At 70.7% G+C, this 56,726-nt stretch carries 48 protein-coding genes, 1 tRNA gene and 6 pseudogenes (2 of these 55 cut by a window edge); 29 read left to right on the top strand and 26 right to left on the bottom strand.

Going from position 1 to position 56,726, the window contains the following annotated elements:
* Positions 1 to 1,970: the 3' portion of a PQQ-binding-like beta-propeller repeat protein gene (locus OG390_RS27185; RefSeq protein WP_406171860.1), read on the top strand. Its footprint begins 88 nt before the window's first position; the window shows 1,970 of its 2,058 coding nt (coding positions 89-2,058); the start codon falls outside the window, past its left edge; the stop codon is at positions 1,968 to 1,970.
* Positions 1,971 to 2,041: 71 nt separating this feature from the next.
* On the opposite strand, the gene OG390_RS27180 is transcribed toward OG390_RS27185, so the two are convergent.
* Entirely contained in the window at positions 2,042 to 3,169 is a 1,128-nt protein-coding gene (locus OG390_RS27180; RefSeq protein ID WP_406171858.1) for a sugar ABC transporter substrate-binding protein, read from the bottom strand.
* A 281-nt stretch (positions 3,170 to 3,450) separates the two neighbouring features.
* Here OG390_RS27180 and OG390_RS27175 point away from each other — a divergent pair, with 281 nt between their 5' ends.
* Positions 3,451 to 3,699, top strand: coding sequence for a hypothetical protein (locus OG390_RS27175; RefSeq protein WP_406171856.1), 249 nt, complete (start codon positions 3,451 to 3,453; stop codon positions 3,697 to 3,699).
* 60 nt (positions 3,700 to 3,759) lie between these two features.
* Here the strand turns inward: OG390_RS27175 and OG390_RS27170 are convergent, their stop codons facing one another.
* From OG390_RS27170 to OG390_RS27150, 5 genes are all read right to left on the bottom strand, one after another.
* Positions 3,760 to 4,212: a heat shock protein transcriptional repressor HspR gene (locus OG390_RS27170; protein ID WP_406171854.1), complete on the bottom strand. Its 453-nt coding sequence runs from the start codon at positions 4,210 to 4,212 to the stop codon at positions 3,760 to 3,762.
* A 5-nt stretch (positions 4,213 to 4,217) separates the two neighbouring features.
* The gene (gene dnaJ, locus OG390_RS27165) at positions 4,218 to 5,399 is read right to left on the bottom strand and encodes a molecular chaperone DnaJ (protein ID WP_406171852.1); all 1,182 of its coding nucleotides are present in this window, start codon (positions 5,397 to 5,399) and stop codon (positions 4,218 to 4,220) included.
* 33 nt (positions 5,400 to 5,432) lie between these two features.
* Complete coding sequence (grpE, locus tag OG390_RS27160) at positions 5,433 to 6,089, bottom strand: nucleotide exchange factor GrpE (protein ID WP_399075644.1); 657 nt, start codon at positions 6,087 to 6,089, stop codon at positions 5,433 to 5,435.
* Positions 6,086 to 7,936, bottom strand: a complete 1,851-nt coding sequence (dnaK, locus tag OG390_RS27155; protein ID WP_399075647.1) for a molecular chaperone DnaK — start codon at positions 7,934 to 7,936, stop codon at positions 6,086 to 6,088. Before dnaK ends, grpE begins: the two co-directional genes overlap by 4 nt.
* A 158-nt stretch (positions 7,937 to 8,094) precedes the next feature.
* Positions 8,095 to 9,198 (bottom strand): MraY family glycosyltransferase, encoded by a 1,104-nt coding sequence (locus OG390_RS27150; RefSeq protein WP_406171849.1) that lies wholly within the window; start codon positions 9,196 to 9,198, stop codon positions 8,095 to 8,097.
* A 255-nt stretch (positions 9,199 to 9,453) separates the two neighbouring features.
* On the opposite strand from OG390_RS27150, the gene OG390_RS27145 reads away from it, so the two are divergent.
* The 3 genes from OG390_RS27145 to OG390_RS27135 all read left to right on the top strand — a co-directional run bounded on the left by OG390_RS27145 (position 9,454) and on the right by OG390_RS27135 (position 15,171).
* Positions 9,454 to 11,745, top strand: a complete 2,292-nt coding sequence (locus OG390_RS27145; RefSeq protein WP_406171847.1) for a (Fe-S)-binding protein — start codon at positions 9,454 to 9,456, stop codon at positions 11,743 to 11,745.
* Between the two features lie 335 nt (positions 11,746 to 12,080).
* Positions 12,081 to 13,355 (top strand): FG-GAP repeat domain-containing protein, encoded by a 1,275-nt coding sequence (locus tag OG390_RS27140; protein WP_406171845.1) that lies wholly within the window; start codon positions 12,081 to 12,083, stop codon positions 13,353 to 13,355.
* Positions 13,356 to 13,668: 313 nt separating this feature from the next.
* The gene (locus OG390_RS27135; protein ID WP_406171844.1) at positions 13,669 to 15,171 is read left to right on the top strand and encodes an FG-GAP and VCBS repeat-containing protein; all 1,503 of its coding nucleotides are present in this window, start codon (positions 13,669 to 13,671) and stop codon (positions 15,169 to 15,171) included.
* 78 nt (positions 15,172 to 15,249) lie between these two features.
* Here the strand turns inward: OG390_RS27135 and OG390_RS27130 are convergent, their stop codons facing one another.
* Positions 15,250 to 15,729: a hypothetical protein gene (locus OG390_RS27130; RefSeq protein WP_406171842.1), complete on the bottom strand. Its 480-nt coding sequence runs from the start codon at positions 15,727 to 15,729 to the stop codon at positions 15,250 to 15,252.
* A 102-nt stretch (positions 15,730 to 15,831) separates the two neighbouring features.
* On the opposite strand from OG390_RS27130, the gene OG390_RS27125 reads away from it, so the two are divergent.
* From OG390_RS27125 to OG390_RS27110, 4 genes are all read left to right on the top strand, one after another.
* Positions 15,832 to 17,316, top strand: a complete 1,485-nt coding sequence (locus tag OG390_RS27125) for an FG-GAP and VCBS repeat-containing protein (protein ID WP_406171840.1) — start codon at positions 15,832 to 15,834, stop codon at positions 17,314 to 17,316.
* 63 nt (positions 17,317 to 17,379) lie between these two features.
* Positions 17,380 to 17,544, top strand: coding sequence for a hypothetical protein (locus OG390_RS27120; protein WP_406171838.1), 165 nt, complete (start codon positions 17,380 to 17,382; stop codon positions 17,542 to 17,544).
* A gap of 227 nt (positions 17,545 to 17,771) precedes the next feature.
* Positions 17,772 to 18,704 carry a Yip1 family protein gene (locus OG390_RS27115; RefSeq protein ID WP_406171836.1) on the top strand — a complete coding sequence of 311 codons (933 nt, stop codon included), beginning with the start codon at positions 17,772 to 17,774 and terminating at the stop codon, positions 18,702 to 18,704.
* 351 nt (positions 18,705 to 19,055) lie between these two features.
* Complete coding sequence (locus tag OG390_RS27110) at positions 19,056 to 19,283, top strand: hypothetical protein (protein ID WP_406171834.1); 228 nt, start codon at positions 19,056 to 19,058, stop codon at positions 19,281 to 19,283.
* A gap of 165 nt (positions 19,284 to 19,448) precedes the next feature.
* On the opposite strand, the pseudogene OG390_RS27105 reads toward OG390_RS27110, so the two are convergent.
* A pseudogene (locus tag OG390_RS27105) lies at positions 19,449 to 19,616 on the bottom strand (phosphoribosyltransferase); the annotation flags it as partial.
* Positions 19,617 to 19,626: 10 nt separating this feature from the next.
* Positions 19,627 to 20,202 (bottom strand): dCTP deaminase, encoded by a 576-nt coding sequence (gene dcd / locus OG390_RS27100; protein WP_330306034.1) that lies wholly within the window; start codon positions 20,200 to 20,202, stop codon positions 19,627 to 19,629.
* Positions 20,203 to 20,725: 523 nt separating this feature from the next.
* Here dcd and OG390_RS27095 point away from each other — a divergent pair.
* Together OG390_RS27095 and OG390_RS27090 are read left to right on the top strand one after the other, a co-directional pair.
* Positions 20,726 to 20,796 (top strand) — tRNA-Gly (locus OG390_RS27095).
* 104 nt (positions 20,797 to 20,900) lie between these two features.
* Positions 20,901 to 21,320, top strand: a pseudogene (locus OG390_RS27090) (PIN domain nuclease); the annotation flags it as partial.
* Positions 21,321 to 21,383: 63 nt separating this feature from the next.
* Here OG390_RS27090 and putP read toward each other — a convergent pair.
* A complete protein-coding gene (gene putP, locus OG390_RS27085; RefSeq protein WP_406171832.1) occupies positions 21,384 to 24,974 on the bottom strand; it encodes a sodium/proline symporter PutP in 3,591 nt (1,196 codons plus the stop codon).
* A 467-nt stretch (positions 24,975 to 25,441) separates the two neighbouring features.
* Here putP and OG390_RS27080 point away from each other — a divergent pair, with 467 nt between their 5' ends.
* Together OG390_RS27080 and OG390_RS27075 are read left to right on the top strand one after the other, a co-directional pair.
* A complete protein-coding gene (locus OG390_RS27080) occupies positions 25,442 to 25,750 on the top strand; it encodes a TetR/AcrR family transcriptional regulator (RefSeq protein WP_406171830.1) in 309 nt (102 codons plus the stop codon).
* A 457-nt stretch (positions 25,751 to 26,207) separates the two neighbouring features.
* On the top strand, positions 26,208 to 27,305 hold the full coding sequence (locus OG390_RS27075; protein ID WP_406171828.1) for a hypothetical protein: 1,098 nt from the start codon (positions 26,208 to 26,210) through the stop codon (positions 27,303 to 27,305).
* A gap of 919 nt (positions 27,306 to 28,224) precedes the next feature.
* Here OG390_RS27075 and OG390_RS27070 read toward each other — a convergent pair.
* From OG390_RS27070 to OG390_RS27060, 3 genes and pseudogenes are all read right to left on the bottom strand, one after another.
* Positions 28,225 to 28,554 (bottom strand): hypothetical protein, encoded by a 330-nt coding sequence (locus tag OG390_RS27070; protein WP_406171826.1) that lies wholly within the window; start codon positions 28,552 to 28,554, stop codon positions 28,225 to 28,227.
* Between the two features lie 348 nt (positions 28,555 to 28,902).
* Positions 28,903 to 29,553, bottom strand: a pseudogene (locus OG390_RS27065) (alanine:cation symporter family protein); the annotation flags it as partial.
* Between the two features lie 30 nt (positions 29,554 to 29,583).
* On the bottom strand, positions 29,584 to 30,717 hold the full coding sequence (locus OG390_RS27060; RefSeq protein WP_406171824.1) for a hypothetical protein: 1,134 nt from the start codon (positions 30,715 to 30,717) through the stop codon (positions 29,584 to 29,586).
* Between the two features lie 193 nt (positions 30,718 to 30,910).
* On the opposite strand from OG390_RS27060, the gene OG390_RS27055 reads away from it, so the two are divergent.
* Positions 30,911 to 31,813, top strand: a complete 903-nt coding sequence (locus OG390_RS27055; protein ID WP_406171822.1) for a potassium channel family protein — start codon at positions 30,911 to 30,913, stop codon at positions 31,811 to 31,813.
* A gap of 486 nt (positions 31,814 to 32,299) precedes the next feature.
* On the opposite strand, the pseudogene OG390_RS27050 reads toward OG390_RS27055, so the two are convergent.
* Together OG390_RS27050 and OG390_RS27045 are read right to left on the bottom strand one after the other, a co-directional pair.
* Positions 32,300 to 32,533, bottom strand: a pseudogene (locus OG390_RS27050) (VapC toxin family PIN domain ribonuclease); the annotation flags it as partial.
* Between the two features lie 330 nt (positions 32,534 to 32,863).
* The gene (locus OG390_RS27045) at positions 32,864 to 33,145 is read right to left on the bottom strand and encodes a hypothetical protein (protein WP_406171820.1); all 282 of its coding nucleotides are present in this window, start codon (positions 33,143 to 33,145) and stop codon (positions 32,864 to 32,866) included.
* A 265-nt stretch (positions 33,146 to 33,410) separates the two neighbouring features.
* Here OG390_RS27045 and OG390_RS27040 point away from each other — a divergent pair.
* Positions 33,411 to 33,662, top strand: a pseudogene (locus OG390_RS27040) (TetR/AcrR family transcriptional regulator); the annotation flags it as partial.
* Between the two features lie 103 nt (positions 33,663 to 33,765).
* Positions 33,766 to 34,563, top strand: coding sequence for a cell wall-binding repeat-containing protein (locus OG390_RS27035; protein ID WP_406171818.1), 798 nt, complete (start codon positions 33,766 to 33,768; stop codon positions 34,561 to 34,563).
* Between the two features lie 146 nt (positions 34,564 to 34,709).
* Here the strand turns inward: OG390_RS27035 and OG390_RS27030 are convergent, their stop codons facing one another.
* The 4 genes from OG390_RS27030 to OG390_RS27015 all read right to left on the bottom strand — a co-directional run bounded on the left by OG390_RS27030 (position 34,710) and on the right by OG390_RS27015 (position 38,338).
* Positions 34,710 to 35,714: an MASE1 domain-containing protein gene (locus tag OG390_RS27030; RefSeq protein WP_406171816.1), complete on the bottom strand. Its 1,005-nt coding sequence runs from the start codon at positions 35,712 to 35,714 to the stop codon at positions 34,710 to 34,712.
* A gap of 457 nt (positions 35,715 to 36,171) precedes the next feature.
* A complete protein-coding gene (locus OG390_RS27025; RefSeq protein WP_406171814.1) occupies positions 36,172 to 36,996 on the bottom strand; it encodes a PP2C family protein-serine/threonine phosphatase in 825 nt (274 codons plus the stop codon).
* A gap of 212 nt (positions 36,997 to 37,208) precedes the next feature.
* A complete protein-coding gene (locus OG390_RS27020; RefSeq protein ID WP_406171812.1) occupies positions 37,209 to 37,571 on the bottom strand; it encodes a DUF952 domain-containing protein in 363 nt (120 codons plus the stop codon).
* A 137-nt stretch (positions 37,572 to 37,708) separates the two neighbouring features.
* Positions 37,709 to 38,338, bottom strand: a complete 630-nt coding sequence (locus tag OG390_RS27015) for a TetR/AcrR family transcriptional regulator (protein ID WP_406171810.1) — start codon at positions 38,336 to 38,338, stop codon at positions 37,709 to 37,711.
* 156 nt (positions 38,339 to 38,494) lie between these two features.
* Here OG390_RS27015 and OG390_RS27010 point away from each other — a divergent pair, with 156 nt between their 5' ends.
* From OG390_RS27010 to OG390_RS26995, 4 genes are all read left to right on the top strand, one after another.
* Entirely contained in the window at positions 38,495 to 38,953 is a 459-nt protein-coding gene (locus tag OG390_RS27010) for a cupin domain-containing protein (protein WP_406171808.1), read from the top strand.
* A gap of 41 nt (positions 38,954 to 38,994) precedes the next feature.
* Positions 38,995 to 39,795, top strand: a complete 801-nt coding sequence (locus OG390_RS27005; protein WP_406171806.1) for an alpha/beta fold hydrolase — start codon at positions 38,995 to 38,997, stop codon at positions 39,793 to 39,795.
* Positions 39,796 to 40,375: 580 nt separating this feature from the next.
* Entirely contained in the window at positions 40,376 to 41,245 is an 870-nt protein-coding gene (locus OG390_RS27000) for a hypothetical protein (protein WP_406171804.1), read from the top strand.
* 143 nt (positions 41,246 to 41,388) lie between these two features.
* Complete coding sequence (locus OG390_RS26995; protein ID WP_406171802.1) at positions 41,389 to 42,072, top strand: DUF899 family protein; 684 nt, start codon at positions 41,389 to 41,391, stop codon at positions 42,070 to 42,072.
* 213 nt (positions 42,073 to 42,285) lie between these two features.
* Here OG390_RS26995 and OG390_RS26990 read toward each other — a convergent pair whose 3' ends face one another.
* A complete protein-coding gene (locus OG390_RS26990) occupies positions 42,286 to 43,026 on the bottom strand; it encodes a GntR family transcriptional regulator (RefSeq protein WP_406171800.1) in 741 nt (246 codons plus the stop codon).
* Positions 43,027 to 43,107: 81 nt separating this feature from the next.
* On the opposite strand from OG390_RS26990, the gene OG390_RS26985 reads away from it, so the two are divergent.
* Complete coding sequence (locus tag OG390_RS26985) at positions 43,108 to 44,217, top strand: DUF1152 domain-containing protein (RefSeq protein WP_406171798.1); 1,110 nt, start codon at positions 43,108 to 43,110, stop codon at positions 44,215 to 44,217.
* 102 nt (positions 44,218 to 44,319) lie between these two features.
* On the opposite strand, the gene OG390_RS26980 is transcribed toward OG390_RS26985, so the two are convergent.
* A complete protein-coding gene (locus tag OG390_RS26980; RefSeq protein WP_406171796.1) occupies positions 44,320 to 44,832 on the bottom strand; it encodes a PadR family transcriptional regulator in 513 nt (170 codons plus the stop codon).
* A gap of 102 nt (positions 44,833 to 44,934) precedes the next feature.
* Here OG390_RS26980 and OG390_RS26975 point away from each other — a divergent pair, with 102 nt between their 5' ends.
* On the top strand, positions 44,935 to 45,495 hold the full coding sequence (locus OG390_RS26975) for a hypothetical protein (RefSeq protein ID WP_406171794.1): 561 nt from the start codon (positions 44,935 to 44,937) through the stop codon (positions 45,493 to 45,495).
* A 112-nt stretch (positions 45,496 to 45,607) separates the two neighbouring features.
* On the top strand, positions 45,608 to 45,826 hold the full coding sequence (locus OG390_RS26970; RefSeq protein ID WP_406178374.1) for a hypothetical protein: 219 nt from the start codon (positions 45,608 to 45,610) through the stop codon (positions 45,824 to 45,826).
* A 189-nt stretch (positions 45,827 to 46,015) separates the two neighbouring features.
* Here the strand turns inward: OG390_RS26970 and OG390_RS26965 are convergent.
* Positions 46,016 to 46,300: pseudogene (locus OG390_RS26965) on the bottom strand (sigma factor); the annotation flags it as partial.
* A gap of 366 nt (positions 46,301 to 46,666) precedes the next feature.
* On the opposite strand from OG390_RS26965, the gene OG390_RS26960 reads away from it, so the two are divergent.
* A complete protein-coding gene (locus OG390_RS26960; RefSeq protein ID WP_406171792.1) occupies positions 46,667 to 47,662 on the top strand; it encodes an NAD-dependent epimerase/dehydratase family protein in 996 nt (331 codons plus the stop codon).
* Positions 47,663 to 47,788: 126 nt separating this feature from the next.
* On the opposite strand, the gene OG390_RS26955 is transcribed toward OG390_RS26960, so the two are convergent.
* Together OG390_RS26955 and OG390_RS26950 are read right to left on the bottom strand one after the other, a co-directional pair.
* Complete coding sequence (locus OG390_RS26955) at positions 47,789 to 48,901, bottom strand: sensor histidine kinase (RefSeq protein WP_406171790.1); 1,113 nt, start codon at positions 48,899 to 48,901, stop codon at positions 47,789 to 47,791.
* 154 nt (positions 48,902 to 49,055) lie between these two features.
* The gene (locus OG390_RS26950; protein WP_406171788.1) at positions 49,056 to 49,805 is read right to left on the bottom strand and encodes a response regulator transcription factor; all 750 of its coding nucleotides are present in this window, start codon (positions 49,803 to 49,805) and stop codon (positions 49,056 to 49,058) included.
* 153 nt (positions 49,806 to 49,958) lie between these two features.
* Between OG390_RS26950 and OG390_RS26945 the strand changes: the two genes are divergently transcribed.
* The 3 genes from OG390_RS26945 (at position 49,959) to OG390_RS26935 (ending at position 52,200) form a co-directional block, all read left to right on the top strand.
* Positions 49,959 to 50,702 carry a glycosyltransferase family 2 protein gene (locus OG390_RS26945; protein WP_406171786.1) on the top strand — a complete coding sequence of 248 codons (744 nt, stop codon included), beginning with the start codon at positions 49,959 to 49,961 and terminating at the stop codon, positions 50,700 to 50,702.
* Positions 50,699 to 51,316 carry a DUF2064 domain-containing protein gene (locus OG390_RS26940; RefSeq protein WP_406171784.1) on the top strand — a complete coding sequence of 206 codons (618 nt, stop codon included), beginning with the start codon at positions 50,699 to 50,701 and terminating at the stop codon, positions 51,314 to 51,316. The genes OG390_RS26945 and OG390_RS26940 overlap by 4 nt, the downstream gene beginning before the upstream one ends.
* 98 nt (positions 51,317 to 51,414) lie before the next feature.
* Complete coding sequence (locus OG390_RS26935; protein ID WP_406177874.1) at positions 51,415 to 52,200, top strand: class I SAM-dependent methyltransferase; 786 nt, start codon at positions 51,415 to 51,417, stop codon at positions 52,198 to 52,200.
* 322 nt (positions 52,201 to 52,522) lie between these two features.
* On the opposite strand, the gene OG390_RS26930 is transcribed toward OG390_RS26935, so the two are convergent.
* Positions 52,523 to 53,776, bottom strand: a complete 1,254-nt coding sequence (locus tag OG390_RS26930; RefSeq protein ID WP_406171782.1) for a molybdopterin-dependent oxidoreductase — start codon at positions 53,774 to 53,776, stop codon at positions 52,523 to 52,525.
* 113 nt (positions 53,777 to 53,889) lie between these two features.
* On the opposite strand from OG390_RS26930, the gene OG390_RS26925 reads away from it, so the two are divergent.
* Positions 53,890 to 55,311 carry a hypothetical protein gene (locus OG390_RS26925; protein WP_406171780.1) on the top strand — a complete coding sequence of 474 codons (1,422 nt, stop codon included), beginning with the start codon at positions 53,890 to 53,892 and terminating at the stop codon, positions 55,309 to 55,311.
* A 168-nt stretch (positions 55,312 to 55,479) separates the two neighbouring features.
* On the top strand, positions 55,480 to 56,457 hold the full coding sequence (locus OG390_RS26920) for an NADPH:quinone reductase (protein ID WP_406171778.1): 978 nt from the start codon (positions 55,480 to 55,482) through the stop codon (positions 56,455 to 56,457).
* A gap of 200 nt (positions 56,458 to 56,657) precedes the next feature.
* On the opposite strand, the gene OG390_RS26915 is transcribed toward OG390_RS26920, so the two are convergent.
* Positions 56,658 to 56,726: the final stretch of a (2Fe-2S)-binding protein gene (locus OG390_RS26915; protein WP_406171776.1), read on the bottom strand. 387 nt of this gene lie beyond the right edge of the window; only the last 69 of its 456 coding nucleotides appear in the window; its start codon lies beyond the right edge, outside the window — the gene reads right to left on this strand; the stop codon is at positions 56,658 to 56,660.

The following is a 56,726-nucleotide window of genomic DNA, read 5'->3' as shown; positions in this document are numbered from 1 at the left end:
AGGCATTCGCCGAGGTTCTCCGTGATCCGGACATCGCCGGGTTCGACGTCGACATTCTCGTCAACGAACCGCACCACCGCGTCGGCGAGGCCCTCGGCGAACTCTTCCACAACCGCCGCCACGACGACCTCACCCTGCTGTACTTCACCGGTCACGGTCTCAAGGACGACGAGGGCCGGCTGCACCTCGCCATGGCCAACACCCGCCGTAACAACCTCATGTTCACCTCACTGCCGGCCGAACAGATCGACCGGGCCATGGCCGGCTGCATGTCACGACGCCAGGTACTGATTCTCGACTGCTGCTACAGCGGCGCCTTCCCGGCCGCCGCCCGGCTCGCCAAGGCCGACGGTGAAGTCCACACCTTGGAGCGGTTCCAGGGGCGCGGCCGCACCGTTCTGACCGCCTCCGACGCCACCCAGTACTCGTTCGAGGGCGATCAAGTACACGGCACTGCCCCGCAGTCGGTCTTCACCCGCCATCTCGTGCAGGGCCTGCGCGAGGGCACCGCCGACCTCGACGGCGACGGCAACATCACCCTCGACGAGCTGTACGCCTACGTCCATGACAAGGTCGTCGACGAGATGCCGCAGCAACGCCCCAAGAAGCAGGACAACGTCGAGGGCCGCATCGTCATCGCCCGGAACATCAACTGGACCCTGCCCGCCCATCTTCGGAACGCGCTGCGCAGCCCCATCGCGACGGACCGGCTCGGCGCCGTGCAGTCGCTCGCCCACCTGTACCGGGTCGGCAACGAGACCGTACGCCGACGCGCGGCCGAGGAACTGGAGCGCCTGGCGGACGACGACAGCCGAAGCGTCTCCAGCACAGCCGCCGCCCACCTCCAGGACCGGCCTGCCCCTGCCGCCGAGGACGACACGCCAAGGCCAACGCCCGCCCTCGCCACGGTCGTCTCCCCGCCCGCTGTACCTGGCGCAGGGGAAGCCCCGCCCGCTGTACCTGTCTCAGGGGAACCCGTGCCCCCCGCTCCCCCACGGACCCCCGGCACCGTACGGTGGAGTTTCCCGACCGGCGGCTGCGTGCAGTCCGTGCCGACCGTCGTGGACGGCGTCGTGTACGTCGGCAGCGACTCCGGCGTTCTGTACGCCCTCGACGCCGCCACCGGGCAGGAGAAATGGAGCCGCTTCCTCCAGGTCGGCGCCGTCCGGTCGGCACCGAAGGTCGACGGCAATCTCGTGTACGTCCCCGCGAACCGGAAGCTGTTCGCCATGGATATCCGCAGCGGACGGATCGACTGGGAGTCGGCCCTGTCCGGCCCGGCAACCGCGACGGTGGGGACGGCCGCCGACTGCGTGTACATCTGCAGCCTCAATACGCTGAGGGTGCTCCACGCCGCGGACGGCACCGAGGCCTGGGCGCGGGGCGGAGACGGCCTGCCGCGCTACCGGTGGGTGGTACTGGCCGGCCAGGTGGCGATCATCGGCAACAACAGCAGGCACGTGTACGCCATCGACGGCCTCTCCCGAAAGAGGAAGTGGCGCGCCCGCGTCCCCGCCGGCCCCGTCTCCGGCCCGACCGCCCTGGCCGGCGGGGTCCTCTACGTCGGGAGCAAGCACGGCGATCTGCACGCCCTCGACACGTTGACCGGAGCCAGGATATGGCTCAGCTCCCTCGGCAGCCCCATCCAGTCCAGCCCCGCGGTCGCGGACGGGACGGTCTTTGTCGGCAACGACGACGCCCGCCTGTTCGCCGTCCACGCCGCGACCGGAGACTGGAGATGGCGGTTCACGGCCGACGGACCCATCCGGTCCACGCCGATCGTGGCGGGCACGACCGTGTACTTCGGCAGCGACGACGGCAACGTCTACGCCGTGGACACCGCCACCGGTCTGGAGCGGTGGCGGTTCCCCACGGGCCGGCCCGTGCGGTCCTCGCCCGCCGTCGCGGACGGACTGGTGTACGTGGGCAGCGACAGCGAATTCCTGTACGCCATCGAGGCCGCGGACTGAACCACCGACGGATTCACGGATTGACCCACTCGGGTAGGGCGCAAGCCCTACCCGAGTGGGTCAAGTGGGTCCTACTTGATGCCGTTCGCGCTGCACGCCGCCTTGTAGCCGGCTGTGCAGATCTGCTTGACGGTGTAGATGCCGTCCTGGAGCACCGTGTCCTTGATGTTGTCCTTCTTGAGCGCGACAACGGGCACGAGCTGGGCCGGAACGTCCTTGTTCGAGGGGCTGTCGACCTTGTCGCGGGTGAGGGCGTCGAACTCGATCGAGCGGCCCTGGACCCTTGCCACGGCCATCTCGGCGGCCGCGGTGGCCTCCTGCGGGTACGACTTGTAGACGCTCATGAACTGGTCGCCCTTGAGGATGCGCTGCACCGCGTCGAGCTCGGCGTCCTGCCCGGTGACCGGCGGCACCGTGCTGACGCCCGCGGTCTTCAGGGCGTCGATGACGGCGCCCGCGAGACCGTCGTTGGCGGAGTAGACACCGGCGATGTTGTTGAGGCCGACCGCGGCGATCGCCTTCTCCATGTTGGCCTTGGCGTTGACCGGGTTCCAGTCCTTGGTGTCGTAGGACTTGGCGATGACGACCTTGTCCTTGAGTTCGGAGATGGCGCCCGACTTGAACTGCGCGGCGTTCGGGTCGGTGGTCGCGCCGTTCATCATGATGATCTTCTTCGAGGCCGAGTTGCTGCCCAGCGCCCCGACGAGCTCCTTGCCCTGGACCTCGCCGACGAGTTCGTTGTCGAAGGAGATGTACGCGTCGATCGGCCCCTGCGCCAGGCGGTCGTAGGCGATGACGGGGATGCCCGCCGCCTTGGCCTTCTGCACGCCGCTCGCGATGGCCTTGGAGTCCACCGCGTCCACGAGGATGACGTCGACCCTGTCGTCCACCATCTGCTGGAGCTGGGTGTTCTGCTTGGCCGCGTCCTGCTCGGCGTTGGCGTAGACGACCTTGCCCTTGTTGCTGGTGAGCTTCTCGACCTGCTCCTTGATGATGGGGTAGTCGAACTTCTCGTAACGGGTGTTCCCCTTCTCCGGGAGGAGCAGGCCCACCTCGATGTCGTCGCCCTTCGTGGGGCTGGCCTTGGTGTCGCTGCCGCCGATTCCGTCCACGACGCCGCAGCCGGCGAGGGTGACGGCCATGGCGGACGAGGCCAGGGATATGACGGTACGACGCAGACGGGTGTTACGAGTGTTCACATCAGGTGCCTTCCGGGCGAGGTTGCAGCATTGCGACCCAGGTGGCTGAAAGCCAACGCGGCGATCACCTCAGCGTCAAGGACTAGCCACTTAACGAGATGGCAACAGCGTTCCGTGTTCCCCAAGTGAACACGATGGGAAGAGGGTACGCCCTGCCTTCCAGCAATCCCCACGGCTTCACCTTCTGTCATCGACCGTCGTACAACCAACTCCCGTACCCGGAAGTCCTGATCGCCAACGGCTTTGCCGGCCGTTGACGATCAGGACTCCCGAAAGAACGCATGAACCCAGCCGGAGGAACGACCGCGGCGCTCTCCGCCACCCTCGTGCTCGCCCCCGCCGGCGGTCCGCTCACCGCGACCGGCACCCCTGCGCCCGCGGCGACGAAGTGCGCATCTCCCGCCCACAAACGGGAGTTCTTCGCGAACACCACTTTCTCGGGCACAGCGAAGAAAACGGACTGCGGCAGCGCGATCGACCAGAACTGGGGCACCGGCGCCGCCAGGGCAGCACGACCTGGACGAAGCTGACGACCACGACAAAAGGGGCCCGGAAAAATCCTCCGAGCCCCTTTCACGTGCGCGCGGGCGTCAGTCCGACTGCTGCTGCCGCTTCGGCCGCCACACCACGAGCGCGCTGGTCTGCTGGACCTCCTGGTACGGGACCAGGTCGCGGCGGTACGAGGCATGGACGGCCGCCTCGCGTTGCTGCATGGCGGCTGCCGCACCGTCGAGGGCCGATTGCATTTCCGCCACGCGGGACTGGAGCGCGGCGACCTGGTTCTCCAGCTCGATGATGCGCTTGATGCCGGCCAGGTTGATGCCCTCGTCCTGCGACAACTGCTGGACGGTGCGCAGCAGTTCGATGTCGCGAGCCGAGTAGCGCCGGCCCCGCCCGGCGGTGCGGTCGGGGGAGACCAGGCCGAGGCGGTCGTACTGGCGCAGGGTCTGCGGATGCAGGCCGGAGAGCTGGGCCGCCACCGAGATGACGTAGACCGGGGTTTCCTCGGTCAGTTCGTACGGGTTGCGTCGACGGCCGTCCATCACTCTCAAGCTCCCTTCGCGGCCTGGAACAGCTCCGCCCGCGGGTCCTCACCCGCGGTCGCCTCGCGATACGCCTCCAGGGCGTCACGAGCCTTGCCCGACATGTCCGTGGGGACCGCGACCTCGACGGTGACCAGGAGGTCACCCCGCGAGCCGTCCTTGCGGACCGCACCCTTGCCGCGGGCCCGCATCGTCCGGCCGTTGGGCGTGCCCGGCGGCAGCTTCAGGGTGACCGGCGGTCCGCCGAGCGTCGGCACCCGCACCTCGCCGCCGAGCGCCGCCTCCGTGAAGGTGACGGGCACGGTGACGGTGAGGTTGTCGCCCTTGCGGCCGAAGACCGGGTGGGCGCCCACATGGACGGTGACGTACAGGTCGCCCGCAGGGCCGCCCCGTTCGCCGGGAGCCCCCTTGCCGCGCAGCCGGATCCGCTGGCTGTCACTGACTCCGGCCGGGATACGGACCTGCATGGTCCGGGAGGACTTGGCGCGCCCCGACCCGTTGCACACCAGGCAGGCGTGCTCCGCGATCAGGCCGCGGCCCTTGCAGTCCGGGCAGGGGTCGGTGAGCGAGAAACCGCCGCCCGAACCCCGCGCGACCTGGCCGGTGCCGACACAGGTCGGGCACACGCGCGGCGTGCCGTTCTTGTCGCCGGTGCCCGAACAGGCCTTGCAGGGCGCCTGCGACGTCATCCGCAGCGGAACCGTCGCGCCGTCCACCGCCTCGGTGAAACTCAGCGTCACCTCGGTGTCGATGTCCTGGCCGCGCCGGGGCTGCGTACGGGTGCCGGTGGTCGCGCCGCCGCGATTGAACAGGCCCCCGAAGACATCACCGATGCCGCCGCCGAAGCCGCCTCCCGCGCCCTGTCCCTGGGCGCCGCCTCCGAAGAGGTCGCCCAGGTCGAAGTTGAAGGAGCCGCCCCCGGCGCCGGGACCCGGACGGAAGCCGCCGTTGCCGAAGAGGGCGCGTGCCTCGTCGTACTCCTTGCGCTTCTTGGGGTCGCCGAGCACGTCGTTGGCCTCGGAGATCTCCTTGAAGCGCTCCTCGGCCTTCGCGTTGCCCTTGTTGGCGTCCGGGTGGAACTCGCGGGCGAGCTTCCGGTACGCCTTCTTGATCTCGGCCTCGGTGGCGTCCTTGGGGACGCCGAGGACCTTGTAGAAGTCCTTCTCGATGAAGTCCTTGGTGCTCATCCTCAGCGCCCCTCCTCTCTCATGCGTTCAACGTCAGCCCTCGTCCGGGCCACCGCTCTCCTTGTCGTCGGCCGCCTCGGCCTCGTCGGCCTTGACGGTCTGCGCCCCCGGCTGAGGCTCGGCGACGGCCACCCGCGCGGGGCGGATGGTGCGCTCGCCGATGCGATACCCCGGCTGCAGAATCGCCACGCACGTCGTCTCGGTGACGTCGGGCGCGTACGAGTGCATCAGGGCCTCGTGGATCGTCGGGTCGAAGGGCTCGCCCTCCTTGCCGAACTGCTGCAGACCCATCTTCGCCGCGACGGTCTCCAGGGACTCGGCCACCGACTTGAAGCCGCCGACCAGTTCACCGTGATCCCGTGCCCGGACGATGTTGTCGAGCACGGGCAGGAGCTCGGTCAGGAGGTTCGCGATGGCGATCTCCTTGACCGCGATCCGGTCGCGCTCGACCCGTCGGCGGTAGTTCTGGAACTCGGCCTGGAGCCGCTGGAGGTCCGCCGTGCGCTCGTTGAGCGCCGTGCGTGCCTGGTCCAGCTGGGCCGTCATGCCGACCAACTGTGCTGCTGCGTCCCCGTCCGGGGCCGCCGCCCCCTCCGAAGAGGGGGTGGCGGTCTGCGGCTCGGCGTCGTCAGAGGTGGCGCCGGAGGGGACGTCAGGCTTCTCCTCGAAGCCCGGGGTCTCCTCCGTCACGCGGCACCGTCCTTACGGTCCTCGTCGACGATCTCGGCGTCGACGACATCGTCGTCGGCCTTGGCCTGCTCGGCACCCGGGGCACCCTCGGCGCCACCGGCGGCCTGCGCGGCCTGGGCGTCGGCATACATCGCCTGGCCCAGCTTCTGCGAGACGGCGGCGACCTTCTCGGTGGCTGTACGGATCTCGGCGGTGTCCTCGCCCTTGAGCGCGGCCTTCAGCTCCTCGACGGACGCCTCGACCTCGGTCTTGACCTCGCCGGGGACCTTGTCCTCGTTGTCCTTGAGGAACTTCTCCGTCTGGTAGACGAGCTGCTCGCCCTGGTTGCGGGTCTCGGCGGCCTCGCGGCGGGCGTGGTCCTCCTCCGCGTACTTCTCGGCCTCCTGGCGCATCCGGTCGACCTCGTCCTTCGGCAGCGAGGAGCCGCCGGTGACGGTCATCTTCTGCTCCTTGCCCGTGCCGAGGTCCTTCGCGGTCACGTGCATGATGCCGTTGGCGTCGATGTCGAAGGCGACCTCGATCTGCGGGACACCGCGCGGGGCCGGCGGCAGACCGGTCAGCTCGAACATCCCGAGCTTCTTGTTGTACGCCGCGATCTCGCGCTCGCCCTGGTAGACCTGGATCTGCACGGAGGGCTGGTTGTCCTCGGCGGTGGTGAAGATCTCGGACCGCTTGGTCGGGATCGTCGTGTTCCGCTCGATGAGCTTCGTCATGATGCCGCCCTTGGTCTCGATACCGAGGGACAGCGGGGTCACGTCGAGGAGCAGGACGTCCTTGACCTCACCCTTGAGGACACCGGCCTGGAGGGCGGCGCCGATGGCGACGACCTCGTCCGGGTTCACACCCTTGTTGGCCTCGTTGCCACCGGTCAGCTCCTTGACGAGCTCGGCGACGGCGGGCATACGGGTGGAGCCACCGACGAGAACGACGTGGTCGATCTCGGAGAGGTTGATGCCCGCGTCCTTGATGACGTTGTGGAACGGCGTCTTGCAGCGCTCCAGAAGGTCGGCGGTGAGCTGCTGGAACTGGGCGCGCGTGAGCTTCTCGTCCAGGTGCAGCGGGCCCTCGGCGGACGCCGTGATGTAGGGCAGGTTGATCGAGGTCTCGGTGGACGAGGACAGCTCGATCTTGGCCTTCTCAGCGGCCTCGCGGAGGCGCTGGAGGGCCATCTTGTCCTTGGAGAGGTCCACGCCGTGGCCGCTCTGGAACTGCTTCACCAGGTAGTCGACGACACGCTGGTCCCAGTCGTCACCACCGAGGTGGTTGTCACCGTTGGTGGCCTTCACCTCGACGACGCCGTCGCCGATCTCCAGCAGGGACACGTCGAAGGTGCCGCCACCGAGGTCGAAGACGAGGATGGTCTGGTCGTCCTTGTCGAGACCGTAGGCCAGGGCGGCGGCGGTGGGCTCGTTGACGATGCGCAGGACGTTCAGACCCGCGATCTCACCCGCCTCCTTCGTCGCCTGACGCTCGGAGTCGTTGAAGTACGCCGGGACGGTGATGACCGCGTCCGTGACCTTCTCACCCAGGTAGGCCTCGGCGTCACGCTTCAGCTTCTGCAGGATGAAGGCGGAGATCTGCTGGGGGTTGAAGTCCTTCCCGTCCAGGTTGATCTTCCAGTCCGTACCCATGTGACGCTTCACCGAGCGGATGGTCCGGTCCACGTTCGTGACCGCCTGGCGCTTGGCGACCTCGCCGACGAGCACCTCACCGTTCTTGGCGAAGGCGACGACGGACGGCGTGGTCCTGGCGCCTTCGGCGTTGGTGATGACGGTGGGCTCGCCGCCCTCCAGAACGCTGACGACGGAGTTAGTCGTGCCCAGGTCGATGCCGACCGCACGTGCCATTTCGATTCCTCCAGCAATGACTTGAGTGGAACGGACTCAAGTGTGCATGACGTCCGCCTCTCGGTCAACAGAGCTGAGTCGAGGGGGCTCAACTCTTATCTCTTCCTTACGCGCAAGAGGGGTCTGAACTGCGACTTTGCCGCCTCGAGTGGAGGATCTCAACCCCGCCCGGCGCCCATCAGCCCGCCCGGCGCTCGCGGACGAGGCCGTTCCGGCCGATACGGCGGCCTGGGGGCGCCGCATCCATGGGCGGCTTCGCCCCGGGCCCCAGGGGACGGAATGGGGTAGGGGCGGCGAGGGCGAGGAACCGGACGCACAGCCCCCACGACCGCGACAAGCGCGACGGCCCCCGCCACCCACCACGCGACCCCCGCCCCCACCCACCCCAGGTCGATGAGCAACCCCACCACCACCCCGGCGAACGCGGCGACCCCGATGACGACCACGGCCCCCTGCCGGGTCAGCCCGACCCGCCGCAGCCGGTGCACAAGATGGTCCGGCGCGGATCGCAGCGGCGGCCGCCCGGCGCGCCGCCGCGACACGAGCACGAGCACGGCATCGGCACTGGCCACCGCCGTCAGCGCGAACCCGCCCCCGAGCCCCGGCCCGACCTCCCGCCCGGCCTGCACCAGCACGACCGCCGAGGCCAGCACGAACCCGGCGAACAGTGCACCGCACCGCCCCGGCACGATCCGGGCCGGCGGCCATCCGTGCATCAGGAACCCGGTGAGTGCGGCGGCCAGCACGCTCAGCAGCGCCGCGAGTCCGTCCATGAGCTCGGCGGCGGCACACCCGCTGAGCGCGAAGGCGGTGATGACGCCGACGGTCCCCATCACCCCGTCGGCGTGATCGAGCGAGTCGAAGGCGTGCACGACGAGGACGATCCAGGCGACGGCCAGCACCCCGGCCGGCAGCCCGAGTTCGTCGTACGGCACGGTCAGCGCGGCGGCACCCACCACGCCGGCGACCCGCACCGCGAGCGGCACGGCCCAGAGATCGCCGGCCAGCCCCAGTACGGCGACCCCGATCGCGGCCATCAGCACCCGTTCGGCCTCCGGACCCAGCGGGGCGACGTCCGTCCAGTCCCCGATCCCGGCCACGAACGCCGTGCCGACGACGACGGCCACCCCGCCGAGCAGCGGAACCGGCCGCACACGGCGCCGCTCGACCACCCCGAGGCGTAGGGCGAACATCCGCAGCAGCGCGCTGAGCGCGGCGGTGAACAACAGGGCGGCCGTGGCGGCGGCGATTCCGTACAACACGTGGCTAATTTAGGCGTGAATGTCACAGTATTGTGCGAATAACACGATCGGGTTTACGTGTCGGGCCGCGAGCCCCCGCCGGGCCCCCGTGGAGACACCCGCTCAGGCGACCCTCAGCGACGCAGATCACCGCACCCCTGGCTACAGTGCGGCGCTAGAAGTGGGTAGTCTCAGACGGACTGCATAAGTTACCGCTTAGTAATCACCTTCGAGGTCACTCTCGGAGCAACACCTCGCAGGCCCGAGGAGCCCCCAATGCAACTCGCCGCGATCATCGTGTCGCTGGTCCTGACCGTGGTCGGCGTTGCGCTGCTCGCACGCGCCATCGGCCAGTTCGTCCGGTATTTCAAGCTCGGCCAGCCCGTACCCGCCGGCGCCCGGACCGACAACCCCTATCAGCGCAGCGTGACCCTGGTCAGGGAGTTCCTCGGCCACACGCGGATGAACCGGTGGGGCATCGTCGGCTTCGCCCACTGGTTCGTGGCGGTCGGCTTCCTCACGCTCCCGCCGACCCTGGCGCAGGCGTTCGGCCAGCTGTTCAAGGCCGACTGGGTGCTGCCGGTCATCGGCGACTTCGTGCCGTTCGAGATGTACACCGAGTTCATCGGCGTGATGACCGTCCTCGGCATCGTCGTCCTGATGACGATCCGGCTGCTGAGCCTGCCCTCCCGGGCCGGCCGCAAATCACGCTTCACGGGCTCCAAGGCCGGACAGGCGTACTTCGTCGAGTACGTCATCCTCACCATCGGCCTGGCCATCTATGTGCTGCGCGGCCTTGAGGGCGCGATCCACCACGTGGAGAGCTACGAGGCCGGGTACTTCGCCTCGTACCCGCTGGTCCTCGCCTTCAAGGGCCTGAGCGTCGCCACGCTGCAGAACCTGGTCTACCTGGTCGCGACGATCAAGATCGGCACCTCGTTCATCTGGATGATCGTGGTCTCGCTCAACACCAACATGGGTGTCGCCTGGCACCGCTTCCTCGCCTTCCCGAACATCTGGTTCAAGCGGAACGCGACCGGTGGGACCGCGCTCGGCGCGCTCCAGCCCATGACCTCCGGCGGCAAGCCGATCGACTTCACCGACCCCGGCGAGGACGACGTCTTCGGTGTCAGCCAGGTCGAGCAGTTCTCCTGGAAGGGCCTGCTGGACTTCTCCACCTGCACCGAGTGCGGCCGCTGCCAGTCGCAGTGCCCCGCCTGGAACACCGGCAAGCCGCTGTCCCCCAAGCTCCTCATCATGTCGCTGCGCGACCACGCGCACGCCAAGGCGCCCTACCTGCTCGCGGGTGGCGGCAAGGACATGGAGGGCAACGAGAAGGCCTCGGCCGAGGCCCTCAAGGACGTCCCCGCCGCCGCCCTCGCCGAGGCCGAACGCCCCCTCATCGGCACCGTCGAGGCTGCATCCGACAGCGGCTTCGCCGCGGGCGGCGTCATCGACCCGGACGTCCTGTGGTCCTGCACCACCTGCGGCGCCTGTGTCGAGCAGTGCCCGGTCGACATCGAGCACATCGACCACATCGTCGACATGCGCCGCTACCAGGTGATGATCGAGAGCGCGTTCCCGTCCGAGGCGGGCACGATGCTCAAGAACCTGGAGAAGAAGGGCAACCCCTGGGGCCTGGCCAAGAAGCAGCGCCTGGAGTGGACGAAGGAAGTCGACTTCGAGATCCCGGTCGTCGGACGGGACATCGAGGACCTGTCCGAGGTCGAGTACCTGTACTGGGTCGGCTGCGCCGGCGCCCTGGAGGACCGCGCCAAGAAGACCACGAAGGCCTTCGCCGAGCTGCTGCACATCGCGGGCGTCAAGTTCGCGATCATGGGCGGCGACGAGAAGTGCACCGGTGACTCCCCGCGCCGTCTCGGCAACGAGCCCCTGTTCCAGGAACTCGCCATGGAGAACGTGGCGGCCCTGAACATGGCGTTCGGTGAGGATGACGAGGACGAGTCGACCAAGAAGCCCAAGTCGGCGAAGAAGATCGTCGCCACCTGCCCGCACTGCCTCAACACCATCGGCAACGAGTACCCGCAGCTCGGCGGCGACTACGAGGTCATCCACCACACCCAGTTGCTCCAGCACCTCATCGACGAGGGCAAGCTGCTCCCGGTCACCCCGGTCGAGGGTCTGATCACCTACCACGACCCCTGCTACCTGGGCCGCCACAACAAGATCTACACGCCCCCGCGCGAGATCATGTCCGCCGTCCCGGGCCTGCGTCAGCAGGAGATGCACCGCCACAAGGAGCGCGGCTTCTGCTGTGGCGCCGGTGGTGCGCGGATGTGGATGGAGGAGCGCATCGGCAAGCGCATCAACAACGAGCGGGTGGACGAGGCCCTCAGCCTCAACCCGGACATCGTCTCCACCGCCTGCCCGTTCTGCCTGGTCATGCTGACCGACTCGGTCAACGGCAAGAAGAACGACGGCAAGGCCAAGGAGTCCGTCCAGGTCGTCGACGTCGCCCAGCTGCTCCTCGACTCCGTCAAGACGCCGGTCGACCCGGCGGGCGAGGCGGAGACGGAGAGCGCGCCGGAACCAGAGCCGGTGAAGTAGCCGGCCCGAGCGGTACGACCGACGCCCCCTGCCCCACCGGCAGGGGGCGTCGGTCGTACCCGGTCAGTTCAAGTGGTCCAGCCTTCGGCCGCGGCTCTCGGCGACGCGCGGAAGAGCTCATCCGAGCCGAGGTCGGCCTCGGCTCATTCGTCGCCGAGCGGCCGTCCGAGCCTTCCGAGCAGGGCTGGGCGCAGGCCAGGGTCCAGACCCCCGCGTGACCCATCCCGCAGGCCGCACCCCTTAACCCACCGGTCGAAATACGTGCATGATGACCCGCGTTGTTGTCTTCGGGGCGGGTGAGGTGCGCGGTGAGCGGGCGAAGAGCGGGAACGCGGGTGGCGGCAGCCCTGGCGGTATGCGCCCTCGGGGGCGGCCTTCTCGCTGCCTGCGGCCCCGGCACGAACGCCGGGGCGGCCAAGCGCACCCCGGCACACATCGCGGACGCCCCGGCCCAACTCCCCATCCCCCAGGGCAAGGGGAGCAAGGTCGCCGACGACTTCAACGGTGACGGGCACCGCGACCTGGTCCTGGGCGACCTCGTCAAGGAACAGAGCCACGCGGACGACGCGGGCATCGGCATCGTCTACGGTGGCGCGCGCGGACTCACGCCCGGCGCCCGGCAGTTGCTCAGCCCGAAGAAACAGGGCGCCCCCACCAAGGGCCGACTCCCCGCCGTCTTCGACGCGGAGGCGAGCTGCGACCTCGACAAGGACGGTTTCACGGATCTGGTCGTGTCGACCGACCCGCCGTACGACGGACAGGGGCAGCCGCCGGTCCCCCTCCAGATCCTCTTCGGCTCCCCGAAGGGCCTCACCGGCAGGGCGGTCAAGCTCGCCGTCCCCGCGCAGGCACGTTTCGGCAACGACTGGGCCGACCAGCCCGTGTGCGGCGACTTCGACGGCGACGGCGCCGAGGACCTGGTGGTGCACGCCTCGGCGGGCCGACTCAGCTATCTGCGCGGCCCGTTCAGCCGCAAGGGCGCCCCGCGCAAGGCCGGTGCGCCGATCCCGTCGCCGGGCGAGGTCCCCACGGGTCCGGCCGCCGACGTGAACCGCGACGGATACGACGACCTGCTCGTCCGTACGGCGCAGGGCGCGGGCAAGTCGGCCGTGGTCCTCGGCGGACCGAACGGCCCCGCCCGTACGGGAGTCGTCCTGCCGGCCGGCATCGACGTGGCGTTCGGCCGCTTCGGCAAGGGCAAGGCGCTGGACGCCGCGGTGGGCTCCATGGGCGGAACGTCACTGCGCTACGACCTCCCCGGCGCCGCGCGCGGCAGCGTCTCCATCCCGGGCTCGGTGCTCGCCTCCGGCGACTTCGACGGGGACGGTCTGAGCGAACTCGTCTCCAGCGGTACGGAGTTGCGGGTCCTGCGCGGCCGTACGGCCGGACTGTCCGCGGCGGGCATGGTGACCGTGAAGCCGCCGACCGAGGGCACCACCCGGGTGCTGACCGTGGGCGACTTCACCGGGGACGGACGTGCGGACCTGGTGGTGCGGACGTACCGGGGCGAGACGAAGGACACGATCGCGGTATACCCGGGGACGGCGAAGGGCCTGGTCGCGGTGGAGCCGACGGTCACCTTCTCCACCTCGGAGTTCCTGACGTCGTAGTGCCTCGGGGGCAGATCCCGCACCTACGGATCCTTCGGTACCGGCCTCATCGGCTGACCCCGGGGCGGCTGCGGCTCTCCTTTTTTTCCCGGGGCGTCGTCTTTCCCGGGGCGTCGTCGAGCTCCGGCCCGGCGCCCCACCAGGCTCAGGAATTTACCGAACTCACGTACAACCCTTACGCCCCGGCGAAGGTCTCCTGATCGCTGACCAACCCGTGAAGCCGAGGACAACTCCTGGCAAACACGGATGGTCCACACCCCATTGTCTGTGGATGTCCCGCCAGACATCCCCGCATGCCGCAGGAGAACCCCGCATGCACAAGCAGTACCCGCACCACCGGTCCCACCTGCGACTCGCCCTTGCGACGGCCACCGCGGCCGCGCTGACAGGCGGTCTGCTCACTTTCTCGGCCGCTACGGCGACCGCCGCTGACTCGTTCAAGACGGCGAAGGCCGACTTCAACGGCGACGGCATCGGCGACGTCGTCGCCTCGGCCCACGGTGCCTATGTCAGTGGCCACGCGGGCGCCGGCCAGGTCGTCGCGCTCTACGGCACCGCCACCGGCGTATCGTCCGCCAAGCGCTCCACGATCAGCCAGAACACCACGGGCGTCCCGGGCACCGCCGAGGCCGGGGACGGCTTCGGCGGTGAGACGGCGTACGCCGACTTCAACAGCGACGGGTACGACGACCTCGCGGTGGCCACCCCGTGGGAGAAGGTCGGCACCGACACCAACGGCGGCCTCCTGACGATCCTCTGGGGCTCCGCGAGCGGTCTCACCGGCAAGAGCAGCAGCGTCCCCGACCCGGCCCCCTCCTCGCACGACTACTGGGGCAAGGACCTGGCCGCCGGCGACTTCGACGGCGACGGCAAGGCGGACCTCGCCGTCGGCAGCTCGTCCAGCACGATCTACGTCTACAAGGGCGGCTTCACCACCTCGGGCACGCCGGGCGGCCGCTACACCATCAAGCCCCCGATCCAGTCGGGCTCCAACGACTACCCGTACGGCCCGATGAGCCTCACCGCCGGTGACGTGAACGGCGACGGCCGCACCGACCTGATCGTCGACGGCTACGAGACCCAGACCGACTACGGCTGGAACACCAACTACTACGTTCCCGGCACGGCGAGCGGCCTGGCCGTCACGTCCGCCCAGGCCCTCAAGCCCGGCATCATCACCGCGATCGGCGACATCAACGGCGACGGCTACGGCGACATCGTCAGCGGCGCGGGCTGGGACAGCAAGACCGCCGACGGCACGACCGTCCCGAGCTCCGCCGACGGCGGCAAGGTGAACATCACCTACGGCTCCGCGTCGGGTCCCGCCAACACCTCCGGCATCACCCAGAACACCGGCAACGTGCCCGGCTCCTCGGAGAAGGGCGACGGCTTCGGCTGGGACCTGGACATGGGTGACGTCAACGGCGACGGCTACCAGGACCTCGTCGTCAGCACCCCGAACGAGGACATCAACGGCGTCACCAACGCCGGCATGGTCACCGTCATGTACGGCACCTCGGCCGGCGTCAAGGTCTCCTCCGGCGCCCAGGCCTTCCACCAGAACACGGCGGGCGTCCCCGGCACCAACGAGAAGAACGACCTCTTCGGCGCCGACGTCAAGCTCGACGACGTCAACGGCGACGGCAAGGCCGACCTGCTCGTCGGCTCGTACGAGAACAGCGGCAACGGCGCGGTGACCTACCTGCCCTCCAACGGTACGACGATCACCACGAGCGGCAGCCGCACCGTCTCACCGAGCACCTCGGGCGTCTCGACAGACGGCACGCCGCAGTTCGGCGCCGTCTTCGCCGACTGAGCCGTACCCCTTCTGTTTCGCTGTTTTCGCCGGGCCCGTGCGGACGGGCCCGGCTTCCGCCCACTTGGAGCCCGCACCTTACGCAAGCGCACCCTCCTCCTGGCCGCCGCCACCCTGGCCGGCGGCCTCATCGCCCTCCCGGGCACCGCGTCCGCCGCACCCTCCGGCCTCGTCGGCGACTTCAACGGCGACGGCTAGACGGGACGCCGCCGCACCGGCCCCCAGCGCCATGGTCAGCGGACAGCGCGGGTTCGGTCGCCATCGCCTACGGCCCCTGAGGGTGCCCTCCGCGCGGCGGGCAAGCCGCTGGCCTCCCCCGGCACCGCCCCCGCCACCCCCGCCCTCGACGTGGACCACGACGGCTACGACGACCTGCTCGTGCGCGAGACCCTCGACAACGGGACCGCTTCGGCGTCGGGCGTCGTCTTCGGCTCCCCCACCGGCCCCACCCGGACCGGCTTCGCCCTCCCCGCCGGAGCCGACGTCGTCTTCGGCCGCGAAGAAGAACGGAGGGAAGGGGAGTGCCGTCGCCGCCGAGCCCGCCGTCGCCTTCTCCACCGCCGAGTTCCTGAGCCGGTGACGGCACAACCCTTCACCGACCTCACGAGTCACCCCCGAAACAGAAGCAGTGCCAGAAGTCCCACCACGCCTGGAGCACCGATGCGCGCACCCCGACCGATCACCGCCCTGGGCTGCGCCCTCCTGCTCCCGGCGCTGCTCGCGACCACGGGATGCAGCACACAGGACGACCCCCGGGACGACTCCTCGGACTCCGGCCACTCCTCCCGCCCCACCGCCGGGAAACCTGCCGCGCACCCCGACTCCGGCGACTTCAACGGCGACGGCTTCGACGACTTCACCGACATCGTGGAATCGACGTCCAAGGACAAGAAGAAGTACGCGGCGACAATGGTCGTCGTCTACGGCTCGCGCGAGGGCCTCGACACCGCGACGGCGCAGCGGACTTCGGCCGGCAGCCGCCCGTACGCCTCGTTCATGTCGCCGTCCCTGCGCGCCGACCTCGACGGTGACGGCTTCACGGACCTGGTCGGCAGCCGTGGCGCGGGCGGGACCGTGAGCGGCTCCTTCGCGTTGTTCGGCGGCGCGCACGGGCTGGCCGCCGCCCGGCGGCTCGACGTGCCCGACGGCTTCCGCCCGCTGGCCGCAGCCGACTTCGACGGCGACGGCTCCGTGGACCTCCTCGACGGCGGCCACGGCGGCTCCGGCGACCCCAACGCCACCGAGGCGGGCGGCGACGGCCTGCTCCTCTACGGCCCCTTCGACCGCACGGGAACACCGAAGCGCCAGGCCGTGCTCGACCTGGGCCAGCACGGCTACGCCACGCCCACCACGGCCACCACCGGCGACTTCGACGGCGACGGCAAGGCCGAGGTGGTGTTCACGTACTCCTTCGACTCCGAGGAGGACGAGTCCGCGCCCGGGGACCTGCACACCGTCGGCTCCTACGAGGGCGGTGAGCAGGGCCTGGTCCGGGACACCCGCCAGGAGAGCCGTATCGCGGCCGCGGTGGCGACCCAGGACGGCCCCCGCACCCCTGCGGCGGGCGACGCGGACGGCGACGGCCTCACGGACCTGCTGCTGCCCACCCAGCTCAGCGCGGCCCCCGCGGAGATGCCCGGCGCGGGCGGTGCGCTGACGATCCTCTACGGGGCGAAGTCCGGCCTGAACACGGGCCGGAAGGAGACCGTGATCGGCGGCATGGACACCGCCGACCGGCGCCGCATCGACTTCGGCTCGTCGCCCTCCGCCGGGGACGTCGACGGCGACGGGAAGCCGGACGTCGTGGTGGACACCCCGGGCTTCCGGCGCCACGACGGCAAGGTGACGCTGCTGCCCGGCGGACCGGACGGGGTGCAGTCCCTGGACGGCGAGCAGGTGGTCGACGCGGAGACCGAGGGGCTGCCCGGCACCCCGAACCCGTACTACTGGAACGCCTTCGGCCACCGGCCTCCGCTCCTCGACGTCGACGGCGACGACCACGCCGACGCGGTCGTCTTCGCGCCGCTGTACGAGAAGAGGAAGGGCGCGTATCTGGTGCTGCGGGGGACGGACACCGGGTTCGACGCGAAGGCGGTGCGGCTGTTCACGCCCGACGACGTCGGCGTACCGCTGCGGCTGAAGTAGCCGGGGTTCACCTTCCGGCCATCCGCGCACAACTCTTTACCGACGCGCGCCACGCGTCCCCGCATGCCGCAGGAGAACCCCGCATGCAGCAACTCCGACGGCGCGCTCCGGTCCCTCCGCGGCGCGTCCTCGGGCATCACCACCACGGGAGCGGTGTCCTACGGCCCGACCACGCTGGGCGTCTCGACAGCGGGAACGCCGAGGTTCGGGGCGTCCATCACCGGCTGAGGCGTACGTGACGTATGAGGATGGCGAGTCCGGTAGCGGTGGTGGTCCCACCACCTTGCCGGACTCTTCGCTTTCACACAGGAGAAGGGCTCCGCCATGGAACTCCCCGGAGGGCCCGTAGGGGGCGGCTCGCATCTCCCGTAGGGGATGTCACAGGTCGGCCCCAATGCCGGGCCCTTCACCCGGGCCCGGCACGCGACTCTGCGGGACCAGGTACGTTCGATGACGTGGCTGGATTCAGGATCGGACGCGGCGGCCGGGACAACCGTGCACCGCAGGCGCGACCGCAACAACACCGACCGTCGTACGGGCAACAGGCACCGCAGGGAGGCCAGCAGCCGCCGTACGGCTACCCGGCTGCGCCCTCGCAGCCGCAGTACGGGGGACAGCAGTACGGCGGTCAGCGGCCCTACGGCGGCGGTCAGCAGGGCGGCTGGCCCCAGAACGGCAACGGCGGCCAGGACGAGCCGGAGTACTTCGGCGACGGGCACCCGCAGCAGGGCCCGGACCCGTACGCGGCGAACAGCCCCGGCCACACCCAGGCGTTCTCAATCGGCGAGGACCCCTACAGCCAGGGCGAGACCTACCGCGCGGGCCAGGCGGCGGCCCCGCCGGTGGGCCCCCGCCTGCACTGGAAGGACCTGCTCAGGGGCATCGTCCTGTCCCCCGACCAGACCTTCCTGCAGATGCGCGACTACACGATGTGGGCCCCGGCCCTGATCGTGACATTCATCTACGGCCTGCTCGCGGTCTTCGGCTTCGACGGAGCCCGCGAGGACGCGATCAACGCCACCCTCTCCAACGCGATCCCCATCGTCCTGACGACGGCCGTCGCCATCGTCATCAGCACCTTCATCCTGGGCGTGGTCACCCACACCCTGGCCCGCCAGCTCGGCGGCGACGGGGCCTGGCAGCCCACGGTCGGCCTCTCCATGCTGATCATGTCGCTCACGGACGCCCCACGCCTGCTCGTCGCCATGTTCTTCGGCGGCAACGCGTCCTTCGTCCAGCTCCTCGGCTGGGTCACCTGGGTCGGGGCGGGCGCCCTGCTGACCCTCATGGTCAGCAAGTCCCACGACCTCCCCTGGCCGAAGGCGCTCGGCGCGTCAGCCATCCAGCTGATCGCGATCGTGTCGATCATCAAGCTGGGCACGTTCTAGTACTTCCTGGTACTTCCACCTAGTGCTTCCACACGCACGAGAGAGGGGCTTCCGGCACACCGCCGGAAGCCCCTCTCTTCGCGTTTCGCCACGTCAGGCGGCTCAGGAGGTGGTCGGCCACCGTGCCGTTCCGGTCGAGGCCACCTCAACCGCAGCAGGCTCTCAGCCGGAAGAAGTGCGCCCGGTCTCCGGGAGGATCTTGACCGGTCGGCGGGAGAATGAGGTGCCGGACTCGCTGTCAGGCGATGGCGTGCTCCGAGGTTCTGGGGTCTGGAGGTCATGGGACATGCAGTCTGTGACGTTCCGGAACGGGGTCGCGCCGCCGCCCCTGGATGCCGGGGTGGCACGGCCATGACGGCCGGTCAGCAGGCACCTCACGCTGCCCCGGGGGAACTCCGTCTACTGGCCGTCGATCTGACCGAAGCCCTCACCGACGTACACCGCGTGGCGGAGAGCCGGGGCGCCCGCCTGCTTGATCCCCCCTGGGACGACCCCGACGTCATCGACGACCAGGGCGACGCGGACGGAGGCGACGACGACCAGGATGGACCACAGCTCTCGGCCGAGGCATTCGGGTGAGCATTGCCACAGCCGCTCCCACACACCGCGACGCCGACGCCACCGAGCCCCATGATCAGCAGTGATCAACGCCAACCAGCCACAAGATCAGACAGCTGCTCGTGTGCCCTCACCTGCACATTTGCCAAGGTCAGCAGTCACACGCTACGCAGCCAGACCCATGCACTCGACGTTCACGAGATGGATGTTCTCGCAGTCGAGGGCGTAGGCGAGCCCGCCGGCGATGGACAGCACCATGTCGGGCTCGTACCCGTCGTCGGCGATGATCCGGGCGAGCTCGCGAACCGCGGCTCCGAATCCCTCGTAGGTGAGATTCTCACGCACCTGGGACACGCTCACGCCCTCATACCTGGGTCCGGTGGAAGTTGAGGAAGGACCGGGAGGCGGTCGGCCCGCGCTGCCCCTGGTAGCGGGACCCGTACCGGTCACTGCCGTACGGGAACTCGGCCGGCGAGCTGAGCCGGAACATGCACAGCTGCCCGATCTTCATCCCCGGCCACAGTTTGATGGGGAGCGTCGCGAGGTTGGACAGCTCGAGGGTGACGTGCCCGGAGAAGCCGGGGTCGATGAACCCGGCGGTGGAGTGGGTGACGAGCCCGAGCCGCCCGAGCGAGCTCTTCCCCTCGAGCCGCGAGGCGAGGTCGTCGGGCAGCGAGATGACCTCGTAGGTGGAGGCGAGCACGAACTCCCCGGGATGCAGGATGAACGGCTCATCGCCCTCGGGCTCGACGAGTCTCGTGAGATCCGCCTGCTCGATGGCGGGGTCGATATGCGGGTAGCGGTGATTCTCGAACACCCGGAAGTAGCGGTCGAGCCGCACGTCGATACTCGACGGCTGCACCATGGATTCGTCGTAGGGATCGATCCGGACCCGCCCGGCGTCGATCTCGGCCCGGATGTCCTTGTCTGAGAGAAGCACGTCCCGAGGATACGCAAGGCGCGCGGACCGGCCACAATCGTGACGGTCCGCGCGCCTGCCCACGTGGGCGTGAACGCTTCGTTTTCTGCCCCTAATGCTTTTCCAGCTCCACCGGAACAACGTTCCGGAGCCGCGCACACCGCGGACACCGGATCAACCGACCGGGACCGAGCCGCTCGGCCTGCTGCATCGGGAACGAAGCGGTGCTGAACACGTGCCCCTCGGCACAACGGACGACGGTGCGCTCCATCAAGTCCTCAGAGTCCCTTCCCCAAGAGCCTTCGTCAGGCACTGGCGTGACCGACGGCGAAAGCCACATTACGGGATGAAAGGTACGGCCCTCCAGGCGGCACTCCGGTCCCCCACGGACCCCTCCCGAGCCCCTACGGTACGCCCCAACTCCGGTCCCCCGCAGTCACATCCACCCTCCGAAACGCGACCGGGCCCCACGGCTTCCGCACCGGGGACCCAAGCATGAGGTAGAGTGAGCGAATATTCGACACCGGCCCAACCGGCGTCTTACGCGGGTGTAGTTTAATGGTAGAACATCAGCTTCCCAAGCTGAGAGCGCGAGTTCGATTCTCGTCACCCGCTCTTGAGAGAAACCCCAGGTCAGTTGCCCGGTCGGCATCCTGCTCATCGTGCCGCTCGGCGCCGCCACCGCATCCCGACAGCTTCGGCAAGCGCGTCTACTGCCAGTGAACGCCGCGCAGTTCCTGATCGACACCAGTGCCCTCGCCCGTCTGCTGCGCGGCGACGCCGAGCAGTACGGATGGGACCAGGCGGCAACCGCCGGACTCATCGCCACCTGCCCCATCACCGAGCTGGAGTTCTTCTACAGCGCGCGTTCCGCTTCCGACCGTACACAAGGCATCGAGGACATGCGCCTGCTCTTCGGCTGGGTGCCGGTCGATGACCGCGTCTACGACCGCGCCTGACAGGTCCAGGAGTTCTTCACCCAGCGGGGACAGCACCTCAGCGGTGGGGCCGTCGACCTGTTGGTGGCCGCCACGGCCGAGTTGCAGGGACTGACTCTCCTGCACCGCGACCGGGACTTCGAGTGCATCGCGGCCGTCACCGGCCAGGCACTCCAGTGGCACGGCCCCGAAGCCGGCAGAGGCAGAGTGTCGAAGGTCGGCTGTTCCGAGGAGCCGCGAGGCCCAGGTCAGCAGCCAAGTGACCTACCTGGAAGGCGCCAACGTGTCGGCGGGAATGGTCTGCTCCGTCCAGATGGTCTTGCCGGTCGTCGTGTGGCGGGTGCCCCATCGCTGGGCGAGCTGGGCCACGATCAGCAGGCCCCGCCCTCCCTCGTCGGTGGTCCGGGCATGGCGCAGGCGCGGCGAAGTGCTGCTGGCGTCGGAGACCTCGCAGATCAGGCCGCGGTCCCGGATCAGGCGCAGACAGACTGGTCCGATCGCATGGCGGATGGCGTTGGTGACCAGCTCGCTGACGATGAGCTCCGTGGTGAAGGTGAGATCGTCCATGCCCCACTCCGCCAGCTGCCGGACGGCGAGGGTGCGGGCGTGCGCAGCAGCGGCCGGGTCGCTGGGCAGGTCCCAGGAGACGACATGGTCGGGAGCCAGGACGTGGGTCCGGGCGAGGAGCAGGGCCACGTCGTCGGACGGCGGACCCGTCAGCAGGGCATCGACCGCGCCCCGGCCGATCTCCTCCAGCGTCGGCCCGCGCACCGCGAGGGCGTCGCACAGCAGGGAGAGCCCGACGTCGATGTCCCGGTCGTAGGTCTCGATGAGGCCGTCGGTGTAGAGGGCGATGAGGCTGCCCTCGGCCAGCTCCACCTCGACGGATTCGAAGGGGAGGTACCCGAGGCCGAGTGGTGGTCCGGCGGGCAGGTCGAGGACGGCGACGGTACCGTCCGGGCCGACAGTCACGGGCGGGAGGTGACCGGCCCGGGCCAGCGTGCAGCGTCTGCTGACCGGGTCGTACACGGCGTAGAGGCAGGTGGCCCCCAGGAACGCGGTGCCCGCGGTCTCGTCCCCGTCCTCCGCCGGCTCCTTGTCGCCGTGCGCTCCTATGAGGCCGATGGCGAGGTCGTCCAGATGGGCCAGCAGTTCGTCCGGGGGGAGGTCCAGGTTGGCGAGCGTGCGTACCGCGGTGCGCAGGCGCCCCATGGTCGCCGCCGCGTTGATGCCGTGTCCGACGACATCCCCGACGACCAGTGCGACCCGGGCTCCGGAGAGCGGAATCACGTCGAACCAGTCGCCGCCCACACCGCTGGGGGCATCCGCCGGCAGGTACCACGACGCCGCCTCCAAAGCGGACCCTCCCGTCAGCTCCTGCGGCAGCAGAAAACGCTGCATGGAACGGGCCGCGGTGCGCTCGCGGGTGAAGCGGCGCGCGTTGTCGACGCACACCGCCGCGCGGGAGACCAGTTCCTCGGCGAGGCGTACGTCGTCGTCCTCGAAGGGGCCGAGACGCCGGGACCGGGCGAACGTCGCCACGCCCAGGGTGACGCCGCGCGCCCGCACCGGAACCACCATCAGCGAGCGGAAGTCGAACGCGCGGATGGAGGCGCCCAGGGACTGGTCCTCGGTCACCCAGGCGCTGGTGGAGGGGTCCAGGATCCGTTCCACCAGGGTCCTGCTCTCCAGCAGGCAGCGGGTCACGGGCGACGAGGGAGCGCGCCGTACCGTTTCTCCCACGGCCAGACTCGCCTCCGGACTGCCCTCGCGCACCGACTGCTGCCCCGCGCGGCGAATGACGGGCGTCATGCCGACCGGTCCGGGGGCCGGCTCCTCGCCCCTCATGACCGAGTCCAGCAGGTCGACGGCGACGAAGTCGGCGAGAGACGGCACGGCCTCGTCGGCCAGTTCCTGCGCGGTCCGCGTCACATCCAGCGTGCTGCCGATACGGGCACCGGCGTCGTTCAGCAGGGCCAGGCGTTTCTGGGCCCGCCGGCGCTCGGTGACGTCGATGACCATGTACCAGATGCCCACGTCCCGGCCCTGGCGGTCCTTCATGGCGAAGAAGGAGGCGGAGGACGCGCGTTCGCGGTCGGGGTCCGTGTAACCGGGGCCGCGGAACTCGTAGTCCATCACCGGGGCCCCGGTCTGGAGAACCGTCCGCATCTTCTCCTCGAAGGCCTCCGCCTCCAGCACCGGCAGCACGTCCTTCACCTGCCGTCCCAGCCGTTGTCCGAGGGGGATCAGGCGGTCCAGCGGCTCGTTCACCCAGACGTACCGCAGGTCCGTGTCCAGGACGGCGATGCCGACCGGTGCATGGGTGAGGAACGGCGCGAGCATCAGCTGGTTCACCCCGCCGCCCGGCATCCGCCAGAAGGCCCGTTTCGGCGGACGGCCGACGAACCTGCCGAAGACCAGTGCGGCGACCGTGGCGGCCAGCACGCCCGGGACCATTTCGTAGATGCCCGACTCGAGCGGCCCGAGCAGTGGATTGATCTTCTTCCAGAGCAGCACCGTGGCCGCGCCCGACACGATCCCGGCCATGGCCCCCGCCCAGGTCATGCGCGGCCAGTACAGCGAGAGGAGGACGACCGGCCCGAAGGCGGCTCCGAAGCCCGCCCAAGCGTAGGCGACGATGCCCAGCAGCCCACCACCCCTGAGCGCGATCACGAAGGCCACCAGGATCACCACGACGACGGCGCCGCGACCGACCCACACCAGCGCCCTGTCCGAGGCACGCCGGTTGAGGAGCGCGCGGTAGAAGTCCTCCGTGAGAGCGGTGGAGGACACAAGAAGCTGGCTGTCCGCTGTCGACATGATCGCGGCCAGTACGGCGATCAGCATCACCCCGGCGATCCAGGGATTGAGCAGCGCCCGGCTCAGGACGATGTACACCGTGTCCGGGGCACGGAGCGGCGGGCCGAGCCGCCCGATCCCGACGAGGCCGACGAGCGTGGCACCGCCGAGCACGACGATGACCCAACCCGTTCCGATACGGCGGGCCGCGGGGATGGCACGGATGCTGCGGATGCCCATGAAGCGAGCCAGGATGTGCGGCTGACCGAAGTAGCCGAGGCCCCAGGCGAGCAGCGAGATGATCGCGACGGCACCGAGTGACCCGCCTGCCGACCACCGGCCGTCCGTGTAGTCGATCTCGGCCCCCATGTCCAGCAGACCCGGCGCCTTGTCGTCGAGAGCGTCGCGCAGTGCCCCGAAGCCGCCGAGCAACCCGACACCGACCAGGGGGAGCACGAGCAGGGCGAGGAACATCAGCACGCCCTGCATCACATGCGTCAGGCTCACGGCGAGGAAGCCGCCCAGGCCCGAGTAGATGACGATGACCAGGGCGGTCAGGGTCACCCCGAGCCCGAAACGGATGCCGAAGACCTGCTCGAACAACAAACCGCCGGCCACCAGCCCGCTGGCGACATAGACGGTGAAGAACACGAGGGTGACCGCCGCCGAGGCCATTCTGAGCATCCGGGTGCGGTCCTCGAACCGCTCCTCCAGATAGGCCGACAGGTTGACGGCGTTACCGGCGTGCTCGGTGTAGGTGCGCAGCCTCGGCGCGACGAACAGCCAGTTGAGGTAGGTGCCGGCCACCAGGCCGACGGCGATCCAGCTGGCGCCGATGCCGGCCGCGTACACCGCTCCGGGAAGCGCGAGGAACAGCCAGCCGGACATGTCGCTGGCCCCTGCGGACAGGGCGGCGACGAACGCGCTGAGCCGGCGGCTCCCCAGGGCGAAGTCGGCGAACGTGTGAGTGCGGGTGTACGCCCAGACACCCGTTCCGATCACGGCGGCCACATACACGAGGAACGTGGTCACGATCGGCGCACTCAAGTCGAACATGGTGTCCTAGCCTGCGAGGTTCCTGAGCACGGGCGCGACCGTCGGCACGCCTGGCAGCCATGTGTGTCCTGACGTATAAATGTACAGATCTGGGTCGTAAGGGAGCGACCGGACCTCCGCGCCGGTTGCCGCACGGCCGCACCGACCGATATGCGGGACAGGCGCGCATAACTCGGCCCGATCGCGCGGCTGCCGCGGGCCGCCTGTCGGGGCCGGCTGCCGCCCGGGCGCGCCACGCCCGTCCCAGCCGCATTTGCCAACCGGCCAGGTGCAGGGGCTGACGCTCCTGCACCGTGACCGCGACCGGCCCCGAGGCCGGCTGTGTACTCGCAAAGGCTCTCCCGAGCCGGATGTCCGAACGAGCCGAGCCAAGCAGGCGCCCGTACGCGCCCGCTCTGCCCACCTGTCTTCACGGCCTGTGCCCACACTGTGCCCGTAACGTAAGCGCGGACAACCAATGAGGGCGGATGCGCGCGGGAGGCAAGGGCCGGCGCGGGGCGTCGGCGCGCACGCTGCTCAGTCGCGAGCGGGTGATTCGCACGGCGGTGGCGGTGGCGGACGAGAAGGGGTCGACCGCGCTCACCATACGGGCCATAGCCGAACCGCTGGGCGTCGAGGCGATGTCGCTCTACCACCACGTCGCGGGCAGGGAGGACATGCTCGACGGCATGGTGGACGCGGTGTTCGGCGAGATCGACCTACCGCCGAGCGACACGGACTGGAAGGCTTCCCAAGCTGAGAGCGCGAGTTCGATTCTCGTCACCCGCTCCATGTGAAACCCCTGGTCAGCGGCCTGGGGTTCATGCATTGCCGATGGTTCTTAACCGGTTTCTGGTCTGCCGAGCACGCGTCGATTGGACACACGAAGAGCACGAGGGCTTGGCGGATGCCACCCGGCCGCTGCCCCTGTTCGCCGAATCGTGCCACTGGCCTGTGGTTTCAGGGCACTCGCCGCAGGCGTTTGCGTATCCGAGCCCTCAGCATGCCGTTCCCCTCAGCGAGGTCGGACGGCCTTTGGCTCTGGCCGGGGGCGACGGCTCGTCCAGTGTCCGGGACTCGTGCCACAAGATCGACTCCATTCGGTTCGTCGGGACCGATCAGATGCTCCGACCTGCAGGAGTGCTGCTCCGGCAGGTCGTGAACCAACCCTGGTGACGCCGTTGCCCTACTCGTGATGTGACGTAGGCTGCGCCCGTCGACGGAGGGCCCTGGGAAGGTAAGAGACCGCAGGTCATGGCAATGGGGATACGGGGGCGGCGATGGCTGCCCAGCGGGCGAGTGCTCGGGATCGTGGCGGTGGTGCTCGCCGTCGTCGCGGGCGGCGGCTGGGCGGCGAAGCCGGTGTGGCAGCCCTGGTGGTACGCCGCGACGCTGTGCGGGGGCAACCTGTCGGGCGACGACCTCGCCGAACTGCTGCCGAACGAACGGCTGCAGGCGGGCAGGGACACCTTCGGCTCCGGGAGCTCCTCGCTCAGGTGCGGGGTGGACGAGAGCGACGGCCGGCACTTCGTCCTCAAGATCGAGGCACAGACCGACACGGGCGAGCCGCTGGGCCCGCTGGCCATGGAGTTCACTGTCCCGAGAGACCCCCACTACGTCTATCCCAGGTCAGTCCCCGGTTTCTACGGCAAGTTCGGCCCCGTGATCATTCAGGAGTGCCCGAAACTCGGCCCCGACGCCGAGGGCCGCAAGCGGCGCCTCGTCACCAACGTGTACGCCCACGGGGTGGAGAACGACCCCTCGCCCCAGTCCCTGCGCACGGCCGTGCGCATCGCCAACGGCGCCAACGCCGAGCTCGGCTGCGGGGCCGACCCGCTGCCGCTGCCGGACCGCGTCGAACCCGCCAGGAAGCTGTCCCTGAGCCAGGCGGAGGGCACCATGTGCGGCTGGCTGGCCCGGGACACGCTGCCCAGCAGCACGTCTGGCAAGGAGTGGCAGGTGCTCGCGCCCACGGACGAGGGGGCCCCGATCACCAGCTGCTCGCTGATCGACTCCGGGACGGGCGAGTCCGCCGTGAGCCTCACGGGCTGGTACGGCGACTGGGCGGAAGAGCCCTTCGAGACGCTGCTCGCGGCCAACGTGCGGATCCCGGAGGGGCACAGCTCCCGCGACGCGCTGCTCAGCGAGAACTTCGGCCGCGCCAAAGCCCGGTGTGCCGGGGAGTCCGCCAACTTCCTCGCCAACAGCTACACCCCGGACGCCTCCCGGTCGGTGCTGCCGATGAGCGAAGTGCGGCGCCTCCTCGACGAGTTCGCTGCGGACCAGGCCGAGCGCCGCGGCTGCACCGGCCTGGAGCTCCCCGGCCCCACCGTCCACCCTGACGCACCCTGACGGCCCCGACCCCGCGCCTATGAAGGCCTGCCCGGAGCCGGACACCTGGCCGACGGCCGGCACGGATGTGGTGCGGGCCGACAGCGAGGTCGTCACCCCGGCGGCGACTGGCGTGGCTACTGGAGCGGCGACGGCTGTCGAAGTCCTTTTCGGCAGCGGGGACTTCGAATCGGCAGCCCAGTCGCGGCCAAGGCGGCGAGGAGGAGGATCCACCAGTGGTCCAGGAGCCATTGGACCACTGCAACCCCGAGGCCGATCACCACAACCACCGTCATCGGGCTCGCCGTTCTGCTCGTCCCGTCTCTTCGACCGGCGGTTCGGGCGAATCCGGGCCGTGCGCTTGACCGGGCGCCCCCGGCTGTGAGCTTCCGTCGCGCCTGCCATCGGCCCTGACAGAGCCGAGCAGACGTGGTCCGTGGCGTCCAGGCCGTTCGTACAGTGGTGGGTTGTTGCGGCCTGCGGGCGCGCACCTTGCCTAAAGGGACGATGCCCAGACAACAACCCCAACAGGGACGAGGGCACAGGCGAGGCCGAAGCTCAGGCATGCGTAGCACGAGCGCGGAGACTCCCTGCACCCGGATCCGCGCCGGGGACCACCGTGTGCGCACCCTCTTCGGTGCCCAGCCGCGGAGCATGACGATACCGAGAGGCAGCAGCACCGCAGCGAACAGGCCGATCCAGCACCACAGGAAAACCGCCACGTCCCACTCCGATTCCGCGCTTCGGCGCGAAGTCTGCCCCAGCGCACGGTCCGCCGTCACTGCCGGGATCCGGAAGTCTCCGGGTGCCCGGACTGCGCGAACACGACTCCGGCGAAGAGCAAGGGACTCGGCGTCGTCGGCATCCTCGACGCCCCGTATCGACGAGGCCCCGACCTCCGCCGGTCGGAAGGCCGGTCAGAGTCTCCGACGTTCGAAGTTCACTGCACGACCGGGCAGTTTCCCCAGGCCGCGGCCAGGCTGTCGGGAATTTGCGGGACATCGCCGCACCCGTGTGGCCCACGGGGGAAGCTGTCACTGGCGATGTAGATCCAACTGCCCCCGGAAGTGCCGCGGAAGTACTTGGTGGCGCTGCCCTCGTCCTGCATGCCCACGAGTTCCTCGTGCGTGGCACCGGGGGTGGCCTCGAAACGGGTGGCGGCGTAGCGGACGCCGCCGCACTGGCCGTAGAAGAACTGGTGCGGCACCGGCTGGACATGGACGAAGCGGGGGAAGCTGCGCTGATACGCCCCCGTCACAGCGGCCTTCACTTCGCTACCGGCGGCCAGATTGCGGCAGCCGGGGTGGTTCGCGGGCGTGGGGAGGGTTCCGGCGGGAGTGGGAGATGTGGCCCTGGCCGGGGCGGCAGAGGTGTGCGACGGCGTGGGCGTGGTGGTGGCAGATGCCGGGGGCGTGGTGGCAGGACCGTTCGAAGGCGTGCCCGACCGGACAGAGGCATTCGCGGAAGGCGAGGACGAGGAGGTAGAGGGGGCGCCCGAGCCTGCGTGGGAACCCGACGAATCCTGGCACCCTGTCAGCACCAGGACCCCGCCCATCACCACCATCACCGACGTACTTCTGAGACCGGGCATGGCAAGTCCTTTCTTCGACCGATGAGGCTACGGCCACGTCCTGCGTGACCACCGTGACCAGGGTGTGCGGCGCCGCGCGGCCGGCCGCCGACTCGTTCCTGGTGCCGCGTCAGCCAAGGTTCGCCCCGTCGCGACGCCCGGCACGCTCCCCCACTCGCCGCACCGGACGCCGCTCCTTAACGGGCAAACCTTGGCTGACGCGGCACTAGACACACGGGACAGCTCCGGGGTTGTGGGGAGAGGCAGGCGGGACGGTCTCGATTCCGTATACGCAGAGGTCAAAGCTTTGCTCGACCGGCTCCAGGGACGGATCCCGGATGGCATCCCCGTCATCGTGGACACGTCGCGTGGGCGGCGCATCAACGCCGGAGTGGTCGGCGGCTGAGCGTCGCGCCCGACGAGCGGGGAACAGCCACGGCGAGCCGGCAAGAACAGCACCGCGTCGGTGAAGTCCAGCACGCTGCCGAAGGTGAGCACCGCGCCGATCACGAGGAACAGGCAGAAGACCAGCTGGTAGACGCGCTCGCTGGTCTTCGTCTTGCCGAACAGGTGAGTCCACGCCGTGCGGCCGCAGTACGACCAGGTGATCATCGGCGGGACCGCGAAGAGCAGGACGGCCACGGCGAGGGGCTTCGGGAACCACGGCAGGACGGTCTCGAAGGCCGAGGAGGTGACCGTCGCGCCGTCCGCCGTGGTGCCGTCCGTACGTCAGCCGGAGGGTGAGGTGGTACGGCCGTCGGAGGGTGAGGTGGTACGGCCGTCGGCCGCCCGCAGGGTCACGGTGGCCGCGACGCCCGCGAGGACGCCCCAGAGCAGTGCGGCGGTCACCCCCTCACCGAGGCCGGACGCCATGTACAGCAGCCCCGAACGCATCTGCGTCCCGTCCCTCGCCATGCGCAGCACCTGTTCGGCCAGCAGCCCGAGGACGACCGCGCAGACCCCGCACGCCGCCATCGCCGGGACGGACACCCGGGTGAGCCGCCCGGGCAGCCACCGCAGGGCGCACCAGACCACGGCGAGGAGCAGGACGTCCCCGAGGCGGTACAGGAGCCAGTCGCCGAGCGGTGCGCCGGCCGGACCGGACCAGGCTCCGAGCAGCAGCCACTGGCGCAGCAGGTCACCCGGTTCACCGAGCAGCCCGCCGCCCGTGAAGGCCGTCTGGAGCGTGGCGGCGTTCGACTGGTACGACAGGACGACCAGGGACACCGCGACCATCGCGGTTCCGACGGTGGCGGCCAGCAGGGCCGGCCGCGCCGGAACGTTTTCGCGTGGCTGGGGCTCGGCGCCCTTCAGCGCCAGCCGCGCCACGAGCACCGTCCATGCCGCCGCGGCCAGCGCCACCGGCACCACGATCGGCCGCCCGGCCGAGGAGAGGGACGCCAACTGCGGCAGGAACCGGTAGCTGCCGTGCCCCCCAGCCGCGATGAGCCAGGGGGCCGACACCGTCACCGCCAGGGTCGCCGCCACCAGGCCCCAGGCCCACAGTGCGAGCAGTGCGGCCCACGTCCGGCCGCGCTCCGGGGGAAGCCGCCGGACCAGAAGGAGCGCCCCGGCCGCGTAGACGACGAACACGGCGGCGAAGCGGATCTGGATCGCCGTGTGGTGCAGGCCGAGATAACGGGAAGCGCCGGTCCCGTCGAGGTACCCGCCCGCGGCCCCGCCGGAGGGTTCGTACGCCCAGGGCAGCAGCCAGCTCTGGAGGCGGGCGACGGCCTCGTAGCCCAGAACGTCGGTGGCGCCCTCCAGATGCAGCGCGTCGGCGCTCGCCCCCGCCCACCATAGGAGCAGCGTCACCATCAGTCCGCCCGCCACCGCCGGTATCACCGCGCGCCGGTATTCCATGTCCTGCCCCCGTCTTCGCCTGCTGTCGCCACGAGTCATCGTGGCCCAGGGGACCTTACGTGGCCGCGGTCACATGCGGATCACAGCCTCGCTTCGTCCTGCCCGCGCTGCCGGTTCCCTAGCCTTCCCTCGGTGGGCCGAAGCGCAGGCCGCCGTGACCGTCGTACCGGGCCCGATGCCACAATGGCGTGCCATGTCTGCCACACCTGCCATCAGGGACCAACGGCTTCGGCGCTGGGAGCAGCGCACCGGCGGCTGGCTCATCGGCCTCGCGGTGGTCTACCTCACGGCCTACGCGGTGCCGATCCTCGCCCCGGAACTGCCCCGCACCTGGCGGAACGCCGCCGAAACCGTGACCTTCGTCATCTGGGCGCTGTTGGCCGTCGAGTTCGCCCTGCGCTTCACCGTGGCCGGCAGCCGGTGGCAATTCGTCAAGGTACGGCTGTTCGACCTGGCGACCCTGGTCCTGCCGCCGCTGCGCCCCCTGCGGCTGGTGACCATCGTGTTCATGGTGGTGCGCCGCAACGCCTCCACCCTGGGCCGGGTCCGGCTGCGTCTGGGTACCTACGTGGCAGCCTGCACGGCGCTGCTGCTGTTCCTCTCCAGCCTGACGATCCTCGACGTCGAGCGGCGCAACCCGGACGCCACGATCACGTCGTTCGGCGACGCTCTGTGGTGGTCGGTGACCACGGTCACCACCGTCGGTTACGGCGACCTCTACCCCACGACGACCGAGGGGCGCCTGATCGCCATCGCGCTGATGGTCGGCGGCATCGCGCTCGCGGGTCTGGTCACCGCGACACTCGCCTCCTGGTTCATGGACCGGTTCTCCGAACTCCGAGCCACCGAGGCCCAGACGAGCAGCGAGATCTCCGCCCTCACGGAAGAAGTCCGCCGACTCCGCGACGAACTGCACGCCCAACGCCCCACCGCCCCGTCCGCTTCCGCGGAAGGTCCGCACACCGCTGGAGACACCGGACCCGAGAACAGCCCCGGCAGCGCCCCCGCCCTCGGCACCGGCACCGGCTTGGACACAGGCACCGCGGACGGCACCCTCAGCGCGTCCGAGGCCGGCTCCCCCTCCAGCCTCGCGTAGCCCGGCCGCGGGGGCCGCCCAGTGGCCGATTCCAGTGCTCGGCAACTCCTCAACCGACGAGAGGGGCTCTGGGCGAGTCCGATCGGACGGCGTGCCCATAGCGTGCCCGTAAGACGGGTCAACCACGGTCAACAGCGGTGCGATCCTGCGCTCTCGGGCACCACGCCGGAGCGCACAAACCCAGGTCAGGAGCTCTCCGTCCACGCAAGCGCCGTCGCTTCCCAAGCTGAGAGCGCGAGTTCGATTCTCGTCACCCGCTCTTCTTGAAGTCCCAGGTCAGCGACCTGGGGCTTTTGTATGGGCGAGCCATTCCTGCGATCTACTGACGCCCCTGCACCCAAAGAGGGGGCACGCGGAGGGCACAGGCGCCTTGCGGCCGCACCCCGCTCACGTCGTGGCACGGCGCCGACCCGCGACTTCATGTAGGCCGTCGCGGGTACACAAGTGCCTTACGGGAGCGGGCGCTTGGCCGCGGAGGATCTCGAATCAGAGCGGGAGGTCGTCGGGGAGCACCCGGAACGCCTTGTGACGGCCCAACGGGCGTACGGCCCGGAAGTCCCGCCGGTCGAGGGTGAGGATCGCGTCGGTGTCATAGTCGGCGGCCAGCGCCACATTCACCGCGTCGGCGAGATCGAGGTCCAGCGCGCGATAGCGGACCCGGACCGACTGGGCGGCGCCCAGGTGGTCCTCCGTGATCTCCGGCATGACAACGCGCCCCCGCCGCCGACGGGCGCGCCTATGAGTACCGGGCCCGTACCTACGACGCGGCCGGGAACTACTCGCCGTCCAGCGAGATCCGTGCCGTGACCGTGCCGGTCGGCTGACGGTCACGGGGAACACGCGACAGACCGGTTGCCTCTTCGTGGGCCCCGCATGCCAAGAGGACCGCTGATCCGACCTCACCGGCCGACACCGACAGCGGCGAACGGAGCCGGATCAGAACGGACCTCAGTGGTCGTCGCACCGGCGCACACACGACTTCAAAGTAGGAGGGCCGCCGCGCAGCGACGCGGCGGCCCTCCTTCTGTCCGCTTCTACGCCGTCGGCGCGTCAGCGGACGATGACCACTACGGGGGTGTTGCTGTAGGGGTACCCGCCGAAGAACCCGGCGGTACCGAACGGGTAGCCGTAGCCGAATCCGCAGTACGGGTTGAAGCCGCGGTTGAAGCCCACACCGAACCGGCACCCGCCGTTGGCCTGGCTGTTGGGTGACAGCGACGCGGCACCGTGCGTGGTGGCTGCGGCTGAGGCCGGGCTCGCGACCGCTCCCACGATGACGCCGCCCGCGAGGAGGGCGGCGGCCAGGGTTCGCATGACCGGGTTCCTGTGCATATTTCGGTCTCCTTTGCCCCGAGATGTCCGCACCCCTCCGGTTTCTCCCCTCACACCAGGTAACACCTGATCGGCGGAACGTACCACTCGAGCGCCCCACGGCCCCGTGGTTCCGCAGCCGACCACGACCGGGGCCGCCCTACTCCGACGCTTCGCCACCTACGGATTTGACGGGCACGCTCCGTTCCACGGTGTTCGGCGAGTTCATGGACCGGCTCACCGCCGACATCGACGACCCGGCGTCGCGTACGCCCAGAGCTTCCGTATGACCGGCCGCCTGCACCGGCGCTGCCCGCAGCTCAGCCGGATCCTGCCGAAGCGTGGGCTCGAAGTGGCCTGCTCCGACCGCGGGTTGGCGCCACGCGCACTGCGTGACATCCGTACCGCGGCGGCCGCCGGGCGGTTCGAGGTGGAGGACCTCGATCTCGCCCTGGCGATGACGGTGAGCGCCCAGCCGGCCGTGGGCCCACTGCTGTACGCACAGCCCGACCGTGACGACGCGCACTCCTCGGACCTGGTCGCACGCGGCCGGCTGCGGCACTTCGGCATACCCGCCGACGAGGCCGCGCGGATCTGCTCGCTCGACCTGCCCGGGCGGCACCAAGGTCCTCAACAGCGCGGTGGCGTCCAAGGTGACCTCGCTCGGGTACGTGGCCAAGCGGCTGTCCGACGTCTCGCGCTACTCCACCTCGGTGGCCGTGACCAAGACGATCACCAGCACGCCGAAGTACGTCTTCCTGGCCACCGGCACCGACTACCACAACGCCCTGGCGGCCAGTTCCGCCGCGGGCTCCATGGGCAGTTCGGGGACCGCGGTCGTGCTGCTGACCGACGGCTCGACCATGACCGCGTCCGTCTACGGCTACCTCAACAAGTACAGCCCGAGCACGACGAAGATCATCGCCGTGGGGACCGACGCCGAGTCGGCACTGGCCAAGGCGTACAAGGCCGGCAAGATGCCGCACTGGCCCAGCAAGTACAGCTACTACCGGGTCGCCGGCGCCACTCCGCAGTCGAACGCCATGCAGCTCGCCGACCTGTGGTGGTCGCTGCCGTCGAACGCCACGGTGGCCTCCGTGGGCAGTTGGCGCGGCGGCGTCTCCGCGTCGTCGGCGATGACCACCTACGGTCCGCTGCTGTGGACCGACGTCACCTCGCTGCCGTACGACACCAAGCGGTACCTGATGCGGATGTCGTCGAGTGTGAACCACGTGGCCGTCTTCGGCGGCACGGCTTCGGTCGACGCTTCCGTCCTTCCCAAGATCGGTGCGGCGATCGGCGTGGGTACCCACTACGACTACACGTCGTACTACAAGGGCGTGGCGCCACAGAGCACGGCTGCTCAGGCGCCGCCCCACAGCACCCTGTCCGCTCCGAGCCCGAACCTCGCGCCCCTGCAGGTGACGGCCACGAAGTAGTCGTCCCTACGCCCCGGCGGGCGCGTCCGGCAAGCTGCCGGACGCGCCCGCTTTTGCTTCTCACACCGAGCGGGCGTCGTCGGACGTGGGAGCCGGGACAGCCGTCCGCGCCCTTGCCGACAGGCCCGCTCGTCTCACGGGCGGTGCTACTCGCGATGATCGTGTCTTTTCGGGCGGGAGGACGGCCACTGATCGAGCGTCTCGTCCGAGGCGAGCCGGGACAGCGCTTCCGTCAGGCGCTCGCAAGCCTCTTCGATCTCACGGAGGGTGCGGTTCCGCTCGGCGACCATCGCCGAGAGAAGAAGGGCCGTCAGTGACACGGTGCCGTTGAAGGCCTGCAGGATGACCATCTTGGCGAGCAGGTCCTGACCGGAGAACGGGCCCGAACCGACGGCACCCGCGTCGATCGCGACCACGGAGGCGATCAGCACGCAGGGCGCGGCGCCGGCCAGCTGGAAGCGGAAGGCCGCCCAGATCAGGAAGGGAACGACGAGAAAGAGAAGGTCGAGCGAGCTGTGGGTGGCCGCGGCTGTGACCACCGCCGTGCCGCCGACCAGGGCCAGCGCCTCGACCCAGCGCAGGACGGGTGTGCCGCGTGGCCATCGGGCGTTGCGCGCGGCCAGCAGGAACGGCGCAATGACCAGGACTCCCATCGCGTCGCCCGTCCACCACACCGACCAGGCCGGCCAGAAATCCTGCGCCGTCAGCGCGCCGGAGGCCACCAGGACTCCGGTGCCGAGCGTGGCGCTGATCAGCATCCCGCCCAGGGCCCCGAGGAAGACCAGCGACAGCGCGTCCTGCAGCCGGTCGAGTTCGATACGGAATCCCACACGCCGCAGGAGGAGGTACGCGCAGACCGGGGCGACCGTGTTGCCGACCGCGATGGCGAGTACGGGGAGGATCGAGGGCCCGAGCATCACGTTCACCAGGAACGCCCCGAGAGCGATCGCCGGCCACATGCGAAGGCCCCACAGCATCAGGGCGACGAGAGCGATGCCGGTGGGCGGCCAGAAGGGCGTGATCTGCCCTCGCACCAGTTGCTGCTGCAGCCCGATCTTGGCGCTGACATAGTAGGCGGCCACAACGGCAGCCATCCGCAGGCCCTCGGCCGCGTACCGCCGGAGCCGCTCACTGCGCGCCACGTCGATCATCCCCGCCCGCGTCGGCGGTCACACCGGGCGGGGCGCGCCGCACCGGGGGCGCACATGCCGTGCATGCCCTCATTCTTCGCCCTGCGGCCGCTCCTGTCGCCCTCTGCAACGCCGCCAGGGCCTGTCGTCTGGAGCAGGCCGGATCAGGCGGGCTTGGCCCGTGCAGCTGCAAGGCGGAGGAGGGAGTCGACGCGATGGGTCCCCCCCGCGCGAGCGAAGCCGAGCGTGGGGGAGTCGGCGAGTGACGACAACGCCGCAGATGTGCGTGCCGAGCCCCGCGAGCCCGGCCTGATCCAAACGACACGCCCTAGTGTCCTGCGCCATCAATTCGTCGTTAGTTCTTGGTGCCCCACTGCCGCCGACTTGGCCGAATACTCGCAGGCCGGGGCTGGATGGGCGGACAACCAACCCGGCCGGGCAAGGCGCGAATCCACCGACGAACTTCTGGCGCAGCGCACTAGTCCCAGAGCCCCCCGTAGCGGAGGACGAGGACGGCGGCGTCGTCGCTGTGGCCGGTGAGGTCCGCCACCTTGATCACGTGTGCGGCCAGCTCGTCCGGGTCGGTGCGACAGGCGCCGACGACCAGTTCGGCCACCCGCTCGAGACCCTCCTCGATCGGGTAGTCGGGGCCTTCCACCACACCGTCGGTGAGCAGCACGAACGCGCCCACGTCGGCGAGCAGCCGGTGGGTCGACCGGTATTTCTCGCCGGCCTGGATGCCCAGCGGCAGGCCGCCGTCGGTCAGGACGATGTCGCAGCGGCCGGACGCCGTGGCCCAGACGGCGGGGACATGCCCGGCGCGGGCGTCGACGAGCTCGCTCGTGACCGGGTCGAAGCGCAGGAACGAGCAGGTCACGAACAGCCCGCAGTCCAGGGCGACGAGCAGGTCGTTGGTGCGCCGGAGCACCTCCGCCGGGTCCGTGGTGGCGGTGGCGACGGCGCGCAGACAGGTGCGCACCTGCCCCATGAGAGCAGCGGCCTCGACATCGTGGCCCTGTACATCTCCGATCACGAACCCCACCGAGCCGTCCGGCATGAGGAAGCCGTCGTACCAGTCGCCCCCGATGTCCAGCCCGGCCCGCGCGGGTGCGTACCGTCCCGCCACGTGCAGACCGGAGAGGACCGGCAGGTCGGCGGCGAGGACCTGACGCTGCAGCGCGGCAGCGAGTTCCACGCGGGCCTGCTGGACCTTGATCCGATCCAGTATCCGGCCGGTGAGATCACCAAGCGTGTCCAGCAGCTCCGCCGTGCCGCTGGAGGAGTCGGTGCGGCGACGAGGCATGGCATCACACTCCGGGTCTTTCGGAGTTGCGCCCTATGTCAGGATCTCACCGTACCCCTCGGGGCCAGGGCCCGGATGTCCAGTGCCCCCTCCACGATGACCGCCGGTGCGGCTTCAGTGCGGCTTCCGAGGGCGATCGAGGAGGCCCTTCGCCGATGGTGGCACGGCGACGGCAAGGCCCACGTACATCGGCCCGCGCCACCGGGCCACCGTCAGCCGACGCCCTCCAACCCTGTCGCCCGGCCTACCTGGTCCCAGCGGACCTCCAGGACGCGCTCGACGGCGTCACGGTTGATGGGCCCGAACACGTGCGGGAACAGGGTGCTCGCGGCCACCCCGGGCGGCGGAGCGGGAACGGCCGCCTCCCATACACACTTCGCGGTGAGCCGGTCCTCGTCGAGGAGCAGCGCCAGCAGCGGCCTGGGAGCGGTGCGGTAGAACGCGTTGACGACGGTGAGCGTCGTCTCCTCGTCGGGTGAGCAGTGGACGAAACCGTCCTCCGCGAGGGAAGCGGGCGCGTACGGCCGGCCTGGGTCGGCGTTCCACTCACCGAGCGGTACGACGTGATAGATCATGCCCCGGTTATATAGCAGCGGAGTGACCGAGGGGCGAAGAGGGACCTGGGCCGTCGCGGCGGCTCCCGGGCGGAGGGCTGCCCGAGGAGCAGCGCCCATCGGGCAGTCTCCGACCGACCTTGCCGGACCCACGCACCTCAGGCATCACCGCAGTTCAGGGAACCCGCCGCGCGGACCGCCGCCTCGGTCAGGGTCGTCGCGGTCCGTACGGCGCTGGTGACCGCCTCGTCCGGGTCGAGTCCGCACAGATCGGTGAGAGAGAAGAGAGCCTCCGCGCTGACGACCACCGCGAGGTCGCGCTTGAGCTGGGCGAAGGCGTCCGGATTGGTCGCCCCCAAGGTGACCTGGAGGGGGATGAGCGCGTGGTCGATGAGGCCGAAGCGGATACCGGGTCGCATGGTCACCGTCTCGGGGCGGGTGATGGTGGCGGCGATCATGGCGCGCACCGCTCCTTGGCGGGCGAGTATGCCGCGGAGCAGGAACTCGCAGGCGAAGGCGACGCGTTCGAGGGGGTCACGGGAGTCCGCGACCGGTCGCAGCGCGTCGGCCGGCGCGGGCCAGACGCCCGCCAAGGCCTCGCTGATCAGTGACGGAAGGTCGGGGAAGTACCGGTAGGCGGTGGCTTCCGAGACCAGGGCCGCGCGGGCGATCGCGGGCATGGTCACCTCGGCGCCCGTGCCGATGAGTTCGCGGGCGGCCTCGACGATCGCCGTGCGCGTGCGCTTCTTCTGGTTGCTGCGGCCGGTGTCCGTCGGTGTCGTCGCCATCGGTATGCCCTGTCCTCAGTCTCGAGTCTCTGCCGGTCCGCCCATCCCCCCTGCACAAGTACTTTACCACTGCTGACTCTCGTTATGAGAGTTCACTTGCACAACGAGAGCGGCCTCCCTAAACTCATGAGAGCGAACTCTCTCGAAGGAGCGGCATTGAACGAGGTTTCCCTGGTCGGCCCGGACGGCGGCGAGACCATCCGGCTGGGACCGACGCAGATGCGCATCCTCGAGGACGGCAGCACCACCGGGCACCGGATCGGGATCGGTGAGATCACCCTCGCCCCGCACACGCAAGGCCCGCCGCAGCACCGTCACGCCCAGCACGACGAGGGCTTCTACGTCGTCTCCGGCACCGTGCACTTCACCGTCGGGGAGACCACCCATGCCGCCCCCGCCGGCACGCTGGCGATGATCCCGCCCGGCGCCCCGCACACCTTCGCCAACCTCGGCGACGAGCCGGCGGTGCTGCTCAACACCTTCACGCCCGACCTGTACGTGCAGTACTTCCGCGACCTGCGGGACATGATCGCCGGCGGCCGGGAGATGAGCGCCGAGGCGACCGTCGAGGTGATGAGCCGTTACGCCACCGTTGCCGCCACCGACTTCGCCTGACCGCCCCTCCCCTCGCCTCCCGACGCCCTTGAGGACACTTCATGACCAGCACCGTCCACACCCTCGCCCTCCCCTCCGGCGACCTCGACGTCACCGTCGACGACCAGGGGCAGGGCCACCCCTTCCTCCTGCTGCACGGCGGCGGCGGTCCACAGACCGTCGCAGCCTTCGCCGGGCTGCTCGCGGCACAGCGGCCGGCCCGGGTCATCACCCCGGTGCACCCCGGCTTCGGCGGCACGGCCCGGCCCGACTGGCTGACCGACGTCGCCGCCCTCGCCCAGGTCTATGTACGACTGCTCGACGAACTCGGCCTCACGGACGTGACCGTCGTCGGCAACTCCATCGGCGGCTGGATCACCGCCGAACTGGCCCTGCTCGACAGCGAACGGGTCGGCAGCGTCGTCCTCGTCAACGCCGCCGGCATCAAGGTCCCCGGCCACCCGGTCGCCGACCCCTTCTCCCTCACCCCGGCCGAGCTGTCGCGGCTGGCCTTCCACGACCCCGCGAAGTTCGCCGGCGACCCCGCCACCCTCCCGGATGCCGCCCGCGCGGTGATGGCCGCACACCGCGCCGCCCTCCAGGTCTATTCGGGGCCGTACGTCATGGAGGACCCCACGCTCCGCGAGCGCCTGGCCAAGGTCACCCACCCGGCCCTCGTCGCGTGGGGTGAGAGCGACGAGGTCGTCGACGCCGAGTACGGGCGGGCCTACGCGGCGGCCGTCCCCGAGGCCCGGTTCGAGCTGCTCCCCGCCACCGGCCACATGCCGCAGCTCGAGACCCCCGAGCAACTCCTCGCCGTGCTGTGGGACTTCGCCGACTCCCATGCCACGAACCGGCCGTGAAGGGAGGCGTCCCGTGCACCGACCCCGTGGCGGCCGACGGAGGTCGGTCCTGGCCGTCTGCTGTCTCAGCGTGACCGCCGGGCGGCGGCCCGCCCCCGAGACCGGCGCCACCGCCGGACGCGTCGCCGACGGACGGTCACACCTCACCGTGGACGCGAGCTGAAACGCGGTGGCGGCGACGGCTCGGTGACGGTGCCGAGCAGCAGGTGGACGAGCACGACGACGATGGTGCCCAGCTTGATCCACATCTCGGGCGGGGTGCCGTCGGACGATCGACGTCACCGGCTTCCACCCCACCGCGGCCGGTGCGGCGCGAGCGGCGATCAGCACGACCGGCGAACTGAGCCGCTTCTTCTCGGCGTTCCCGGACGGTCGGCTGCCGCACCCCATGCAGCGGCCCGACCGTGTCGATCCGTTCACACACGCGAGGCCCCCAGGGGATTCGTGCAGGAGCATCACACAGGCTGCACACAGTCTTGCGAAAGACTCGTTAGGTTGCTGGCCATTCGACCCCACGTGCGAACGTGACCAGGCTGCGGCCCGGTGCGGGCGACGGCACGTCAACTCAGGAAGACCGCAGATGGACTACTGCTCCTCGTGTCGTCGGCATCTCAACGGCGCCCTGGTGTGTCCCGGGTGCGGTGCGTACGCCCCGGACATCGCTCCGGCCGCGGCCGACGGTCGCACTGTCCCCGCCCGGGCGCCGCAGGCGACGACGGACGCGGTGGCCGCGTGGGAATTCACGGCCGCCGAGGCGTGGCACGACGACCGGCTCAGTAGCGGGACAGCAGGATTTCGTGCCGGGACAGCGATCGGGGCAGGCACGGACGAGCCCCCGCAGGTCGGCCCGTCCGGCGATCTCCAGGACGTACCGCCCGCGCCGCAAGGGCGGGCGGCACGGCGTCGCCAGCGGGCCCGCTGGAAGAAGAACCAGCGCCGGGCCGTGGTGGCGACCGCCGTCGCACTCGTCGGAGGCGGTCTGACGGTTGCCGCGATGGACCGGCAGTCCGGCGACCGGGCCCAGGCGGCCGCGGCACCGAAGCTCCCGAGCACGGGCGCCAAGGAGGAACCGACCTCGCAGTACACCCGCCCGGCGGAGACGCGGCCCGACACTCACCGCTCCTCGTCCACTCCCTCCGCGCAGTCGCCCGCGACCAACCTCCCGCGCGAGCAGTCCACCACCACCCTGCCCCGCACCGCCCCGCCGAGCGCTCGGCCGACCGCCACCGCCCTTCCTCGTACGACCGGCGCGACGGCGACGTCGGCCCCGCAGCAGCCGATCGCCTCCCCGTCCTCCGGCGTAACGGTCCCCGACCACACCGGTACGGCCGCCCATCAGACGTCCGCGCCCGCAGCCGTCGCCGGCACGGACTCGGGAACGCAGGCCGCCCCCACGCCCGCAGCGACGTCGCCGTCGGAGATCTGCCTGCTCGTGGTGTGCATCGGCTGACGGGGCCGAGCCACGCCTCTTCGCGCCGTCGTGCTCGCCTCTGCGGACCGTACGCGGCCGCCCTAGGCTTGAAGAACCGGTTCGGGGACGCGGGAGCCGGGCCCCCGGACCGGGGCGGGGGAAGGCCACCCCAGGAGGACGCGATGGTGCGGCACACCAGACTGGCCGGGGAAACGGCGGACTACCTCGCCGCCCGCGAAGAGCTGCGCCTGGCCGAGATCGAGCTCATGCGCCGGCGCGAGCAGGTCGCGGCCCTGCGACGGGCGCTCCCGCAGGGGTCGCCCGTCGAGGACTACGCCTTCGTCGAGGGCCCCACCGACCTCGACGCCGGCGACGCGCCGGTCAACGAGGTCACCCTCAGCGAGCTGTTCACCGCCCCGGACCGCCCGCTGATCGTCTACCACCTCATGTACGGCAAGCTGCAGACCGACCCCTGCCCGATGTGCACCCTGTGGATCGACGGCTTCAACGGCGTCGCCCGCCACGTCGAGCGCAACGCCGACTTCGTCATCGCCGCGGCTGCCGACCCGCCCGCCCTGCGGCAGCACGCCCGCAACCGCGGCTGGCACCGGCTCCGGCTCCTGAGCTGCGGCGACAGCACGTTCAAGTACGACCTGGGCAGCGAGGACAAGGACGGCGAACAGGACTCCACCCTCTCCGTGTTCACCCGCGACGGCGATGGCACGGTCCGCCACTTCTACTCCACACACCCACGCATGGCCGACGACATCGACCAGGGCGGCATCGACCTCCTGGCGCCCGTCTGGCACCTTCTCGACCTGACCCCGCAGGGCCGCGGCGACTGGTACCCGAACCTCGACTACTGACGCCCTGCGACGGCCGCCGCTCACCGCGATACGCGGCGGGCGCGACCCGCTGAGCGGCCTCGGGGAAGTGAGGCACGCCCCCACGCCGCCCGGCACGGCACCTCGCCGCACCGCCACATCACCCAAGGACATCCAGTACGAGGGCGACGCGGCAGCACGCCGATGCACCGCACCGGACGACGCGGAAACGCACCCCACTTCCCCGAGGCCGCTTCAGCCGATCGGGTAGCCCTGCTCGAACGCCCAACGGCCCGGCGGGTACGTCGCCTCGGCGAACTCCAAGGGCCGGTCCCGCATGTCGTGGACGACGTGATGGACAATCAGGACAGCGGCTCCGGGCTCGAGTTCGAGGTCGACCGCCTCGCCCTCCGTCGCCGGGCGCGCGCACAACCGGTCCTCGGCATAGCTCCCTTGACGTCCCGTCATGTTCTCGACGTACAGGAGCGTGCCTTCCTGAATCCGGTCGAGCTCACGAAGCCTGGGGGCACGCTCTCCGACATCGGTGCCGAACCAGGACGTGGAGATCGCGACCGGCCCGGACTCGTTCCTCGTCACCCGGCGCCGGTGAACAGCCCTGGCTCCGGGCGCCAGGCTCAGCGCCTCGGCAACGTGGTCGGGCGCCGGCAGCCAGCCGGCCGAGGTGATCACCGCGTACTCGCCCGGCGGATGGATCCTGCCGATCTGCCTGGCCCGTCCGTAGAACTCCCGGGCACGCCGGTTCGCGGCGACTGCGCGCACGTAGGTACCCGATCCCTGCCGCTTCTCGACCAGCCCCTGATGGCTCAAGGCCGCCAGCGACCGAGCGGCCGTCGGCCGTGACACGCTCCAGTCGGCCGCCAGCCGGCGTTCCGAGGGAACCTCGTCGCCGGGCCGCAGGTCACCCCGGAGAATCTGCTCGCGAAGGTGGTGCGCGATCTGCAGGTACTTGGGCCGGGTCTCTTCGATCTGCGGCATCGCGACCCCTTGCGCAAGTGGCTATTACCACTGGCCACTATAAAGTGAGTGGCCAGGGGGCGAGCCCGTACGCTGACGAGGGTGACGCGCTTGATCGTGGCAGCCGGAGGCGGGGGCGACGCCGTCGCCGCCTCAATGCTCTACGCGGCCCTCTACGCACATCACGGCGGTCCGGCGCTCGTCCTCACCTACGCGTGGGACCGCCAGCTGATCGATCCGGTGCCTGGGCCACGAGGGCCGGACAGCTTCACCGGCCTGCGGCCCCTCACGCGCAGCGTGCGGTCCGTCCCCGCCGACGCGAAGCCGATCGCTCCGGCGGGCTCGACGCTCCCCCGCCTGGCGGCCGAGCTGCCGCACACCTTCGCCCTGCTCGATCCGCTGCACGGCGCCGAGGGCATCACGCGCCAGCTGGAAGAGCTCATCCAGATCCTGGACCCCGAGTCCATCGACCTCCTGGACGTCGGTGGCGACATACTCGCCAGGGGTGACGAGGCCACCCTCCGCAGCCCTCTGGCGGACGCCCTCACTCTGGCCGCGTGCTGCCAAGTCAACGCACCTGTGCGGCTCTTGGTCGCCGGTCCCGGACTGGACGGCGAACTCCCGGCCGAGGACCTGCGCGAGCGCATGGGCCCGGCGGTCCTGACACTCACGGCCGAGCACGTCGAACCGGTCGGCTCGGTACTGGAATGGCATCCGTCCGAGGCGGCGGCCATGCTGGCGGCCACGGCCCGGGGCGTCCGCGGCCTCTGCGAAGTCAGGGACGTCGGCCTGCCGGTCCCGCTCACCGACGAAGGCCCCACCGTCCACGAAGCGGACCTGGACGACGCCGTCAATCGCAATGAGCTCGCCCGCGCGCTCCTCGAGACGGAGAGCCTCGAGGAGGCCGAACAGGCCAGCCGCGAAGTCTGCGGTTACTCGGAGATCGACTACGAGCGGAACAGGACGGGCCGGCTCGGGAGCCGACCGCAACAGCCGCTCGACCCGGACAGCACGCTGCGTCTCCTCGACCGGTTCGAGGCCGAGGCCCGCGCCCGGGGCATCACCCACATGACGTTCCGCAGGATCACCGAGGCGCTCGGACTCGGCGGCCAACAGCGCCAGGACCTCAGGACACTCCTGCTGAGCAGCCGTCCGCAGCAGTACGCGGCGCCGCTGTGGCGCATCGCGTCCGACAGCCCTGGCAGCATCTGACGGACCGCCGGTTCCCGGCAACTTCCCTTGCGGAGAACACGAGTTCGACAGCCCGTGGCCATCCGCTGCATCATCCAGGCCGGAATCGTCCACGGATGGCCCCTACTTGATCTGACCGGCCGCCCACTCGGCCCACTCGCGGCGCATGGCGTTGAACCGCAGGCCGTACTCCAGGGCGATCCGGCCGTAGGCCGAGAGGTCGTCGTCGTCCCAGTCGACCGACTCCATCAGGCGACGCAGGTCCTCATGGCCCTGGTCGGACATCTCGATCAGTTCGGCCAGATAGCCCCGCGCCTGCTCCGGCGTCAGCACCCCGAGGAAGAACACCCGCAGCAGAACATCGCTTCGAGTGCTGCGCTGCGGCCTGGTCCCGGTCAGCCAGTACCGCAGCTCGGCCAGCCCCTCGTCGGTGATGGCGTACTCCTTGCGGCCCCGCGGGCCCTCGGCCGCCACCGTGATCAGCCCCGTGCCCGCCAGCTTGGTCAGCTCGGTGTAGATCTGACTCTGGGTCGCCGGCCACACGTTGGCCAGCGACGTCTCGAACAGTTTCAGCAGGTCATACCCGCTCGCGGGGCGATCGGAGAGGAGGCCCAGCAGTGCGTGTCGGAGGCTCATGCCCCCACTCTACATTCCACACTTGACATGTCGCTACAGGACCTTCCAGTTTTGACATGTCAGGAACGGAACTACGAGTGAAACGCCGAAAACGGAGACCTCATGTCTTACCTGCGCACCTTCCTCCCGTGGATCATCTTCGCCGTGCTGCCCTCGGGGAGCTGGCAATGGGCCGCACTGGCCGCCCTGGTGGTCGCGGTGGCGGTGATCGCCCAGCAGGTACGGGCCGGCACCGGATTCGACGCGCTGATCATCGAGCTCGGCTCGGCGGTCTTCTTCGCCGCCCTGGCCGTCATGGCCTTCGCCGATCCGCACTCGGGCGTGCACGACTACTCGGCGGCCCTCTCCTCCGGCACCCTCGCGGTCATCGCCGGGGGCTCGCTGGCCATCGGCAAGCCGTTCACGCTGGGCATCGCCAAGCGCACCACTCCGCGCGAGATCTGGGAGCTCAAGCCGTTCATCCGGACCAACGTCGTCATCACCGCCGTATGGACGGTGGCCTTCGCCCTGACCGCCCTCGTGCTCGCCGTCGTCGCTCACGCCGGAAACGCCCACTCGGCCTCCGCCACGCTCATCCAGATCGCCGGCTTCGCCGCCCCGATGATCTTCACCGTCCGCCACGTCGCCCACGTCCAGGCCAAGGCAGCCGAGACCGCCCAGTAGGCCCGCCGCACCGCGAGAGCCACGCCCCGGCCGGCCTCCGAGGTCCGGCGAGTTCCGCCCCCGTCACCCCTGTCTCCATCGAAGTCCCAGGCCGGCGGCCTGGGGCTTTCGCATGTGTGGCGTATGCCCGGCCTCTGGTGACTCCACCGCCCGCGCACGCACCGCCCCGGCTCAGCGTGAGTCCGGCTCCCATGCCACCACGAGGTCCAGAAGTCCGAGAAAGGGGCTGACCACCGGAGCCACCCTCTTCGGCACCGCCCTGATGACCCTCGCCGTGGTCGGCGGTCTCGTGGTCCTCGCCGCCGAGCGCGGGGGCCCCGAACCCGTGTGACCGCCGGGCCCCGACTCCCGGGCCGGGCGGGACGGCGTGGCCCGACCGCTCGGCCTCGTCACGTCGGGCGAGCCGCGGAACGGCCTTTACGGGACGCCGAGTTCGAAGAGGGCGTAGCCCGCGTACGAACCCGAGGCCACCGCGGCGATGGCGAGCAGCGTGAACCGGGTGGGCAGGCGCAGGCCGCGCATCTGCAGGGCGAGCGGGATGAAGGAGCTGTTCGACCGGGCGCTCACCCCACCAGCGCCGCCGGGCCGAGCGTGCCGCCGCTCGGGCCAGGACCTTGCGTACATACGCCTCCGGTGCCTCCTCGGCGATCTTGGGCCAGACGAACCAGAGTTTGACCAGGGCCTCCTGGAGCAGGTCCTCGGCGCGGTGCCGGTCGCCGCCGGCGAGCAGCCGCGCGAGGTGGAACAAGGCGGACCAACGGGCCGCCACGAACCCGTCGAACCCATTGGCCCGCTCCTGCTCCATCCGCACCGTCCCCGTTCTCGCCGGCTCCCTGCACCGGCTCCCTGCACAAGGGGAAAGACACTGGAGGCCCCTTCAGGATGCACTCCACCCCTGTGATCCAGGTCGCGCACGGGCGGGGCTCCCCGGGTGTGGCTCTGCTGCGGCGACGGCCTGAGGGTGCAGTTGATGAACGGGCACGCGAGTCGTCGCAGCGGTACGGGTCGTCGGTGGCAGTACCCGGGGAATCCGCGGACGGGGATGCGGACGGCGACGCTGCCGTGGCGGGCTCCCTCGAAGCGGCGGACAGTACGGGACAATTCTTACGGCCCCATGACGTGACGTGCGCGCTCCACCGTGCGCCGCGCCCGGGGCCCTAGCGTTCGGCTCATGCGAGTACTGGTCACCGGCGGTGCCGGGTTCATCGGGTCCCATGTCGTCCAGGCGCTGGCCGCGCGGGGGCACGAGCCGGTCGTGTTCGACCTGCGCGACGGCCTGGACGTGCGCGACGCCGGGGCGGTCGCGGCCGCGCTGCCGGGGGTGGACGCCGTGTGTCATCAGGCGGCGATGGTGGGGCTGGGGACGGGATTCGGCGACGCCGTCGAGTACGTCTCGCGCAACGACCTCGGTACGGCGGTGCTGCTCGCCGCCATGGCGGACGCGGGCGTACGGCGGCTCGTGCTCGCAGGGTCGATGGTGGTGTACGGGGAGGGGCGGTACGAGTGCGCTGGGCACGGGGTGGTGCGGCCGGGGCCCCGGGCGGTCGAGGACCTGGACGCGGGGCGTTTCGAGCCCCGGTGCCCCCGGTGCGGTGAGGAACTGACGCCGGGTCTGGTGGGCGAGGACGCACCGGTCGACCCCCGGAACGTGTACGCGACGACCAAGCTGGCCCAGGAGCATCTGGCGGCGGCCTGGGCCCGGTCGACGGGCGGCGGCGCCGTGTCGCTGCGCTACCACAACGTGTACGGGCCCGGGATGCCGCGCGACACCCCGTACGCCGGCGTCGCCTCCTTCTTCCGGTCCGCGCTCGCCCGGGGCGAGGCCCCGCGCGTCTTCGAGGACGGCGGGCAGCGGCGGGACTTCGTGCACGTGGGGGATGTGGCGGCGGCCAACGTGGCGGCGCTGGAGGCGAGCTCGCACGACGGTGCGCTCACCGCCTACAACACCGGCAGCGGCGAACCGCACACCGTCGGCGAGATGGCACGCGCCCTGGCCGCCGCGTACGGCGGGCCCGAGCCCGTCGTGACCGGGGAGTACCGGCTGGGCGACGTACGGCACATCACCGCCGACTCCTCACGGCTGCGGGCCGAGCTGGGCTGGAAGGCCGAGGTCGGATTCGCGGAGGGAATGCGGGAGTTCGCGGCGGCGCGGTTGAGCGGGGAGTAACTGCTTTCACCCCCTCCGCCCCTACCCGTCCCGTACCTGGGGGCTGCCGCCCCCAGACCCCCGCCAAAAGATCGCCCCCGGTTCCCCGCGCCCCTGAAGCGGCGCGGGGAACCGGGGGCGAGGAACTCAGGCCCTGGCCATGGGAAGCGTGACCTCGAAGCGGCAGCCGCCGGGGACGTTGTGGACGGCGGCCTGGCCCTGGTGGGCCTCCACGATGCCGCGGACGATGGCGAGGCCCAGGCCCGCCCCGGCGGGAGGCGTGCGCGCGTGCGTACCCCGCCAGCCGGTGTCGAAGACGCGCGGAAGATCCTCCTCGGGGATACCCCCGCAGCCGTCGGTGACGGACAGGACGACCCCCTCGGACGAGCGTTCCGCCGCCACCGCGACCGTACCGTCGGCAGGCGTACGCCGGATCGCGTTGACGAGCAGATTGCCCAGCACGCGGCTCATTTCCTTCCCGTCGACCTCGACGGGGAGCGGCTCGATCCGGTCGCCGACCAGCCGTACGCCGTGCTCGCGGGCCAGCGGATCCACGCCCGCGAGGGCATCGCCCACCAGGTCGTACACGGAGATCCGGGAGGGGGAGAGAGCAAGGGCCCCGGCGTGTATGCGGGAGAGCTCGAACAGATCGCCGACCATGTCGTTGAGGCGCTCGACCTCGGTGCGGATCTGGCGGAGATAGCGGTCGGGATCGGCGGCGACGCCGTCTTCGAGAGCCTCGGACATGGCGCGGAGCCCCGCGAGGGGGGTGCGCAGGTCGTGGGAGATCCACGCGACGAGTTCACGGCGCGAGGTCTCCAGGGCACGTTCGCGGTCGCGGGACTCGGCGAGCTTCGCGCTGGTGGTCTCCAACTCACGGCTCAGCCCGGCGAGTTCGGCCGTCGCCGGGCCGTCGGGGGCCGCGAAGTCGCCGCCGTCGCCGAAGGAGCGGGCGGCGAGGGTGAGCGCCCGGCTGCTGGCCACCACCCAGCGACCGAGCAGCAGCGCGGTGGCCAGCGAGACGACCGCCGCCATCGCGACGACCGTGGTGACGACGGTCAGGTCGTGCGGGGACAGGAACATCGCCCACGCCACGGCCAGTGTCCCCGCGAGCATCGCGGTGACGGCCACCGTGGCGACGACCGCGAGCGACGCGGTCAGCGAGCGCCGCCGGATCAGCCGGAGCACACCCGCGCCGAGCAGCCCGGCCGCGGCGGCACCAAGGAAGGCGAAGAGGGCGATGAGCATCATGTCGCGCATGGTCGGACCGCCTCCCGACAGGACAGGGCACGGAACATCGTCAGACCGCCTCCGGGCAGGACAGGGCAGCGAACATCGTCAGACCGCCTCCGGGCAGGACAGGGCAGCGAACATCGCCGGACCGCCTCCTCGCCGGGCGTGGCAGCGAACATCGTCAGACCGCCCCCTCGCCGGGCGTGGCGTCGAAGCGGTAGCCGACGCCCCACACCGTCTGGATCAGGCGGGGTCTGGCCGGGTCGTCCTCGACCTTCCCCCGCAGCCGGCGCACGTGCACCGTGACCGTCGACAGGTCCCCGAAGTCCCAGCCCCAGACCTCGCGCATCAGGTCCTCGCGGCTGAAGGCGCGGCCGGGATGCCGGAGGAAGAAGGCGAGGAGGTCGAACTCCCGGATGGTGAGGGCGAGTTCGACGCCCTCCTTGGTGGCGCGGCGAGCGGCCGGGTCGACGGTGAGACCGGCCGTGTGCAGGGGATGCGCGGAGGCGGAGGGGCGGGTCCGGCGCAGGACGGACTCCACGCGCAGGACCAGTTCCCTGGGGCTGAACGGCTTGGTGACGTAGTCGTCCGCACCCACCTCCAGGCCCAGGATCCGGTCGTCCTCGTCACCGCGGGCGGTGAGCATGATGACCGGAACGGGCCCGTGCCCGCGCATCCGCCGGCACACCTCCAGGCCGTCCATCCCGGGCAGCATCAGGTCCAGGACCACCAGGTCCGGCCAGTGCGCGGCGGCACGGGCGAGCGCGGCGGGTCCGTCCGCGGCGCGGTCCACGACGTAGCCCGCGCGGTCGAGGTAGCCGGAGACGATCTCGGCGACGGTCGGGTCGTCGTCCACGACGAGGACGCGCGTCGTGTCCCCGTACCCGCTCGGGGCGGCTGCGGCACCTGGGGCTTCGTACGGCTGATGCATGCGTCCAGCCTCCCACCGGCCGCAGGTCCGTGCCGACCCGCGACCTGGACGTCCGTGATTCGTAAGGAGTCCCGACGTGCGGGTTCGCGACGAGCCCGACGTCCCTGTTTCGTAAGGACCCGAAGTCCGATATTTACCTTTCGCGTTCGTAGGGTGAAGGCCGTGACTGCCCATCCCGCCTGTCCCCCATCGGACCCGCAAGTCGACGTGGTCCTCCCCTGTCTCAACGAGGCCGAGGCCCTGCCCTGGGTACTCGCCCGCATCCCGCCGGGCTGGCGCGCGCTGGTCGTGGACAACGGCTCCACGGACGGCTCGGCCGAACTGGCCCACGGGCTCGGCGCGACCGTGGTGCGCGAGGCGCGGCGCGGGTTCGGTGCCGCCTGCCATGCCGGGCTGACCGCCGCCACCGCGGACATCGTGTGCTTCTGCGACTGCGACGCCTCGCTCGACCCGGCCCTCCTCGTCCCGTTCGTCCGCGAAGTGCGCGACGGTGGGGCCGACCTCGTGCTCGGGCGGCGCCGCCCGCGGGGCCGGAGGGCGTGGCCCGTGCACGCCCGGGCAGGCAATCTCGCGCTGGCGCGGATGCTCCGGCGCCGCACCGGGCTGCGCCTGCACGACCTCGGCCCGCTGCGGGCCGCCCGCCGCGAGCCGCTGCTGGACCTCGGCCTCACCGACCGCCGCAGCGGCTACCCGCTGCAGATGGTCGTCCGGGCCGCCGACGCCGGCTGGCACATCACCGAGCACGACGTTCCGTATCTGCCGCGCACCGGCACCTCCAAGGTCACCGGCACCTGGCGGGGCACCTGGCAGGCGGTACGGGACATGCGCCGCGTCCTCGCGGAACCGCCGGCGCGCGTCGAGACGCCCGCCCCCTCTCAGGGAGGAACCATCCAGTGACGACTCTCCTCGTCATCGCCAAGGAACCGCGGCCAGGACGGGTCAAGACCCGGCTCACGCCGCCGTTCACACCCCGGGAAGCCGCGCTGCTCGCCGAGGCGGCCCTCGTGGACACCCTGCGTACGGTGGCGGCGACCCCCGCCCGGCGTCGCGTGCTGGTGCTCGACGGAGAGCCGGGGGCCTGGCTGCCGCCCGGCTTCGACGTCGTACCGCAGTGCGCGGGAGCTCTGGACGAGCGGCTGGCCGCGGCCTTCGCCCGCTGCGACGGGCCCGCGCTGCTCATCGGCATGGACACACCGCAGGTGACGCCCGAGCTGCTCACCGTGGACTTCGCCGACTGCGACGCCTACTTCGGGCCGGCCGAGGACGGGGGGTTCTGGGCGCTGGGGCTTGCGAAGCCCGATCCCGGGCTGCTGCGGGGCGTGCCGATGTCCACGCCGACGACGGGGGCCGTGCAGCGGGAGCGGCTCGTCGCCGCGGGGCTGCTGGTGCGGGATCTGCCGCGGCTGCGGGACGTCGACACCTCCGCCGACGCGGAGGCGGTCGCCGCGGTCGCGCCCGGTGGGCGGTTCGCCGCGGAGTTGGCCCGCGTGCAGGCGGTGAGCCACCGGTGAGTACGGCACCCGGCGTAGGGGCCGGCCACAGGGAGGGTGCGCTTGCCGGCGCGCTCAGGGTGCCGCCGCGCCCACCCGTGCCGCCCCTTGCGGCACGCCTGCCCGCAGCTGCGGCGGTCCCGAGTGCGCCCTGGTCCGCGGACCCGTACTCCGACGCGCTCCGTACCGGTCGAGGTCCCCTCTACCTTCGCCGTCCCGACGGCTGGCTGCTCCCGCTCGATGTCGAGCGTTGGTGTGCGCGGGCCGACGCGGTCGACCGGGAGGTGCTGGGGCGCTGCGAAGGGGCCGTGCTCGACGTGGGATGCGGGCCGGGGCGGCTGGTCGCCGAGCTTGCGGCACGGGGGCGGCCCGCGCTCGGGATCGATGTCAGTGAGGCCGCCGTCTCGCACACCGTGCGACTCGGCGGGCAGGCGCTGCACCGGTCCGTCTTCGAGCCGCTCCCGGGTGAAGGCCGCTGGGACACCGCGCTCCTCATCGACGGCAACGTCGGCATCGGCGGCGACCCGGCCGCCCTGCTGAGCCGGATGTGCCACGTCCTGACCCCTGGCGGACTGTTGATCGCCGAGACCGTCCCGGACGTGGACGTGGACGAACGTGTCGACGTCCACGTCGTCCGCGTCACCGGCGCCCACGACGGCGCCGGTGACCTCGGCCCGGCCTTCCCCTGGGCCCGCCTCGGCACCCCGGCCCTGCTGCGGCACGCGACCCGCGCGGGCTGGCGCCCGGACGCTCAGTGGGCGACCGGCGGCCGCTCCTTCGTCGCCCTGCGCAACCGCCGCAGCCTCCGTACGAGGAGCAGCGCCGAGCCGCCGAACAGCACCGCCGTGATCAGCAGCCAGCGGGACAGGAAGTCGTCGCCAGAGAGGCCGGTCGCGGACCTGTAGTGGTCCGCCACCTGCCCGCTGATCAGCGGAAACCACACCAGCAGCAGGAGAGCGGAGAGCGCCGCCGGGACCCGGACGTAGACCGTCCACTCCCGGCGGCCGACCCCGTCCAGCGACCCCGTGACAGCCCGGTCCGCTCCCGAGTACAGCGGCACCAGCACCAGGTCGTGCAGCACCGCCAGGCCCACGAACCACACTGCGACCTCGAACCAGTTGTCGCCGAGCAGCCGCACCCCCGCGTACCCGGCGAGCGCGAACGAGCAGGCGAACAGCAGGATCTGGAGCGGACTGCCCAGCGCGGGCTTGGTGAAGGGCCGTCGCATCACAGGTCTCCGAACGTCATCCGGGCCACCCACTTGGTGTTGAGCACACCGGGCGCCGCGGGAACGATGATCCGCGCGGGGTAGCCGTGGTCGGGGGTCAGCTCCTCGCCGTTGACGAACAGGGCGAGCAGGGAGCGCGGGTCGCGTACCTGGTTGTAGCGCAGGGCGGCCCGACGGAAGGCCCCGTGCCGCTGGAGCGACTCCACCAGCACGTCGGGCGCCGCGCCCTCCTCGTACCCGACGAGCGCCGCCAGATCCCGGATCCGCACCCCCCGCCACCACTGGTCGGAGGTCGACCAGCCCTCCACGCAGGCGATGGGCAACGCGGAACTGTGCAGCGGGAGTCGCAGCAGGTCGGCCCGGCTCAGCCGGACCGTCCGGCCGGACCCCTCGACGACCAGGCGCCAGGCTTCCTCGCTCGTCTCGCTCGCGCTGATCCCGCGCGAGGCGGCCGTCTTGTTGATCTGGAACCCGGCGGGGCCGGAGCCCGGTTCGGCGCCGCCGTGCGGGGCGAGCACGGCCGTCTCCCGCAGTGGCCCGTCGAAGCTGTGGCCCGCCGTCGTGACGAACAGGAGCAGCGAGCCGCCGCCGACGAACCCGAGGGCACCGCGCCGCGAGAAGGTGGGCGGGACGGGGTCCGGCGCCACCAACTCATCGCCCTCGTCCGCCGGATGACGCGCAGGACGCTCGTCCTTCAGATGGCGCAGATTGCGCACCGCCATCGGCACCCGCAGCACCGCGTGCGCCACGAACGCGGCGAAGAACACCCACGCGCCGTAGAAGTGCAGCGGATAGAAGGAGCCGGGGAAGATGTAGTCGAGCTGGACGTTGAGCACGCCCGTCGTGAACTCGAAGAGGGCGCCGCCGACCAGCAGGAGCAGCGAGATCCGCTCCAGGGCGTGCGCGAAGGACCGGGCCGGCGGCAGCGTGAACAGCTTCGGCACGACCGACCACAGCTTCGCCAGGAGTACGGGGATCAGCACGATGCCGAGCGTGACGTGGACGCCCTGGGTGAGCCGGTACAGCCAGGACGGGTCGGTCGGCCAGGAGAAGAGGTAGAAGCCGAGCAGCCCCTTGTCGGGGGTCATGTCGTTGACCGGCGACAGGTTCGGGTTGTAGGCGGCGTACGACAGGAGACCCGTCACGAACAGCACCGTGATCCCGCCGAGCAGCACGATGCCCAGCACGGAGGTGAACCAGGGGCCGCGCAGCGGACTGCGCCAGAACGCGGGAGAGGAGGGAGACCGTGGCATGCCTCGACCGTAGGCCGGGGACACCCCCCGAACGGCTCCGCAAACCATGACGAAACTCTGACGTCCACCCCTGCGGCGGCCCCATCGGAGCGCTCCCGGCCTAGCGTGCCGGTGTGAACCGCGATCTTCCCCGCGACCTCCGCGACCGCCCCCGCGAACCCGGCGATCTCCCCCGTCACCCCCGCGGCCTTCCCCGCGGTCTTCTCCTCGATCTGTCCGCCGCCCTCGCCGCGGCCCTGCTCGTCACGGCGGCCGTCCTGATCGGCAACGCCATCGAGCACCGCGACGGCACACTGCACGTCAGCTGGCCGCCGCTGTACGCCCACTGGGAACCGCATGTCGGCCCCGGCACCCCGGCCGCGATCGTGGTGGCCGTCGCGGTCATCGCCTACGGGCCACTGCTCGCCGCCCGGCTGCCGTGGCGCGCGCTGCTGTTCGCCGCCTGGGGTACCGCCATGGCGTGGACGTACTCCCTCGCGCTGATCGACGGCTGGCAGCGCGGGATCGCTCGGCGACTGACGACCGAGTACGAGTACCTGCAGGTCATCAGCCCGGTCAACCGCTTCCACGACATCCCGGCCGCCCTGCGGGACTTCACCCACCACATCCTGATCCACTCCCCCGACCACTGGCCCGCGCACGTCGCCGGGCATCCCCCCGCGGCCACCCTCACCTTCGTTCTGCTCGACCGGATCGGGCTGGGCGGCGGGGCCTGGGCGGGCGTCTGGTGCATCACCGTCGGGGCGACGGCGGGCGCCGCGGTCCTCGTCACCGTACGGACGCTGGCCGGGGAAGCCCTCGCCCGCCGTGCCGCCCCGTTCCTCGTCCTTGCGCCGGCCGCCGTGTGGATGGGCACCTCCGCGGACGGATACTTCGCGGCGGTCGCCGCCTGGGCCGTCGCGTTCCTCGCCCTCGCGGTCACCGGACACCGACCGCGCGCGACCGGCCTCGCCTCCGGGCTTCTCTTCGGCCTCACCGCGTATCTCTCGTACGGGCTCACGCTGTTCGCGGTGATCGCCTGCGCCGTCCTGCTGCTCGGGCGCCGACGGCTGCACCCCCTTCCGTACGTCGTCGCCGGACTCGCCGTCGTGCCGCTGGTTTTCACGCTGCTCGGCTTCAACTGGTGGGAGGCCTACCGCCTGCTCGTCACCCGCTACTACGAAGGGGCGGGCGGCATCCGCCCGTACGGCTACTGGGTGTGGGCGAACCTCGCGTGCACGGCGCTCATCGTCGGCGTGGCGACGGTGGCGGGCCTGCGCCGGGCGGGCGCGGCCCCCCTGCGCAAGGACGTCCGCGGCTGCCTCCGTGACCCCGCGGCCGAACCCCGGCTGTCGGTACTGGTGTTCGCCGCCCTGCTCGCCCTTCTCGTCGCCGACCTGTCCGGCATGAGCAAGGCGGAGACGGAGCGCATCTGGCTGCCGTTCGCGATGTGGCTGCTCCCGGCATGCGCGTTCCTCCCCCGGCCGCGCGCCTGGCTCACCGCGCAGGCCATCCTCGCGTTGACCCTCAATCACCTGCTGTTCACCGGCTGGTGACCCCGCCTCGGACCGGTCGCCCCCGTGCCCTTCGGCCGCCGTCGACGGAGCCGCGGCTCACTTCGGACGGTCGACACGCTCACGCGCCGACCCGGACTCCGCGCGCGGGGGCCATGATCCGCATACGCTCGACGGGCACACGCGCCGACAGACCACGGAGGTCCGCAGATGCTCGCGTCCTGGTACGACCGGCAGGGCCCGGCGGCCGACGTGCTCCAGGTCGGCGAGTTGCCCGATCCCGAGCCCGGCCCCGGCGAGGTCCGCGTCCGCGTCACCGTGTCGGGCGTCAACCCCGGCGACACCAAGAAGCGGCGCGGCTGGCTCGGCTCGTCGATGCCCTTCCCCCGGGTGGTCCCGCACAGCGACGCGGCCGGTGTCGTCGACGCCGTCGGCGAGGGGATCGACGCACACCGCATCGGGCAGCGGGTGTGGGTGCACGGAGCCCAGTCCTACCGGCCGTTCGGGACCGCGGCCCAGTACACCGTGGTGCCCGCCCCGCAAGCCGTGCCGCTGCCCGACCAGCTGAGCGACGAACTCGGCGCGAGTCTGGGCATCCCCGGGATCACCGCGCACCGCACGGTGTTCGGTGACGGCCCGGTCGACGGCAGGACCGTGCTGGTGCACGGCGTACTCGGCGGCGTCGGCTCACTGGCCGCGCAACTCGCCCGCTGGGGCGGCGCGACGGTGATCGCCACCGTGCGGCGCGGCGAGGACCTGGACCGCGTCGACCCCGCCGTGGTGTCCCACGCCGTCGCCCTCGACCGGGACGACCCGGTCGAGGCCATTCGCGCGTACGCGCCCGACGGGGTGCACCGCGTCGTCGAAGTGGCCCTGTCCGACAACGCCGACCTGGACACCGCGGTCGTCGCGAACGACGCGGTCGTCGCCGCCTATGCCACCCGCGACGACCGGCCCCGACTTCCCTTCTGGCCCCTGCTGTTCCACAACGTGACCCTGCGTCTGCTGGGCAGCGACGACTTCCCCGCCGAGGCGAAACGACAGGCCGCCCGCGACCTCACCGCCGCGGCCGCCGTCGGCGCCCTCACCGTCGACGTCGGCGACCGCTACCCGCTGGACGAGATCGCCCGCGCCCACGACCGCGTCGACGCCGGCGGCCGCGGCCGGGTGCTGGTCACCGTCCCCTAGGTCCTGTCGTACGTCCTCGACAGGTCCTGTCGTACGTCCTCGACCGGGACGTCAGCGGGCGAGGGACCCGGCGTCTCCCATGACGATCACCGGGTGCCGGCCGGGATCGAGCGCGCGCAGCAGCTCCTTCATGTGCTCCCGCGCCAGGCTCACGCAGCCGCGCCCACGGCCGCCGTGGTCGTCGAGCAGCGTCGGGCCGCTCAGCCCTGGGCGGATACCTTCTTGATCGCCTCGCGGATCCGGGAGTACGTACCGCAGCGGCAGACGTT

It is taken from the genome of Streptomyces sp. NBC_00996 (assembly GCF_045162675.1).
GTDB lineage: Bacteria > Actinomycetota > Actinomycetes > Streptomycetales > Streptomycetaceae > Streptomyces.
The sequence above is the reverse complement of the archived record's forward strand: the minus strand, read 5'-3'. Positions and strand labels throughout refer to the sequence as shown.

What these genes read in the sequence shown, in the direction of transcription:
- OG390_RS27175 (WP_406171856.1), top strand. Translation starts at nt 3,451, where the DNA reads ATGAACCCAGCCGGAGGAACGACCGCGGCGCTCTCCGCCACCCTCGTG.
- OG390_RS27170 (WP_406171854.1), bottom strand. Translation starts at nt 4,212, where the DNA reads ATGGACGGCCGTCGACGCAACCCGTACGAACTGACCGAGGAAACCCCG.
- dnaJ (WP_406171852.1), bottom strand. Translation starts at nt 5,399, where the DNA reads ATGAGCACCAAGGACTTCATCGAGAAGGACTTCTACAAGGTCCTCGGC.
- dnaK (WP_399075647.1), bottom strand. Translation starts at nt 7,936, where the DNA reads ATGGCACGTGCGGTCGGCATCGACCTGGGCACGACTAACTCCGTCGTC.
- OG390_RS27145 (WP_406171847.1), top strand. Translation starts at nt 9,454, where the DNA reads ATGCAACTCGCCGCGATCATCGTGTCGCTGGTCCTGACCGTGGTCGGC.
- OG390_RS27135 (WP_406171844.1), top strand. Translation starts at nt 13,669, where the DNA reads ATGCACAAGCAGTACCCGCACCACCGGTCCCACCTGCGACTCGCCCTT.
- OG390_RS27125 (WP_406171840.1), top strand. Translation starts at nt 15,832, where the DNA reads ATGCGCGCACCCCGACCGATCACCGCCCTGGGCTGCGCCCTCCTGCTC.
- OG390_RS27120 (WP_406171838.1), top strand. Translation starts at nt 17,380, where the DNA reads ATGCCGCAGGAGAACCCCGCATGCAGCAACTCCGACGGCGCGCTCCGG.
- OG390_RS27110 (WP_406171834.1), top strand. Translation starts at nt 19,056, where the DNA reads ATGACGGCCGGTCAGCAGGCACCTCACGCTGCCCCGGGGGAACTCCGT.
- putP (WP_406171832.1), bottom strand. Translation starts at nt 24,974, where the DNA reads ATGTTCGACTTGAGTGCGCCGATCGTGACCACGTTCCTCGTGTATGTG.
- OG390_RS27080 (WP_406171830.1), top strand. Translation starts at nt 25,442, where the DNA reads ATGCGCGCGGGAGGCAAGGGCCGGCGCGGGGCGTCGGCGCGCACGCTG.
- OG390_RS27075 (WP_406171828.1), top strand. Translation starts at nt 26,208, where the DNA reads ATGGCAATGGGGATACGGGGGCGGCGATGGCTGCCCAGCGGGCGAGTG.
- OG390_RS27060 (WP_406171824.1), bottom strand. Translation starts at nt 30,717, where the DNA reads ATGGAATACCGGCGCGCGGTGATACCGGCGGTGGCGGGCGGACTGATG.
- OG390_RS27055 (WP_406171822.1), top strand. Translation starts at nt 30,911, where the DNA reads ATGTCTGCCACACCTGCCATCAGGGACCAACGGCTTCGGCGCTGGGAG.
- OG390_RS27045 (WP_406171820.1), bottom strand. Translation starts at nt 33,145, where the DNA reads ATGCACAGGAACCCGGTCATGCGAACCCTGGCCGCCGCCCTCCTCGCG.
- OG390_RS27030 (WP_406171816.1), bottom strand. Translation starts at nt 35,714, where the DNA reads ATGATCGACGTGGCGCGCAGTGAGCGGCTCCGGCGGTACGCGGCCGAG.
- OG390_RS27025 (WP_406171814.1), bottom strand. Translation starts at nt 36,996, where the DNA reads ATGCCTCGTCGCCGCACCGACTCCTCCAGCGGCACGGCGGAGCTGCTG.
- OG390_RS27020 (WP_406171812.1), bottom strand. Translation starts at nt 37,571, where the DNA reads ATGATCTATCACGTCGTACCGCTCGGTGAGTGGAACGCCGACCCAGGC.
- OG390_RS27015 (WP_406171810.1), bottom strand. Translation starts at nt 38,338, where the DNA reads ATGGCGACGACACCGACGGACACCGGCCGCAGCAACCAGAAGAAGCGC.
- OG390_RS27005 (WP_406171806.1), top strand. Translation starts at nt 38,995, where the DNA reads ATGACCAGCACCGTCCACACCCTCGCCCTCCCCTCCGGCGACCTCGAC.
- OG390_RS27000 (WP_406171804.1), top strand. Translation starts at nt 40,376, where the DNA reads ATGGACTACTGCTCCTCGTGTCGTCGGCATCTCAACGGCGCCCTGGTG.
- OG390_RS26995 (WP_406171802.1), top strand. Translation starts at nt 41,389, where the DNA reads ATGGTGCGGCACACCAGACTGGCCGGGGAAACGGCGGACTACCTCGCC.
- OG390_RS26990 (WP_406171800.1), bottom strand. Translation starts at nt 43,026, where the DNA reads ATGCCGCAGATCGAAGAGACCCGGCCCAAGTACCTGCAGATCGCGCAC.
- OG390_RS26980 (WP_406171796.1), bottom strand. Translation starts at nt 44,832, where the DNA reads ATGAGCCTCCGACACGCACTGCTGGGCCTCCTCTCCGATCGCCCCGCG.
- OG390_RS26975 (WP_406171794.1), top strand. Translation starts at nt 44,935, where the DNA reads ATGTCTTACCTGCGCACCTTCCTCCCGTGGATCATCTTCGCCGTGCTG.
- OG390_RS26970 (WP_406178374.1), top strand. Translation starts at nt 45,608, where the DNA reads ATGTGTGGCGTATGCCCGGCCTCTGGTGACTCCACCGCCCGCGCACGC.
- OG390_RS26960 (WP_406171792.1), top strand. Translation starts at nt 46,667, where the DNA reads ATGCGAGTACTGGTCACCGGCGGTGCCGGGTTCATCGGGTCCCATGTC.
- OG390_RS26955 (WP_406171790.1), bottom strand. Translation starts at nt 48,901, where the DNA reads ATGCGCGACATGATGCTCATCGCCCTCTTCGCCTTCCTTGGTGCCGCC.
- OG390_RS26950 (WP_406171788.1), bottom strand. Translation starts at nt 49,805, where the DNA reads ATGCATCAGCCGTACGAAGCCCCAGGTGCCGCAGCCGCCCCGAGCGGG.
- OG390_RS26930 (WP_406171782.1), bottom strand. Translation starts at nt 53,776, where the DNA reads ATGCCACGGTCTCCCTCCTCTCCCGCGTTCTGGCGCAGTCCGCTGCGC.
- OG390_RS26920 (WP_406171778.1), top strand. Translation starts at nt 55,480, where the DNA reads ATGCTCGCGTCCTGGTACGACCGGCAGGGCCCGGCGGCCGACGTGCTC.